Origin of the sequence: Pseudomonas sp. GM84, assembly GCF_000282535.1 — a bacterium.
GTDB lineage: Bacteria > Pseudomonadota > Gammaproteobacteria > Pseudomonadales > Pseudomonadaceae > Aquipseudomonas.
Map to the genome: position 1 here is coordinate 1 of NZ_AKJC01000006.1, position 46355 is coordinate 46355.

The 46355-nt window shown below is 62.1% G+C and carries 47 protein-coding genes and 2 tRNA genes; 26 read left to right on the forward strand and 23 right to left on the reverse strand.

What is annotated here, in order from left to right; all coding sequences use genetic code 11:
• The first annotated feature begins 108 nt into the window (after positions 1 to 108).
• The 5 genes from modA (at position 109) to csrA (ending at position 4170) form a co-directional block, all read left to right on the forward strand.
• On the forward strand, positions 109 to 867 hold the full coding sequence (gene modA, locus PMI38_RS00520) for a molybdate ABC transporter substrate-binding protein (protein ID WP_008089324.1): 759 nt from the start codon (positions 109 to 111) through the stop codon (positions 865 to 867).
• Complete coding sequence (modB, locus tag PMI38_RS00525) at positions 867 to 1547, forward strand: molybdate ABC transporter permease subunit (protein WP_008089326.1); 681 nt, start codon at positions 867 to 869, stop codon at positions 1545 to 1547. The genes modA and modB overlap by 1 nt, the downstream gene beginning before the upstream one ends.
• Before the next feature lies 1 nt (position 1548).
• Complete coding sequence (gene modC / locus PMI38_RS00530; RefSeq protein ID WP_008089327.1) at positions 1549 to 2640, forward strand: molybdenum ABC transporter ATP-binding protein; 1092 nt, start codon at positions 1549 to 1551, stop codon at positions 2638 to 2640.
• A gap of 57 nt (positions 2641 to 2697) precedes the next feature.
• Positions 2698 to 3720 carry a DNA topoisomerase IB gene (locus PMI38_RS00535; protein ID WP_008089328.1) on the forward strand — a complete coding sequence of 341 codons (1023 nt, stop codon included), beginning with the start codon at positions 2698 to 2700 and terminating at the stop codon, positions 3718 to 3720.
• Between the two features lie 252 nt (positions 3721 to 3972).
• Positions 3973 to 4170, forward strand: coding sequence for a carbon storage regulator CsrA (gene csrA, locus PMI38_RS00540; protein WP_008089330.1), 198 nt, complete (start codon positions 3973 to 3975; stop codon positions 4168 to 4170).
• Positions 4171 to 4240: 70 nt separating this feature from the next.
• On the opposite strand, the gene PMI38_RS00545 is transcribed toward csrA, so the two are convergent.
• From PMI38_RS00545 to PMI38_RS00560, 4 genes are all read right to left on the reverse strand, one after another.
• Positions 4241 to 4594, reverse strand: coding sequence for a response regulator (locus PMI38_RS00545; RefSeq protein WP_008089333.1), 354 nt, complete (start codon positions 4592 to 4594; stop codon positions 4241 to 4243).
• Between the two features lie 12 nt (positions 4595 to 4606).
• Positions 4607 to 6052 carry an ATPase domain-containing protein gene (locus PMI38_RS00550; protein ID WP_008089335.1) on the reverse strand — a complete coding sequence of 482 codons (1446 nt, stop codon included), beginning with the start codon at positions 6050 to 6052 and terminating at the stop codon, positions 4607 to 4609.
• Between the two features lie 5 nt (positions 6053 to 6057).
• Entirely contained in the window at positions 6058 to 7218 is a 1161-nt protein-coding gene (locus tag PMI38_RS00555; RefSeq protein WP_008089338.1) for a two-component system sensor histidine kinase NtrB, read from the reverse strand.
• Between the two features lie 81 nt (positions 7219 to 7299).
• Entirely contained in the window at positions 7300 to 7587 is a 288-nt protein-coding gene (locus PMI38_RS00560; RefSeq protein ID WP_008089340.1) for a hypothetical protein, read from the reverse strand.
• Between the two features lie 205 nt (positions 7588 to 7792).
• Here PMI38_RS00560 and PMI38_RS00565 point away from each other — a divergent pair.
• Positions 7793 to 7877: transfer RNA gene (locus PMI38_RS00565), tRNA-Leu, on the forward strand.
• A 102-nt stretch (positions 7878 to 7979) separates the two neighbouring features.
• Entirely contained in the window at positions 7980 to 8393 is a 414-nt protein-coding gene (locus PMI38_RS00570; protein WP_008089344.1) for a DoxX family protein, read from the forward strand.
• Between the two features lies 1 nt (position 8394).
• Here the strand turns inward: PMI38_RS00570 and PMI38_RS00575 are convergent, their stop codons facing one another.
• Positions 8395 to 8583, reverse strand: coding sequence for a hypothetical protein (locus tag PMI38_RS00575; protein ID WP_008089345.1), 189 nt, complete (start codon positions 8581 to 8583; stop codon positions 8395 to 8397).
• A 431-nt stretch (positions 8584 to 9014) separates the two neighbouring features.
• Between PMI38_RS00575 and PMI38_RS00580 the strand changes: the two genes are divergently transcribed.
• From PMI38_RS00580 to PMI38_RS00590, 3 genes are all read left to right on the forward strand, one after another.
• On the forward strand, positions 9015 to 9671 hold the full coding sequence (locus PMI38_RS00580; RefSeq protein WP_043272704.1) for a LexA family protein: 657 nt from the start codon (positions 9015 to 9017) through the stop codon (positions 9669 to 9671).
• A gap of 170 nt (positions 9672 to 9841) precedes the next feature.
• Positions 9842 to 10090 carry a DUF1654 domain-containing protein gene (locus PMI38_RS00585; protein WP_008089349.1) on the forward strand — a complete coding sequence of 83 codons (249 nt, stop codon included), beginning with the start codon at positions 9842 to 9844 and terminating at the stop codon, positions 10088 to 10090.
• A gap of 243 nt (positions 10091 to 10333) precedes the next feature.
• Entirely contained in the window at positions 10334 to 11008 is a 675-nt protein-coding gene (locus PMI38_RS00590) for a polysaccharide lyase family 7 protein (protein ID WP_008089351.1), read from the forward strand.
• Positions 11009 to 11106: 98 nt separating this feature from the next.
• Here PMI38_RS00590 and PMI38_RS00595 read toward each other — a convergent pair whose 3' ends face one another.
• Positions 11107 to 11310 (reverse strand): PLD nuclease N-terminal domain-containing protein, encoded by a 204-nt coding sequence (locus tag PMI38_RS00595; RefSeq protein ID WP_008089353.1) that lies wholly within the window; start codon positions 11308 to 11310, stop codon positions 11107 to 11109.
• A gap of 295 nt (positions 11311 to 11605) precedes the next feature.
• A complete protein-coding gene (locus PMI38_RS00600) occupies positions 11606 to 12940 on the reverse strand; it encodes a serine hydrolase domain-containing protein (protein WP_008089355.1) in 1335 nt (444 codons plus the stop codon).
• A 121-nt stretch (positions 12941 to 13061) separates the two neighbouring features.
• Between PMI38_RS00600 and PMI38_RS00605 the strand changes: the two genes are divergently transcribed.
• Complete coding sequence (locus PMI38_RS00605; RefSeq protein ID WP_008089357.1) at positions 13062 to 13961, forward strand: LysR substrate-binding domain-containing protein; 900 nt, start codon at positions 13062 to 13064, stop codon at positions 13959 to 13961.
• A gap of 25 nt (positions 13962 to 13986) precedes the next feature.
• Here PMI38_RS00605 and PMI38_RS00610 read toward each other — a convergent pair whose 3' ends face one another.
• Both PMI38_RS00610 and PMI38_RS00615 read right to left on the reverse strand, forming a co-directional pair.
• A complete protein-coding gene (locus PMI38_RS00610; RefSeq protein WP_008089359.1) occupies positions 13987 to 14673 on the reverse strand; it encodes a type 1 glutamine amidotransferase domain-containing protein in 687 nt (228 codons plus the stop codon).
• Between the two features lie 98 nt (positions 14674 to 14771).
• Positions 14772 to 15698 carry a LysR family transcriptional regulator gene (locus PMI38_RS00615; RefSeq protein ID WP_008089361.1) on the reverse strand — a complete coding sequence of 309 codons (927 nt, stop codon included), beginning with the start codon at positions 15696 to 15698 and terminating at the stop codon, positions 14772 to 14774.
• A gap of 95 nt (positions 15699 to 15793) precedes the next feature.
• On the opposite strand from PMI38_RS00615, the gene PMI38_RS00620 reads away from it, so the two are divergent.
• Positions 15794 to 16960, forward strand: a complete 1167-nt coding sequence (locus tag PMI38_RS00620; RefSeq protein WP_008089363.1) for an MFS transporter — start codon at positions 15794 to 15796, stop codon at positions 16958 to 16960.
• 111 nt (positions 16961 to 17071) lie between these two features.
• On the opposite strand, the gene PMI38_RS26240 is transcribed toward PMI38_RS00620, so the two are convergent.
• From PMI38_RS26240 to PMI38_RS00645, 5 genes are all read right to left on the reverse strand, one after another.
• Positions 17072 to 17581, reverse strand: a complete 510-nt coding sequence (locus PMI38_RS26240) for a nucleoside deaminase (RefSeq protein ID WP_008089364.1) — start codon at positions 17579 to 17581, stop codon at positions 17072 to 17074.
• Entirely contained in the window at positions 17578 to 19905 is a 2328-nt protein-coding gene (gene xdhB / locus PMI38_RS00630; RefSeq protein WP_008089366.1) for a xanthine dehydrogenase molybdopterin binding subunit, read from the reverse strand. The genes PMI38_RS26240 and xdhB overlap by 4 nt, the downstream gene beginning before the upstream one ends.
• Complete coding sequence (gene xdhA / locus PMI38_RS00635; protein ID WP_008089368.1) at positions 19902 to 21410, reverse strand: xanthine dehydrogenase small subunit; 1509 nt, start codon at positions 21408 to 21410, stop codon at positions 19902 to 19904. The genes xdhB and xdhA overlap by 4 nt, the downstream gene beginning before the upstream one ends.
• A 106-nt stretch (positions 21411 to 21516) precedes the next feature.
• Positions 21517 to 22899, reverse strand: coding sequence for an amidohydrolase family protein (locus PMI38_RS00640; protein WP_008089370.1), 1383 nt, complete (start codon positions 22897 to 22899; stop codon positions 21517 to 21519).
• Between the two features lie 42 nt (positions 22900 to 22941).
• A complete protein-coding gene (locus PMI38_RS00645) occupies positions 22942 to 24315 on the reverse strand; it encodes a nucleobase:cation symporter-2 family protein (RefSeq protein WP_008089372.1) in 1374 nt (457 codons plus the stop codon).
• 51 nt (positions 24316 to 24366) lie between these two features.
• Between PMI38_RS00645 and PMI38_RS00650 the strand changes: the two genes are divergently transcribed.
• Positions 24367 to 25353 (forward strand): LysR family transcriptional regulator, encoded by a 987-nt coding sequence (locus tag PMI38_RS00650; protein ID WP_238540147.1) that lies wholly within the window; start codon positions 24367 to 24369, stop codon positions 25351 to 25353.
• A gap of 369 nt (positions 25354 to 25722) precedes the next feature.
• On the opposite strand, the gene PMI38_RS00655 is transcribed toward PMI38_RS00650, so the two are convergent.
• Both PMI38_RS00655 and sohB read right to left on the reverse strand, forming a co-directional pair.
• A tRNA-Cys gene (locus tag PMI38_RS00655) sits at positions 25723 to 25796 on the reverse strand.
• Positions 25797 to 25948: 152 nt separating this feature from the next.
• A complete protein-coding gene (gene sohB, locus PMI38_RS00660) occupies positions 25949 to 26974 on the reverse strand; it encodes a protease SohB (protein WP_008089377.1) in 1026 nt (341 codons plus the stop codon).
• A 197-nt stretch (positions 26975 to 27171) separates the two neighbouring features.
• Between sohB and PMI38_RS00665 the strand changes: the two genes are divergently transcribed.
• The 4 genes from PMI38_RS00665 to PMI38_RS00680 all read left to right on the forward strand — a co-directional run bounded on the left by PMI38_RS00665 (position 27172) and on the right by PMI38_RS00680 (position 30306).
• Positions 27172 to 27882, forward strand: a complete 711-nt coding sequence (locus tag PMI38_RS00665) for a histidine phosphatase family protein (RefSeq protein ID WP_008089380.1) — start codon at positions 27172 to 27174, stop codon at positions 27880 to 27882.
• Positions 27883 to 27939: 57 nt separating this feature from the next.
• Positions 27940 to 28257: an SCP2 sterol-binding domain-containing protein gene (locus PMI38_RS00670; RefSeq protein ID WP_008089383.1), complete on the forward strand. Its 318-nt coding sequence runs from the start codon at positions 27940 to 27942 to the stop codon at positions 28255 to 28257.
• Between the two features lie 190 nt (positions 28258 to 28447).
• On the forward strand, positions 28448 to 29515 hold the full coding sequence (locus tag PMI38_RS00675) for a phosphotransferase family protein (protein ID WP_008089385.1): 1068 nt from the start codon (positions 28448 to 28450) through the stop codon (positions 29513 to 29515).
• 23 nt (positions 29516 to 29538) lie between these two features.
• Positions 29539 to 30306: an SDR family oxidoreductase gene (locus PMI38_RS00680; RefSeq protein WP_008089387.1), complete on the forward strand. Its 768-nt coding sequence runs from the start codon at positions 29539 to 29541 to the stop codon at positions 30304 to 30306.
• Here the strand turns inward: PMI38_RS00680 and PMI38_RS00685 are convergent, their stop codons facing one another.
• From PMI38_RS00685 to PMI38_RS00695, 3 genes are all read right to left on the reverse strand, one after another.
• Positions 30307 to 31128, reverse strand: a complete 822-nt coding sequence (locus PMI38_RS00685) for a class I SAM-dependent methyltransferase (RefSeq protein WP_043272715.1) — start codon at positions 31126 to 31128, stop codon at positions 30307 to 30309.
• Between the two features lie 67 nt (positions 31129 to 31195).
• On the reverse strand, positions 31196 to 31546 hold the full coding sequence (locus PMI38_RS00690; protein ID WP_008089391.1) for a hypothetical protein: 351 nt from the start codon (positions 31544 to 31546) through the stop codon (positions 31196 to 31198).
• A gap of 41 nt (positions 31547 to 31587) precedes the next feature.
• The gene (locus PMI38_RS00695) at positions 31588 to 32748 is read right to left on the reverse strand and encodes a GGDEF domain-containing protein (protein ID WP_008089393.1); all 1161 of its coding nucleotides are present in this window, start codon (positions 32746 to 32748) and stop codon (positions 31588 to 31590) included.
• A 221-nt stretch (positions 32749 to 32969) separates the two neighbouring features.
• Between PMI38_RS00695 and PMI38_RS26110 the strand changes: the two genes are divergently transcribed.
• The 4 genes from PMI38_RS26110 (at position 32970) to PMI38_RS00715 (ending at position 37082) form a co-directional block, all read left to right on the forward strand.
• Entirely contained in the window at positions 32970 to 33149 is a 180-nt protein-coding gene (locus PMI38_RS26110; RefSeq protein WP_008089395.1) for a hypothetical protein, read from the forward strand.
• 51 nt (positions 33150 to 33200) lie between these two features.
• Entirely contained in the window at positions 33201 to 33569 is a 369-nt protein-coding gene (locus PMI38_RS00705; RefSeq protein WP_008089397.1) for a glycine zipper domain-containing protein, read from the forward strand.
• A gap of 122 nt (positions 33570 to 33691) precedes the next feature.
• Entirely contained in the window at positions 33692 to 35521 is a 1830-nt protein-coding gene (locus PMI38_RS00710) for an SLC13 family permease (protein WP_008089399.1), read from the forward strand.
• A gap of 139 nt (positions 35522 to 35660) precedes the next feature.
• The gene (locus PMI38_RS00715; RefSeq protein WP_043272708.1) at positions 35661 to 37082 is read left to right on the forward strand and encodes a GGDEF domain-containing protein; all 1422 of its coding nucleotides are present in this window, start codon (positions 35661 to 35663) and stop codon (positions 37080 to 37082) included.
• A 1-nt stretch (position 37083) separates the two neighbouring features.
• Here the strand turns inward: PMI38_RS00715 and PMI38_RS00720 are convergent, their stop codons facing one another.
• The gene (locus tag PMI38_RS00720) at positions 37084 to 37845 is read right to left on the reverse strand and encodes a sulfite exporter TauE/SafE family protein (RefSeq protein ID WP_008089404.1); all 762 of its coding nucleotides are present in this window, start codon (positions 37843 to 37845) and stop codon (positions 37084 to 37086) included.
• A 100-nt stretch (positions 37846 to 37945) separates the two neighbouring features.
• On the opposite strand from PMI38_RS00720, the gene PMI38_RS00725 reads away from it, so the two are divergent.
• From PMI38_RS00725 to leuD, 3 genes are all read left to right on the forward strand, one after another.
• The gene (locus PMI38_RS00725; RefSeq protein WP_008089406.1) at positions 37946 to 38866 is read left to right on the forward strand and encodes a LysR family transcriptional regulator; all 921 of its coding nucleotides are present in this window, start codon (positions 37946 to 37948) and stop codon (positions 38864 to 38866) included.
• Positions 38867 to 39417: 551 nt separating this feature from the next.
• Complete coding sequence (gene leuC / locus PMI38_RS00730; protein WP_008089407.1) at positions 39418 to 40839, forward strand: 3-isopropylmalate dehydratase large subunit; 1422 nt, start codon at positions 39418 to 39420, stop codon at positions 40837 to 40839.
• A 1-nt stretch (position 40840) separates the two neighbouring features.
• On the forward strand, positions 40841 to 41449 hold the full coding sequence (leuD, locus tag PMI38_RS00735) for a 3-isopropylmalate dehydratase small subunit (RefSeq protein WP_008089409.1): 609 nt from the start codon (positions 40841 to 40843) through the stop codon (positions 41447 to 41449).
• A 15-nt stretch (positions 41450 to 41464) separates the two neighbouring features.
• Here leuD and PMI38_RS00740 read toward each other — a convergent pair whose 3' ends face one another.
• The gene (locus tag PMI38_RS00740; RefSeq protein WP_008089410.1) at positions 41465 to 42382 is read right to left on the reverse strand and encodes a LysR substrate-binding domain-containing protein; all 918 of its coding nucleotides are present in this window, start codon (positions 42380 to 42382) and stop codon (positions 41465 to 41467) included.
• A 124-nt stretch (positions 42383 to 42506) separates the two neighbouring features.
• Between PMI38_RS00740 and PMI38_RS00745 the strand changes: the two genes are divergently transcribed.
• Entirely contained in the window at positions 42507 to 43826 is a 1320-nt protein-coding gene (locus PMI38_RS00745) for a 2-hydroxycarboxylate transporter family protein (RefSeq protein ID WP_008089412.1), read from the forward strand.
• A 302-nt stretch (positions 43827 to 44128) separates the two neighbouring features.
• Positions 44129 to 44314, forward strand: coding sequence for a hypothetical protein (locus PMI38_RS00750; protein ID WP_008089414.1), 186 nt, complete (start codon positions 44129 to 44131; stop codon positions 44312 to 44314).
• Between the two features lie 45 nt (positions 44315 to 44359).
• Here PMI38_RS00750 and PMI38_RS00755 read toward each other — a convergent pair whose 3' ends face one another.
• Both PMI38_RS00755 and PMI38_RS00760 read right to left on the reverse strand, forming a co-directional pair.
• Positions 44360 to 45619, reverse strand: a complete 1260-nt coding sequence (locus PMI38_RS00755; protein ID WP_008089416.1) for an MFS transporter — start codon at positions 45617 to 45619, stop codon at positions 44360 to 44362.
• A 58-nt stretch (positions 45620 to 45677) separates the two neighbouring features.
• The coding region (locus PMI38_RS00760) for a sugar phosphate isomerase/epimerase family protein (RefSeq protein WP_008089418.1) at positions 45678 to 46355 on the reverse strand (678 nt) is incomplete at its 5' end.

Consider the following 46355-nt stretch of genomic DNA (forward strand, 5'->3'; position numbering starts at 1 on the left):
GGAAAGCCGCTGTCATCGGCTCGCCCTCTGTTCTCCAACCCCTTCCCGACAAATGGCCTATCGCTATATAGTTCACACCATAACGATAACCATCCCTTGGAGTTGTTCATGCGCATCCGCCTGTCCCACCTGGCCACCACTGCCCTTGCCAGCCTGATCACCCTCAACAGCGCCTGGGCCGACGAGGTCCAGGTCGCGGTCGCTGCGAACTTCACCGCACCGATCCAGGCCATTGCCAAGGACTTCGAGAAAGACACCGGTCACAAGCTGGTCGCCGCCTATGGCGCTACCGGGCAGTTCTACGCCCAGATCAAGAACGGCGCACCGTTCGAAGTCTTCCTCGCCGCCGACGACAGCACCCCGGCAAAACTGGAGCAGGAAAAGGAAATCGTCCCCGGCTCGCGCTTCACCTACGCCATTGGCACCTTGGCGCTGTGGTCGCCCAAAGCGGGCTACGTCGACAGCAAAGGCGAGGTATTGAAGAAGAACGACTTCCAGCACCTCTCCATCGCCAACCCCAAAGCCGCGCCCTACGGCCTGGCCGCCACCCAGGTGCTGGACAAGCTGAAACTGACCGAGGCCACCAAAGGCAAGATCGTCGAAGGCCAGAACATCACCCAGGCCTTCCAGTTCGTCTCCACCGGCAACGCCGAGCTGGGCTTCGTCGCCCTGTCGCAGATCTACAAGGACGGCAAGGTCGAGAGCGGTTCGGCCTGGATCGTACCGACTGCCATGCACGAGCCGATTCGCCAGGACGCGGTCATTCTCAACAAAGGCAAGGACAACCCGGCTGCCAAGGCGCTGGTGGATTACCTGAAAGGCCCGAAAGCCGCTGCGGTGATCAAATCCTACGGTTATGAGCTCTGATGCCACTCGACGCCAGTGACCTGGGCGCGGTCTGGCTGACCCTCAAACTGGCCAGCCTGACCACCCTGATCCTGCTGCTCGTCGGCACGCCCATCGCCTGGTGGCTGGCGCGCACGCGCTCCTGGCTGCGCGGGCCGGTGGGCGCGGTGGTAGCCCTGCCGCTGGTGCTGCCACCGACGGTGATCGGCTTTTACCTGCTGCTCGCCCTCGGCCCGCATGGCTGGATTGGCCAGGCCACCCAGGCCCTGGGCCTGGGCAGCGTGGTATTCAGCTTCAGCGGCCTGGTGATCGGCTCGACGGTGTATTCCATGCCGTTCGTGGTGCAACCCCTGCAAAATGCCTTCACCGCCATCGGCCAAAGGCCGCTGGAAGTGGCCGCGACGCTGCGCGCCAGCCCCTGGGACACCTTCGTCCATGTGGTGTTGCCTCTCGCCCGCCCCGGCTTCGTCACGGCCAGCATCCTCGGCTTTGCCCACACCGTGGGCGAGTTCGGGGTGGTGCTGATGATCGGTGGCAATATCCCCGACAAGACCCGCGTGGTTTCGGTGCAGATCTTCGATCACGTCGAAGCCATGGAGTATTCACAAGCCCACTGGCTGGCCGGTGCCATGCTGGTGTTCTCGTTCCTGGTGCTGCTCCTGCTGTACGCTGGGCGCCGGGGCAAGGCTGGCTGGAGCTGAAATGAGCGGATCGATTGTGGCGCGCCTGCAACTGGCGCGCGACGACTTCACCCTGGATGTCGACCTGCAACTGCCCGGTCGCGGCATCAGCGCACTGTTTGGCCACTCAGGCTCCGGCAAGACCTCGGTGTTGCGCTGCCTGGCCGGGCTTGAGCGCGCGGCCAAGGCCTATATCGAAGTCAATGGCGAGGTGTGGGAAGACAGTGCCCGCGGCTACTTCCAGGCGCCCCACCTGCGCCCCGTGGGCTACGTGTTTCAGGAAGCCAGCCTGTTCCCGCACCTGTCGGTGCGCGGCAACCTGGAATTCGGCTGGCGCCGCATCGCCGCCCGCGAGCGCAAGGTGGGTCTCGACCAGGCCTGCCAACTGCTGGGCATCGGCCACCTGCTCGAACGCCGGCCAGCGACCTTGTCCGGCGGCGAGGCGCAGCGCGTGGGGATCGCTCGCGCGCTGCTCAGCAGCCCGCGCCTGCTGTTGATGGACGAGCCCCTGGCCGCGCTCGACGGACCACGCAAACGCGAGATCCTGCCCTATCTGGAACGCCTGCACGACGAGCTGGACATCCCGCTGGTGTATGTCAGCCATGCCCAGGACGAAGTGGCGCGGCTGGCCGACCACCTGGTGTTGCTGGAGCAAGGCCAGGCAATGGCCAGCGGGCCGATCGGCGAAACCCTGGCGCGCCTCGACCTGTCGCTGGCCCAGGGCGAGGACGCCGGCGTGGTGTTCGAGGGGATGGTGGTCGGCTACGACCCGCACTACGACCTGCTCGACCTGCGCCTGCCCGGCAGCGCCGCGCCTGTACTGCGCATCGCCCATCCGGCCCACAGCATGGGCAGCACCCTTCGCGTCAAGGTCCAGGCCCGCGACGTGAGCCTTGCGCTGGCGGCCGACAGCACCTCAAGCATCCTCAACCGCGTGCCGGTACGGGTGCGCGAAGCCCGCCCGGCAGACAACCCAGCCCATGTGCTGGTGAGCCTGGACGCCGGTGGCAACGCCCTGCTGGCGCGCATCACGCGCTTCTCGGCCGACCAACTTGGCCTGCATCCGGGCCAGGCCTTGTACGCGCAGATAAAGTCGGTGGCACTGCTGGGCTGAGCATCGGTCGCACGGCTGTTGTCCATTGATCAGTGACCTGATCGAGGCTTGCCGCCGATGCTCGACTGCACCCTGCCACCCAGCCTGCACTACGTGGACGACAGCCAGCCCGGCCTCAGCCGCCGCCGCTGGCGCGAGCGCTTCATCTACCTCGACGCGCAAGGCCAGCGTGTGCGCGACAGCGAGACCCTGGCGCGCATCGCCGCCCTGGTGATTCCGCCGGCCTATACCGACGTGTGGATCTGCGCCGACCCGCAAGGCCATCTGCAGGCCACCGGCCTCGATGCCCGGGGGCGCAAGCAGTATCGCTATCACGCGCAGTGGCGCGAACTGCGCGACCAGCACAAGTACGGGCGCATGCTGGCCTTCGCCCAGGCCCTGCCCAAGCTTCGCGCGCAACTGGAACTGCACCTGGCCCGCCCAGGGCTGGACCGGGAAAAAGTCATGGCGCTGGTGGTCAGCCTGCTGGATCACACGTTGATCCGCATCGGCAACCAGCGCTATCTGCGCGACAACAAGTCATACGGACTGACCACGCTGCGCAATCGCCACGTCAAGGTAGAGGGCAGCACCATTCGGTTCCAGTTCCGTGGCAAGCGAGGCGTGGAACACAATGTCACGCTGCGCGACCGGCGCCTGGCGAACCTGCTCAAACGCTGCATGGAACTGCCTGGGCAAGCCCTGTTCCAGTACCTGGACGAAGACGGCCAGCGCCATAGCATTGGTTCCAGCGAGATCAACCAGTTCTTGCAGCAACTGACCGGCGCCGACTTCACCGCCAAGGACTACCGCACCTGGGCCGGCAGCAGCCTGGCCCTGAGCCTGCTCAAGCCGCTGGCCTGGGAACCGGAAAGCGAGGCCAAGCGCCAGGTCAGCAATATCGTCAAGGAGGTCGCCGCACGGCTGGGCAATACGCCGGCGGTATGCCGGCGCTGCTACATCCATCCTGCGGTGCTGGAGCATTACGCTCAAGGGCGCCTTGCAGCGTTGCCCAGCCGGCGAGTGCGCAAAGGCCTGGACCCCGAAGAGGTCGCCTTGCTGCTGTTTCTGCAGGCCCTGGAGGAATCAGGCAATGATTGACCGCGTCTATCTCAACGATGATGCAGAGAAATTTCCCATACGCGCCGAACCCCCCTATCCTTGCCGTCGAGCACCTTCGTCGAGGCACCAGAAGCTCACTGAATCGACACCTGCGACTAAAGACACACGACAGATTTTCTATTTCGGGGAATTACTATCCGCCGAAAGCGTCTTTAATGAGAAGGAAGAGGGACAGGCTCCCACCGCTGCGGCACTGGCCAGGCGGATTTCTACATCACCAAGGAGAACTACATGCTGATACTCACCCGTAAGGTTGGCGAAAGCATCGTCATCAACGACGACATTAAAGTCACCATTCTGGGCGTCAAAGGGATGCAGGTGAGGATTGGTATCGATGCACCCAAGGATGTTCAGGTGCACCGTGAGGAAATCTTCAAACGGATCCAGGCTGGCAACCCAGCACCCGAGAAGCACGACGACCAGCACTGACCTGCCAACTACAAGTCGCACGGACGCGCTTGATCGTACCGAATGGCTGATATTGCTTATCACCTGAGCGTCAGGTATCCAGCAATTCGCGCACCTTGGCGATCATCTTGTCCATGTCGAACGGCTTGTCGAACACCGCGGCGAACAGCTCCGGACGTCCTTGGCTGGCCTGGGCGCCGCTCATGAGGATTACCGGCAGGTCGGACAAGGCCAGCTCCTCGCGAATAGCCACCACCAGCTCCTCGCCGTTGAGCACGGGCATCATGTAGTCGGTGATGACCAGCTCCACGCGCTTCTCCTTGAGCGCTTCCAGGGCCTTGCGCCCGTTGCTCGCCTTCTCTACCAGAAAGCCTTCGTCCTCCAGGGCAAAGCCGAGGATATCGGCGATCAGGTATTCGTCATCGACGATCAGGATGGTATTCATCGGCCGGCCCCGTCATCCACTCCCTTGCGGCACCGGGGTACCCGAGAGCACGCCGCAGGCACCCTCGAACGCTTTGCGCAGGCTGATGCCCTGCGCGCTGAAATGCAACGCGTGCAGCGCCGGGTCATGGTGGCTGTCGCGCACCTTGAGGATCGACAACATGCGCTGCAGTTGCGAGTCCAGTTCAACAAAGCGCATGAGCATCAGGTTGTCGACGATGCTCGACAGATCCGGCGCTGGCGCGGTGATTTCCGAGCCGAAAATGTCGCGCATTTCCCACGTGAGCATGACGCTGACATCCCGCGCCCGCAGCTCTCCCGTCAGTGCCCTGAAGAAGGCATTGAGCCGTGCCGGGTCTGCCGCAAGGCGACTGTACGCCCCGAGGCTATCGATAAACACACGCTTGCTGCCTAATCGATCGACCTGCTCCAGCAAGCACGCACCGACCTGGTCGAGCAAGCCTTCGGTGGTCGGTTGCCAGCACAGCTGCAAGGCGCCTTGTCGCTCCAGATCCGCGAAGTCGTAACCCAGCGATGTCGCCTTCAGGCGCAATCGATCGGGCGTTTCGTAAAAGCCGAAATGCAGGCCGGGTGCCTCGACGCTGGAGGCGCTCAGAAAGGCCAGGCCCAAAGACGTCTTGCCGACCCCCGAAGGGCCCATCACCAGGCTGGTCGAGCTGCGGGCCAATCCGCCACCGAGCATTTCATCGAGTGTGTCGATGCCTGTGGTCACCCGGTTCAAGCTCGCGCAACCTGGTTGGCTGGGGTGGCTGTAGAGCGCTTCCAGACGTGGATAGACATGCATCCCCGCCTCGTCGATCAAGCATTCGTGGCGCCCCGACAGCGCCCCGCTGCCACGCGTCTTGCGCAGCTGGATATGGCGCACGGCGCGGCTGCCGATCAACTGCTCGCCCAGTTCGATCACCCCATCGACCATGGTGTGTTCGGGGCTGCCCTCATCCAGCCGGGCGCTGGTCAGCAGCAGCAAGGTGCACCCGGCAAAGGCCGCATGGCCTTGCAGCTCCGAGACGAACTTCTTGGTGTCCAGCGAGGTTTCCGCACGCACCCGGGCATTGAGCACGCCGTCGACGATCAGCAAGCTGGCCTGCTGCCGGGCGATTTCCTGGCGCAGCAGCTTGACCACCGCATCCAGCCCCTCCTGTTCGAGGGTGTCGAAAGCGCTGACGAACTGAATCTGGTCGCCGACCAACGCCGGGTCGAAGAACTCCAGGGTCGCCAGGTACTGGAACAACCGCTCGTGGGACTCGCTGAGCAAGGTCGCCACCAGCACCCGGCCGCCTTGGCGTACGTGGCCACAGGCCAACTGATTGGCGAGAATGGTCTTGCCGGCGCCAGGTGGCCCTTGAATGATGTAGGAAGCACCCGCAACCAGACCGCCCTTGAGCAGTGCATCGAGCCCCGCTATCCCCGTCACCAGCCGCTTGAGTACTTGTGCCATGGTGGCTACCCGTCGAGTTGACCATCCGAATTGTGCCGGCAGGCCGGCAGGTACAGGCGCATGCACGTACCCTTGCCCATTTCGCTCTGGACATTGATGGCGCCATTGCTTTGCTTGGCAAAGCCGTAGGCTTGGCTCAGCCCAAGGCCCGTACCCTTGCCAAAGGGTTTGGTGGTGAAGAACGGTTCGAAGATTCGCGGTAGCACCTTCGCTTCGATGCCTGGGCCGCTGTCGCCCACCGCGAAGCATACGTAAGCCCCGCACAGGCCTTCTACTTCGCCCGCGAGCTCGACGGCGCTGACCGCCAAGCGGATCGTACCCTGGCCTTCGATGGCATCGCGGGCATTGAACAGCAGGTTGAGCAAAACCATCTGCAATTGCCCCACATCCACATCGATCAGCGGCAAGTCAGGCTGCAGGTGCTCTTCCAGCACGATCTCACGGGGCAATGCATGCTCCAGCAAACCCCGGGTTGCCCCGAGCAATTCGGCGGGAGCGATCTGGGTGACTTCGAGCTTGCGATGACGGGCGAATGTCAGCAACTGCTTGGTCAGCTCGGTGCCCCGCTGGCCCGCATCGAGGATGTGCTCCATCATGCGTCGCAGGCGCACCGGGTCTTGGCTTTCCTTCGCCATCCGCGCCGAATTGATGATGATGGTCAGCAAGTTGTTGAAGTCGTGGGCCAGCCCACCGGTCAGTTGACCCAGCGCCTCGAGCTTCTGCGCCTGGAACAGCTGGGCGCGAACGGCATCCAGCTGCAAGGCGGATTCGCGCCGGTCAGTGATGTCGCGGGTGACCTTGGCCAGGCCGATGACCTGCCCTTGCTCATCGCGGATGACATCCAGTGCCGCCAACGCCCAGAACCGGGTGCCATCCTTGCGTACCCGCCAACCCTCGTCCTGCGCCACCCCCTGTTCGAGGGCCTGCTTGAGCAGGCGCTCGGGGCGGCCATCGAGGCAATCCTCGGGGGTGAAGAACAACGAGAAATGCTTGCCGACCACTTCCTCGGCGCGGTAGCCCTTGATGCGCTCGGCACCGGGGTTCCAGGAGACCACGCGGCCTGTGGTATCGAGCATATAGATGGCGTAGTCCACCACTGACTGCACCAACCGCTCATAGCGGTTGGCAAGCATGACAGGGTGGTCGGGGCGGTCAGCTGAAACCATGCAAACTCCACAGGCACAGCAGGAGGGAAAGAATGAGCTTAGCCAAGGATACACGCCAAGGTCAGCGCGTGCGGCGCAGGCTTAGCCAGGCTCACGTTCGACCAGCACCGGACTGACCCGCCGCGGCATCGCTACTTTCAGCAGCCAAAGGCACACCAGCACGATCACCCCGCCGCCACCCAGGGCCATCAGCCGTTGAGGTTGTGGGGGCTCGTCGGCAAACCCGAGCATCAACAGGTAGCCCCCCAGCGAGGCCAGGCTGATGTAGAGAAAGGCTCCCAGCAACAAGACATGGGCGAACAGCACCCGCCAGTACCAGCGGGGGCGAACGAGACGTCCGGTGTCAGCGGGACGGGAAGCCGGAGGCATGGCTACACACTCATTGGATCCAATAGAAAGGGCAACAGTGGCGTAATGACACCTACGGTGTCAATCAGGCCTCTGTGTGACGCCCTCACTCCTTTGATCATAGGCGCTACGGTTGACTCAACTATAACAATGGGTTATAAAGCGCGCTTGATTGTCAGGCCCTTCTGCCTAGAAGCGCGCCGGTCGTCACGACCCTTTCAAGCGTGCGAGTGTGGTGGAATTGGTATACACAGCAGACTTAAAATCTGTCGGCGTGAGCCTTGCGGGTTCGAGTCCCGCCACTCGCACCATTTTTCGATGAAGGCGCCCTGGTGGCGCCTTTTTCATGCCCGCCGGAAAATCGTCGCGCGCCTGCTAGAGTGGAACGTGTCTACGTCCACTGGAACGCCACCATGCGCTACTCCCTGTTCGATGGCCAACGCGACATCATCATTCTCATCGCCCGTGTGCTGCTGATGATCCTGTTCATCGTGTCCGGCTGGGCCAAGCTCACCGGCTTCGAAGGCACGGTCGGCTACATGACCTCACTGGGCGCCCCTGCCCCCATGGTGGCTGCAGCGATTGCCGTGATCATGGAGTTCTTCGTCGGCATCGTGCTGATCCTGGGCTTCTACACGCGACCACTGGCCTTCCTGTTCGCGTTGTTCGTGCTGGGTACGGCGCTGCTTGGCCATCCCTTCTGGAACATGGTCGACCCGGAACGTGCCGCCAACATGACCCAGTTCCTGAAAAACCTGAGCATCGTCGGCGGCTTGCTGCTGTTGGCGGTGAGTGGCCCTGGGCGGTACTCGCTGGACGGGCGCTGAATCAGTCGTCCGGGTCGTCGTGCCAGGCTGGATGATCATCTTCGTCATCGAGGTCATCCAGCGCTTCGTCTTCCTCCACCTCGTCCTCGGCGCCCTGGGCATCCGCCTCTGGCTCCAGGTCGTCATAGAGGAATTCGTGATCGAGCAGGTGATCGTGCTCAGGCTCGTGCAGGTCGTCTTCGTCGTGCATGGCGGCTCCAGGGAAATTGGCACGCCTGTATAGGCGCATCGTTGGCCAGGGTCAATGGCCTACGTTTAATGTCGCGTTAACCGATAGCACTCACGCTACACGCTCTCCTCTTCAACGTCGCTTGCCCGCCTTCCAGGCGGGCTTTTTTTTCATCCTCCGAATGAATCCCGCTGCCCTGAGGGTGACTATTTCAAGGTTGTAATCTGCCCTTCACGAACTCACGACAAGCACACGTGCACACTGGCCCTGCTCTCCAACGTTCTTTTTATCCGCCACTTGCTGGCGGATTTTTTTTGCCTGAAGCTTTTTCACCCTGCTAACAGGAGGGTGAGGAGACTCACGCTGTACGGTGTTCATCGATACCTAACGTTAGGGTCATGGCAAAAACATGTCACTTGAACGCTTATAACGTGTGTTTTAACCTTGCAGCCATGAACAAAGCCCCCGAAATGCTCAAAGACCGCATCCTTGAAAGGCGCACCGCCCTGGGCCTGAGCCAGCAGCAGCTGGCTGACAAGGCAGGCGTCAGCCAGGTGACCATCCAGCACCTCGAGAGTGGGAGAAATGCCACGTCGAAGAAGCTGCTGGAAATCGCCAGAGCCTTGGGAGTAACGGCTGAGTGGCTGGCCTCAGGGAACGGTCAGCCGCGCGCGGAAAGCAACGTTGTCGGGACCGATGTACAACCCGAGTCGTTCCGCTACCCGGTTATCAGTTGGGTTGCAGCAGGCGCTTGGGCCGAGGCAGTCGAACCCTTCCCGCCTGGGTTTTCCGATCGGTACGAGATGTCCGATTACAACTCCAAGGGCACCGCCTTCTGGCTCGAAGTGAAAGGTGACTCCATGACCTCACCGGTCGGGACCAGCATCACGGAAGGGATGCTTATCCTGGTGGACACCGAAGCCGAGGCCTACCCAGGCAAACTGGTCATTGCAAAACTGGCAGACAGCAACGAAGCGACCTTCAAGAAGCTTGTGGAGGACGGCGGCAGGCGATTCCTGAAGCCTTTGAACCCTGCGTATCCGATGGAAATGTGCATGGAAGGTTGTCGTATTGTCGGGGTCGTGGTCAGAGCCATGATCAAGCTGTAACCGCCGTCGCCCCCAAGAAGCCCGGCCTCATACGCCGGGCTTTTTTCGTCCGATGAAAAATGAATGCTAGAAAAGTTTACCTGTAAGCGATGTTTACACAGGCGTGCTGCTTGATAGTTTCCTACATAACGGATAACTGTATATATGTACAGCACACGGAGTTTTCGCACATGCTGCCCCTCACCTTCTCACATTCACCTTCTCGCTCCTTCGAGCGCCTCGGACACCGCATACAGCTGGCAATCGCTTCGCCGCATGTCCAGAAGCGGCAATTCATCGAGGTGGAACCGAACCCCGACGAGACGCTCGATGACTGGCAGCGGCTGCTTGCCGACCTGGAAGACACCCATGGCGTCCGGATTGAGCGCCTGGCCTCTGGGCGGATCCGCATAGGCTGGCGTGACTTCACGGAGGCTTGATCGATGCCCGCATCCCGCGGGCATTTTTTTGAGCCGAATTATAACTTGAGTTATTGACACCCTCAAAACTCAAGTTATGATGAAATCCATAACACAGGTTATCAACCGCAACGAAGAATCACCGCCGATGCAACACCACCGCCCTGTCGCCAGTAGCGAGGCCGGGAGAACGATGCGGAGCACGCATCTCATCAAGGCAGCCAATCCAGGCACCTCGATAATCTTTATCAGGAGACTCACCCCATGACCGTAAACATCGACGACCTCACGATTACGACCCCCGTACCCACTTCATCCACCAATCCCGTCGCCCTGGAGCTCAGCGGGGCCGAGGCCATCGCACAGCTTCCAGACATCGTGACCGTGCTGGCCGATGGGTCCATTCAATTCACAGCCCCCACCAAGGGCGCTTCGAGCAAGAGCACTCACCGCACGCGGTGTGAATGGAAAGAGCCGGTGTACTGGTCGTTGGCGAGCGCCGATGAACACATCAACTTGCAGGAGATGACGCTCACCAAGGTCAACGCCGCGCAGAAGGTCGTCATCTCGCAATTGCACGTGAAGGACGACGACAGCCCGCCCGTGAAAGTCCTCTGGAGCAAAGGCAATATCACCCTGGGCTTTCGCAAGACGTTCAACCAGCCGGACCCGGTGAACACGACGCTGCTCAAAGGTGTGCCACTCGGGGCGAAATTCAAGGTAACCATCCGAGTACTTGCCTCGGGCGCCTTGACTGTCACCGCCGAGTGCAATGGCCATGCCGCGTCGTCGGGCCGGCTGGAGATGGATAGCTCGTGGCGATCATCAGTGCTGAATTTCCACGGCGGCGTGTACAACCAGATCGACTACACCAGCGCCACTGCGGCTGACGATGGCTCGATCTGCATCATCAGCAGACTCTCGCTGACCCACGGCTAGATCCCGCCATAAAGAAAAACCCCGCAGACGTTAGTCTGCGGGGTTTTCGAATGGTGAAGGCCGAGGGTATTCCCTTCAGCTCCCTCGGCCCGCGTTGATCAGTGGGTTGAACCAAGACGACTGTTGCCGCGAGGACCGGCCAAGGCCCAGATGATCAGACCAATCACTGGAAGAAATGCAATAAGCGCTACCCAGAGTACTTTCTTCATGGTTTCGCTATTGCTTCTCACCACATTGATGATCGCCCAGATATCCAGGACAAAAATGGCGAAGGCGATCAAGTTGTATAAGAAAGAGCCCATGGACACACTCCAGCGTTAATGAGATTGCCGGTCAGAATAGCAAAGGTATTGGGAAACCCTTGCTCGCCGAGATCAACTTATCTTGCCCGTTACTCAGCGATCAGCGTGATCCATGTGGGAGCGGGCTTGCCCCGCGAAACAGGCAGTGCAGAGCATGGCGCCGGCTTCGCCGGTGTTCGCGGGACAAGCCCGCTCCTACAGGAGTCGCGTCAGCTTTTAGAAATTGAGCAAGACAGTTGCTCCCACAACGTCAGCGGCGCATGTACGCCCTTTGTTTTGTACGCGCAAGCGCAGCTCACTTCGCCTGGCCGCGGTCCAACGCCTCTGCCACGGCATTCACGAACACCGCCTGTTCGTCATACAACGAACTCGGCGTTTCGGCGTTCTTCCAGGTCGACCACTGCACCACCACCAGGCGCTCGGCCGGGTTGATGGCAATGGTCTGGCCGAAGATCCCCAGCGCCCAGAACGTCTGGTCGCTGTTCGCCGTTTTCTTCGGCTCGGCCTTGGCATCCGGCGCCGGCGCGTTGTACCACCACTGGTAGCCGTATTGCCCGTTCGGCGCGGCGGCGGTCACCGAACCTTTGGCCTGGGTCCAGTGCGTGGAGCGCGCAATCCAGTCATCCGGCAGCAGCTTTTCACCGCCGGGCAACTGGCCGCCGCTCAGCACGAACTGGCCGAAGCGGCCCCAGTCGCGCAGGGTGGCGTTGAAACCGTGGCCGCCCATGTCGACCTTGCCGGACACCAGCGCGTGCCACACACCGTCCTGCTGCATGCCATAGCGGCTCCAGACCTGGTTCTCCAGGTACTTGGCGATGGTCTGCCCCGTGGCGTTTTCCAGCACGCGGCCCACCAGCCAGGCGCCGCCGGTGTTGTACGACCAGACCTCGCCAGGCTTGACCCCCGGCTTGCGCTTCACCGAGCGCACCAGGTTGAGCACGCACTGGTACGGGTCGGGCTTGGCTTCGCACTGGGTCATGTGCGAGAAGTCGGAATCCTTCGACGCGTAGTTCTCGTCCCAGACCACCCCGGAGGTGTGCTGCATCAGCTGGTGCAGGGTCACGTCTTCCCAGGCGCTGCCTTTGAGTTCGGGGACGTACTGGGTGATCTTGTCGTCCACCGACTTGATCTTGCCTTCCTTGAGGGCCACGCCCACCAGCACGCTGACCACCGACTTGGCCACCGAGCGTGATGTCCACAGCGTTTGCGCGGTGTTGCCTTGCGCGTAGTGCTCGTAGGCCACCTTGCCATCCTTGAGCACCAGCAGGCCGGTCACGCTCTGGTTGTGCAGGTAGTCGGCAAGGCCCTGGGGCTTGCCATCCAGGGTGTAGCGCACATCGGCGAGTGTGTGGTCGGCTGCAGGCAGCGGGTACGGCTTGGCGCCGTGGATGCTGAAGACGTCGCCGCCGTACAGGCGGTAGGTGTTGCGAAAACCTACCACGCGGGTTGCCTGGTCCCAGGTGAGCATGTCCTTGGGGGCGGGCAGCACCTTGTCGAAGGGTTGCGGGCACGTCTGCAGCCCGGGCACGCCGCACGGCCCCTTGGCGTCGTCGGCATGCGCCGCGCCGGTCATGGCGGCCAGCACGGACAGCACGGTGAACGATCGTTTTATTGTTGGTATCGCCAGCATGGGCGGCTCCTCGTAAGGCGTGGAAGTACGCCTTGCGAGTGTCGAGAAGTTGCGGGGAGCGGAAAAGCACAATAAATTTTCAGCCGCTATTAAAAAAACTTACAGCTCAGGATGTTCACCCATGGCGATTGACCGGCTCCCACCACTGAATGCCGTGCGCGCCTTCGAGGCGGCCGCGCGTTTGGGCAGTTACGTGGCGGCGGCCCGCGCGCTGCACGTCACTCAGCCCGCGATTGGCCGGCACGTGAAAATCCTCGAAGACTGGCTGGGCGTGCGCCTGCTCGACCGTTCACCACGGGGCGTCAGCCTGACCCAGGACGGTGCCCACTATTACCAGGCGGTGTCCGAGTCGCTGCAGCTGCTGGCAGACGCCGGCATGCGCTGCGGGCGGCGCAGTGCCGAGCGCTGGTTGCGCATCCTGTGTGTGCCGGCGTTCGCTTCGCGCTGGCTGACGCCGCACATCGAGGTACTGCGTGCGCTACGGCCGGAGCTGAAGATTGCCATCGAACCCAACGCCACCTTCACCAGCGTCGATGCCCGCCAGGCCGACCTGGCCATCGCCTACGGCTTGCCCGGGGAGTTGTCTGGCGTGCGCGAGGTGTTGATCCGCCCCGAAGTGTTTGCCGTGTGCTCCCCGGCCTACCGGGCGCAGTTGCCCGAGCATTTGTCCGTTCGCGACTTGCCTCGCTGCAAGCTGATCCATGTCGACGACGGCAACTGGTGGAGCAGCTGGTTTGCCGCCCAAGGCGTCAGGGTGAGGGCCAAGGCCGATGCATCGCACCTGAGCAACGACATCGTGCTTAACCTGGCGCAGAGCGGGCACGGGATTGCCTTGGCCACCGAGGTGCTGGTCGGGCGCGAACTGGAGGCGGGAAGCCTGGTGCGCTGTGTGGCGCAGGGCGTGCCGCTGGAGAGCTACCAGGTGCTCGCGCCTTCGCAGATGCTAAGTGAAGATGCGCTGTGGTTCATCGAGTGGCTGCGGGCGAGCCTGCGCGACGCCTACCCCGCAGCCGTGGTGTAACACATTCAGCGACATGGCACGGTGGCTACTCGCGCGAAAGCCGCTTGAGCAGTGCCTTGGCCACACCCTCCGACGAGGCAGGGTTCTGTCCGGTGATCAGATGGCCGTCCTCGACCACATGACTCGCCCAGTCTGCAGCCTTGGAATACTCGCCACCCTTGCTTTTGAGCATGTCCTCGACCAGAAACGGCACCACCTGGGTCAGCCCGACGGCGTCTTCCTCGCTGTTGGCGAAACCGGTCACTTTCTTGCCCTTGACCACTGGATGGCCATCCGGTGCATTGACGTGCTTGAACACGCCCGGTGCATGGCAGACGGCGGCAATCGGCTTGTTGGATGCGTAAAAAGCTTCCAGCAGCGTTTTCGAATCGTTGTCCTCGGCCAGGTCCCACAGCGGCCCATGGCCACCGGGATAGAACACGGCATCGAAGTTGTACGGGTCGATTTCGCTCAGCGGTACCGTGTCGGCCAGCGCCATCTGCCCTTCGGTGTCAGCGCGAAAACGCCGGGTGGCATCGGTCTGCGCGTCGTCCTCGTCGCTCTTCGGGTCCAGGGGTGGCTGGCCGCCCTTGGGCGAGGCCAGGGTGACGTCGGCGTTGGCATCGATGAACACGTAGTAAGGGGCGGCGAACTCTTCCAGCCAAAAGCCGGTTTTCTTGCCGGTATCACCCAACTGATCGTGGGATGTCAGCACCATCAGGATCTTTTTCATCAGAACCAGTCCTCCAAGTGTGAATGGCAGCGCGCCGTTCGCCCTGCATTACTGTGGGAGGTCGCCGCAGGGCAGACGTTCCCTGCGCCGGCGTGTTTTTAGCCGGTTGCCTCCTGGCACAGGGGCGTCGGCCAGCCCTGGTGATTGGCCACCATGAAATCCACGAACACCCGCACCCGCGCCGGCATCGCCGGGCCGCCGACGAACACGGCGTGGATCGGCTCCCGGTCGCCCGGGTTGTAAGCCTCCAGCAGCGGCACCAGTTCGCCGCTTCGCAGCTCGTCGGCCACTGTGAAGGTACCGATCCGAGCAATGCCGGCGCCAACCTTGGCCATTTGCGCCAGCGCCTCGCCGCTGCTGCATTCGATATTGCCGGCCACCTTCAGCGAAAACGCCTGCCCCTCCCGAACGAACGGCCACTCGGACACCGCACGGCGGAAGTTGAAACGCAGGCAGTTATGCCGGGCAAGGTCCTCAGGTTGCAGGGGTGTGCCGCAGCGTTCGAGGTACGCGGGCGAGGCGACGATGACTTCGCCGGTGTCGCCGATGAAGCGCGCACTCAGCGAGCTGTCCGGCAGATGACCGAAGCGCAAGGCGACATCGGCCTGGCCGCCGAGGATGTCGGTGATCTCGTCACTCAGTGTCAGGTCGACCAGCACTTGCGGATACAGGGCGCTGAACGCGGCGACCAGCGGCACCACGGTTTGCCTGCCGTGGCCAAGCGCGGCGCTGACCCTCAGCCGGCCCCGGGGCACGCCCTGGTCGGTGATGGCTTCTTCCACTTCGATCATGTCGGCGAGGATGCGCCGTGCGCCGTGCAGGTAGGCGTCGCCCTCGGCCGTCAGGGTGATCGCACGGGTGGTGCGCAACAGCAGGCGGGTGCCCAGGCGTTGCTCGGTGCGGGCGATGATGCGGCTGACGGCCGACGGGGTCAGGCCTAGCGCACGCGCGGCTGCCGACAGGCTGCCTTCATCCACCACCTTGGCAAACACCTCCATCTCGCCGGATCGCCCGTTGTAATCCATTTGTGCCTCTTGCGCAAAGGTGGTTGCCAGAAAAGCGGTCTAGTGCTTTGAAAGCTCGAATCGTAGCATTCCAGGCACAGATCAGGAGCTTTGCCATGCGTATCAATCCACCTCTCGTCGCGCTCTCCGTCGGTGCCTTCGGCATCGGCGTCACCGAGTTCGCCCCCATGGGCATGTTGCCCAGTATCGCCGCCGACCTCGGCGTGTCGATCCCTGCCGCCGGGCTGCTGGTCAGCGCCTACGCCATCGGCGTGCTGATCGGCGCGCCATTGATGACACTGGCCACCGGCAAGATCCCGCGGCGATACCTGCTGATCGGGCTGATGGCGATTTTCACCCTGGGCAACCTGATGTCAGCGCTGGCCACCGACTACCAAAGCCTGCTCATCGCCCGGGTAGTCACTTCGCTCAACCATGGCGCGTTCTTTGGCGTAGGGTCGATTGTCGCGGCCAGCCTGGTGCCGCCGGAAAAACGTGCCGGGGCCGTGGCGGCGATGTTCATGGGGCTTACGCTGGCCACCATTGGCGGCGTGCCGATGGCGACTTGGTTCGGCGAGCTGATGGGTTGGCGCACTGCGTTCTGGGGCATAGCCGGCCTTGGCTTGCTGACGATGGCGGCGCTGTGGTTTGCCTTGCCCAACCTGAAGCTGCCTGCCAGCGATGGCGCGCTGGCCGAGATCCGTGTGCTGGCGCGCGGGCCGGTGCTGTCGGCGCTGGCGCTGACGGTGGTGGGCTCCAGTGCCATGTTCACCGTGTTCACCTATATCGCGCCCATCCTGCACAGTGAAGCCGGGGCCTCGACCACGTTCATCACGGCCATGCTGGTGCTGTTCGGCGTCGGTCTGACCTTGGGTAACGTATGGGGTGGCAAGGCAGCAGACCGCTCGGTTGACCGCACCTTGATCGTCTCGCTGGCGGTGCTGATTGCGGTGTTGCTGGTGTTCCCGCTGGTGCTGGGCTGGCCGCTGCCGACTGCCGTGGCCATCCTGGTCTGGGGCGCCGCCAGCTTCGCCCTGGTGCCGCCGCTGCAGATGCGTGTGATGGAGGCTGCCAAGGACGCACCAAACCTCGCGTCTGCGGTGAACATTGGTGCGTTCAACCTGGGCAATGCCATCGGGGCTGCGTTGGGGGGGGCGGTGATCAATGCGGGGTTGGGTTATCCGGCGATTTCAGTAGCAGGGGCGACGATGGCGGGGCTAGGGCTGCTGATGACCGTGGCCTGGCGTGCACGGCCACAAAAGCTGGCGAACCAGCTGTCATAGACCGCCACAAACCAGCTGTGCCGAGGGATCACAGGGCCCTACCCCGCTGTGGAACACTCATTGGTCACCCTAACTGCTGGTGACCATCCATAGATGGATAGGCGTCCCCTTTCATGACCAGAACCCGGCATGCGGTTTCGCAGCTTCGACTTCCAACATCGGACCGAGCACTACAATCCCGCGCTGTCCTCGGCTGAATACCTCGCGGCATGGCAGAGAAAAGGTTGGATTCTCCGGATGATTGCCAGTGAGAGTGAGCAGCGCGTGCTCTGACAGGGCATAGACAACTCTTCCTATGCCCGTCCAGTAGATTGCACCGGCACACATGCAGCACGGTTCGGCACTTGTAAACAGGGTGCAACGGCTTAACTCTTGCGCGCTGAGCAACTTGGCAGCATGTGCGACGGCAACCAGTTCCGCATGCTGCGTGGGATCGCCTTCGGGTGGCATGGAATTGTTGCCAGCCTGTGAGATCACCTTGCCGTTTTGATCCGCCACCAATGCGGCAAACGGGTGGCGGCCTCGTTCCTTCGCCTCTGAAGAGAGCTGGATGGTTTGGCGCAGCAATTCCACGTCAACGGCAGAAATGCCGGGTGGGGTCACGTTGGTCAGGTCAGTCATTGCAAACCTCGAATTGCGGTGATCGCCTGCAGGATTCGCTCACTGGTGGCAGGGCCGTTCAATGGCGGGTTGAGTGTGTACTGCGCCACGCTGGCAATCGCGTCGCGAAGCGCAAAGAACACCGAAAAAGCCAGTAGCATGGGTGGCTCACCCACCGCCTTGGAGCGGAAGATGGTGTCCTCGGCATTGCGGTTGTTGAACAGTTTGACGTTAAAGTCATCAGGGCAATCATTGACCGCCGGGATCTTGTAGGTCGACGGCGCGTGGGTCATCAGCTTTCCGGCATTGTTCCACCACAGCTCCTCCGTCGTGAGCCAGCCCATGGCCTGGATGAAGGCACCTTCCACCTGGCCAATGTCGAGCGCCGGATTGATGGATTTGCCAGCGTCATGCAGCACGTCCACGCGCAGTAACTTCCACTCACCCGTCAGGCTGTCGATCTGAACCTCGGAGACGGCAGCGCCATAGCTGAAGTAGAAGAACGGCCTGCCTTTCAGTGTCTCCCGGTCCCAGTTCAATTTGGGCGTCGCGTAGAAACCATCGGACCAGAGTTGCACGCGACGCTCATACGCCGTCCTCACCAGGTCAGGCCAACTGAGCCGATGCTCATGCAAGCATGCCTGATTGTCGGCATAGCTCACGTCATCGAGCGTGCCGCCATATCGATCCACCAGCATCTGTGACAAGCGGACCTTGATCTGGCGCGCCGCATCCTGGGCGGCCTTGCCATTGAGGTCGGTCCCGCTTGAGGCTGCAGTGGCTGAGGTGTTGGGGACCTTGCTGGTGTCCGTTGCGGTGGAGCGCACCCAGCTCAGATCGATACCCAGTTCATTGGCGACTATCTGGGCAATCTTGGTATTGAGGCCTTGCCCCATCTCCGTGCCGCCATGGTTCACAAGCACCGAACCGTCCGTGTAGATATGAACCAGGGCGCCGGCCTGGTTGAAGTGGACTACGTTGAACGAGATACCGAATTTGAGCGGCGTCAGTGCAAGGCCTTTCTTGAGTACGGCATTGTCTTGATTGAAGGCCAGGACGGCCTGGCGTCGAGCCCGGTAGTCGCTGGTCTGCTCAAGCTCAGCCACCAGTTCGTGAATGACGTTGTCTTCCACCGTCATGCCGTAGGGAGTGATGTTGCGCTCAAGCTTGCCGTAGAAGTTGCGCTTGCGAACGTCCAGCGGGTCCAGACCCAGTTCACGCGCGATGTCATCGATGATGTACTCGATGGCGATCGCACCCTGCGGGGCGCCAAACCCGCGAAAGGCAGTGTTGGACTGGGTGTTGGTCTTGCCTGCCATGGATCGAATGTCCACGTCACTGAGGAAGTAGGCATTGTCGAAGTGGCACAACGCGCGGGTCGCCACCGGACCGGACAGGTCAGTCGAAAAACCTCCTCGTGAGCACATCTCTACGGTTACGCCGCGAATCAGGCCATCAGGCTCGAAACCTGCTTCGTATTCATAGTTGAAACAGTGTCGCTTGCCGGTGATCATCATGTCGTCGTCACGGTCCAGACGCACCTTGACCGGGCGTTTCAGCCGCGCGGCGGCCAAGGCTGCCACGCACGCAAAAAGACCGGATTGCGACTCCTTGCCGCCGAATGCCCCGCCCATGCGGCGAATCTCCACCTTGACCTGGTGGTTTGGCAGATTCAGGCAGTGGGCTATCAGGTTTTGCATCTCTGTCGGGTGCTGAGTGGAGCACAGCACATGCATGCCGTTGTCTTCTTTGGGCATGGCATAGGAGATTTGCCCCTCCAGGTAAAACTGCTCTTGGCCGCCGATGGAAAATTCGCCTTTGAGTCTGTGCTCGGCCCCTCCAATGGCTTGCTCGGCTTCGCCACGGCGCAGGTGCAGCGGCGGGAACAGGAAGGCACCCTGTTGCTTCGCTTGCTCAGGGGTGAGTATTGCGGGTAGCGCCTCATACGCGATGCTGCCCAGTCGAGCCGCACGGCGTGCGGCGTGGTAGGTATCGGCGATGACGGCAAAGATCGGCTGGCCGATGTACTGCACCACACCCTCGGCGAGTATCGGATCGTCGTGGACGATGGGGCCGCAGTCGTTGGCTCCCGGAATATCCGCTGCGGTCAGGACCGCGACCACACCCGGCGCTGCAAGCACTTCACTCAAGTCTATCGACAGGATGCGCGCGTGGGCCTGCTGGCTCATGCCCAGGGCAGCGTAGAGCGTGCCCTGCAGCTCGGGGACGTCATCAATGTAAGTCGCTTCGCCGCTGACATGCAGATGAGCAGACTCGTGGGTAACGGCGCGCCCGGCGGCGCCCTGGCTCAAGCGCGATTCGGGTAGATTGGCAGGCTTGTTCATGGTTGCTCCTCAGCCACGGCGAACACCCGGATACGTTCCTCGGGCAATGGCTGATGCTGGCGGGTTTCAAGATAGAAGCGATAGAGGAGGTTCTTCGCGCACTGCTGTCTGTAATGCGCGCTGGCACGCATGTCAGACAGCGGCTGGTAATCCTCATCAAGCGTGACCAGGGCTTGCTCCAGCGTATCTTCGGTCCATGACTTGCCGATCAGACGTTTCTCGCACTGGCTGGCGCGTTTGACCGTTGCCGCCATACCGCCGTATACCACGCGGCAATCAACGACATGCCCGGCGTCGAGGCGGATGGAAAATGCCGCACAGACGGCCGAGATGTCCGAGTCAAAACGTTTGGAAAGCTTGTAGGTACGCATCTGCCAGCCCGCTTTGGGCAGCGGAATCAGGACTGCTTCAACCAGTTCGTCGGCGTGCATGTCTTTGCGCATATAGCCGGTGTACAAATCCTCCAGTGCAAGGGTCCGACTTCCTCGCTGGCCATGCAGTACCACCCTGGCTCCCAACGCAACCAGCGCCGGCATCGAATCGCCAATGGGCGAGCCATTGGCGACGTTGCCACCCAGGGTCCCGGCGTTGCGGATAGGCTTGGAGGCAAAGCGTTCCCAGAGCTCCTTGAGTTGCGGGTACAGGGCGACGATGGCGGCGAAACTGTCGGTCAGCGAAACACCGGAACCAATGCGTAGAAACTGTCCGTCGCGCTCGATTCGCTTGAGTTCCGGCACCTGATCGATGGAAATCATGTCGCCGATCTCGCGAAACTGCTTGGTCACCCACAGGCCGATATCGGTACCTCCGGCCAACAGGAGCGCTCCAGGGTTTTCAGCGCGTAGCCTGGCCAGCTCTTGCAAACTGCAGGGCGCGAAAAAGCGACGACCCTCATGTTCGTAAACGAGCGTTTCGTTGCGCTTCAATGCCTCCAGTTTCTCTTTCAATGCATGGCTTTCGAACCTTGCCGGGCTCAGCTTGAACATCTGCTCACCGGCATCCAGGATCGGTCGGTAGCCCGTGCAGCGGCAAAGGTTGCCGGTCAATGCCGACCGTATTTGCTCTCGCCCTGGCGGATCGCCACAGTGCTCATGTTCCAGGTAGAGGCTCCACAGGGACATGACGAATCCAGGCGTGCAAAAGCCGCACTGCGACCCATGGCAGTCGACCATCGCCTGCTGCACCGGGTGCAGTGCCCCCGATTCCTGGCGCAGGTGCTCAACGGTAAAGACGGCTTTCCCGTCCAGCGACGGCATGAACTGGATGCAGGCGTTGACTGTGCGCATCTGCAGTTCACCGTCCCGCAATTCGCCAACGACAACGGTGCACGCCCCACAGTCTCCTTCAGCGCAACCTTCCTTGGTGCCCGTAAGGCAGCGATCTTCGCGCAGGTGATTGAGTAGACTACGGGTGGTATCGACATGCTCAAGCGATTGGACTTCGCCGTTGAGCACATAGTGGATGATCCCCGGCTTGGGGGAGGCATCACAGGGGGTGTTTTGCATGAAGGTTTCCTCGAGCTTGGGCCTTGCGCGGATCGGGCCTCTGCACCGACACCGCGCATTGCTGACGTATGGGGAAAAGCGTCCAGGAAGGCAGCGAACCTTCGATTCAGGCAGTGCCCACGCGATCGAGCTCGTTGACGGATACCCCGGCCTGGTCCAGCCAGGTTTTGCGACGGGCAAACAGGTCAGGGACCGTTTGGTTGACTTCCGTGATCAACACGTCCAGTTCAGCGTTCTTCAGTTGCCCGTTCTCGACCAGCACGCGACCGGCCACCATCGTCATATCCACATCACCGCCTTGTACGGCGTGCACCAGGTTGTGGTGAAGATTGGCCAACGGGCCGCGGGTAATCAGCGGCGTCATCCTCGGCGTGTCGACCCGTATAGCGATCATGTCGGCGGCTTTACCGATCTCCAGGGAGCCGATCTGGTGTTCCATACCCAGAGCGCGTGCTCCGTCGATCGTGGCCATGCGGCATACCGACCAGGCATCGAGCGCTGCGGCATTGAGGCTGGCGAACTTGGCCAGCAGTGAGGACACTTTCATTTCCTCGAACATGTCCAGGTTGTTGTTCTCCTTTTCGCCATCGGTCCCCAGGCCAACCGCAACCCCTGCAGCCAACAACTTTTCGATGGGAGCGGCACCGGACGCCAGCTTCATGTTGCTGATGGGGTTGTGCGCCACACCCACATTGCGCTGCGCCATCAGGGCGATCTCTTCGTCGTCGACCCAGACACAATGGGCAAGCAGAACCTTGCTGGCATCGAGCAGACCAAACTTCTCCAGCGCCTGCACGGGGCGTATGCCATATCGCCGGAGGGTTTCCTCCACGTCGAAGCGGCTTTCGTTGCTGTGGGTGTGGAACCCCACCTGGTTGGCCTTGCAGATATCCGCGATGCGCTTCCAGGCCTGCGGGACGGCGTAGAACATGTGCTCCAGGCCTACCCACACATTGATACGGCCATTCGCCCCACCGTGCCAACGCTGGATCAAGGCGTCGTTGTCATCGAGCGTCTCGAAGTAATCATGATCCGGGTGTTCGGCAACATAGGGGACCAACACCGCGCGAATGCCCAGCTCATCGGCCGCCTCTGCGCTGCCGTGCATGTACCGCCACATATCGACCACTGTGGTGGTGCCGGACAGCAGCGCTTCGCTGTAGCAAAGCATGGAAGACAAACGGGCTTCACTGGGCAGCAGCACGCGGTGCATGGGATCGATGTACTGCTGCAGCCAATCCCAGACCGGCAGGCCCTCTGCAGTGCCCCGGAGCATGCCGGAGTGGCAATGGGTGTTGACCAGCCCTGGCATCAGCAGGCGATCGGTCAGGCGACGTACCGAGGCAAAGGGGTGTCGGGCGAGCAGCTCCTGGGCAGGACCGACATCGGCGATCAAGCCGTCCTTGACCAATACCGCGCCATCTTCGATCACGGTGTTGTGGGCGTCCATGGTGAGGACGAGGTCGGCCCTGATGAGTTCACTAGTCATCGTACTTAACCTTTCTGGTGTTTATTTTGGTTGTACTGGTGTTCAGCTGTCGCTGAGAGCGGCAGTGCGGGCAGCTTCTGCTTCGGCTTCGTCGGCCTTGCCCAGGCCGTTGAACAGAAGGTTGAGGATCATTGCGCAGCAAACGCTCAGCACGATCCCGCTTTCGGTGAATACCCGGCTCCAGTCGGGCAAATGGTGAAAGTAGTGCGGCGATACCATCGGGATCATGCCTATCCCCACACTCGTGGCCACGACCAGAAGGTTGTAGCGCGACCGTTCGAAGTCGACGGTAGAAAGTATGCGTACCCCCATCAGCGTGACCATGCCGAACATCACCATGCCAGCGGCACCGAGCACATACTGGGGCGTGGAGGCGACGATGTAGGCCAGCTTGGGAAACAGCCCGAGTGCGATGAGGATCATGGCGCCGGCTATGCACACATAGCGGCTCTTGACACCGGTCATGGTCACCAGGCCAATGTTTTGCGAGAAAGAGGTATAGGGAAACGCGTTGAACACCCCGCCAAGAATGGCACCCAGGCCATCTGAACGAAGACCGCGCACTAACCGTTCGCGGGTGGTCGGACGGTCGACCATCTTGCCCAACGCAAGGAACATGCCGGTAGACTCGACCATAGTGACCAGCATGACCAGACACATCGAAATGACTGCGACAGCGTCGAATTTCGGCATCCCGAACGCGAAGGGCGTAACGGTCGAGAACCATGGGGTTTGATGGATCCCGTCAAGCACGATGTCACCGCGAAAGAACGCGATGAAAAAGCCGACCAGTACACCCAATAGCACCGCGATATTGGCAATGAACCCCTTTGCGAAGCGGTTGATACCCAGAATCAGGATCAACTGCAAAAGAGAAATGGCCAAGTATATCGGTTTGCCGTAATCCCCATTGGGGCTGCCATCGGCAAGCACAGGATTTCCGCCTGCTGACCAATCGATCCCGACGCGCATCAGGCTGATGCCGATAACAAGGAGCACAGTGCCCGTCACCACCGGCGGGAAAAAGCGCAGAAGTCGGCCCATGACCGGGGCGAAGAGAATGCCGAAGAGGCCGGAGGCGATGATCGCACCATAGACGCCCGGCAGCCCCAGGGACGGGTTCAGGGCGATGGCAATCATCGGGGTTACCGATGCGAAAGTTACACCCATCATGATCGGCAGCTGAATGCCGAAAAATCTGTTTCCTGCGCACTGCACGAGTGTTGCCAGGCCCGCAGCAAACAGGTCTGCGTTGATGATAAGGGTCAACTGGTCTTTGGGAAGCTGCAGTGCGGCGCCGAGAATCAGCGGAACGATGATGCATGCCGAATACATCACCAGCACATGCTGGAAGCCCAATATCACGGTTTGCGCCAGCGGTAGCCGCTGATCCACAGGGTGCACAGCGTTAGTCATTGCCTTCTCCTGGTTGTTATTGTCGAGGCAGTGATGGGATAGGTTATTGTTGTGATTGATTTGTACGGCAGGGCCAACATGCGCCCCGCCGTTCCCGTTGTAAAAATGGGATCTATTAATTTTTTTTATGGTGCGACCATGAGGATGTCTCTGGAGCAACTGGCCGCTTTTTCTGCGGTCGCCAGTGAGCGCTCTTTTTCTGCTGCAGCGCGCAAACTGAGCAAATCGCAGTCAGCGGTGAGCATTTCCATTGGCAATCTGGAGATTGACCTGGGTGTCACCTTGTTCGACCGTAGCCACCGCTACCCCCAGTTGACGACAGAAGGGCGTGCATTGTTGCGCGACGCCGAGGCCATTCTCGGGCAGTGTTTCAACATGGAAAACCGAGCAAGCAGCCTGGCCGAAGAGCTGGAAACCGAATTGGTGATCAGCATCGACGATGCGATCCCCTATCAGGCGCTGGCACGGGTGATGAAGGAATTTTCCAACCACTTCACCCATGTCGACCTGACCGTGCTGCATCCCTCCCGGCAGGATGCCCTGGGCATGATCGAGGAGAACAAAGTGCTGTTGGGCGTCATGTGCACTCGCTCGCATTATCCAAAGAACCTGCAGTTCAAACGGCTTGGCAGCATCACTTTCAGCAACGTCGTGCGCCGGGATCACCCGTTGGCCCAGATGCACCCTGTCAGCTTCAACCAGCTGAGCAACTTCCGGCAGTTGGTCTATCTGCCTTTTCAGGACAGGCTGCCCACCAGTGAGTACCTCAACTCACCCAACCATTGGCGCGTCGAAAGCTATCTCACACTGATGAACATGCTGCGTGAAGGAATGGGTTGGGCCACCGTACCCAAGCAACTGATGCAAGACCTCAGTCCCGATGGGCAGCTGGTCGAGCTGGAACTGGATGCTTATCCTTTTACCGACTGGACCGTGGGAGTCGATTTGGTATGGTCGTCACTCCTGCGTTCGGGCAAAGCGGGCACGTGGCTGCGTGATGCGCTCGGGCAAACGCCGATAACAGCTGCCAAGGCGTGAGCCAGGCCTGCTGCCGGAACAAGTCAACCGACCTCTGCCTAACCCCACCGTCAGCTATCGATCCACCTGTCGAAAGCTCTTTTGTCAGTGCCGGCCTCATCGCCGGCAAGCCGGCTCCCACAGAAGTATCACCAGCCCCCAGGCTTGCGTTGTGCCTGTGGGAGCCGCGCTTGCCGGCGATGGGCCGCGAAGCGGCCCCAATATCCAGATGTCTACTTGTGGTCGATAGCGGCCACGCTCGACTGACTGCTTTCGACCCAAAGCTGCCAGTCGTGAAAGGGACTGATTGTAATTTCTCTGGGGGCTTCGGTATTTTCTGGCGCACAAAGAAAAACCCCGCAGACGTTAATCTGCGGGGTTTTCGAATAGTGGAGGCCGAGGTCGGAATCGAACCGGCGTAGACGGATTTGCAATCCGGAGCATAACCACTTTGCTACTCGGCCTCAAAGTCGGATCTAGCTGCTTGCGCTTTGCTATCTCCTTGAAACACTGAACCTTTTTCAAAGTTCGCTGCGTTTCGATGGGCGCATTATGTCTGCATTCCGCAGACCTTGCAACCCCCTTCACAAAAAAAATATTCAAGGGGTTCAAGGGTTTAGCGCAAGCGGCCGAGTTTACTCCACAAACCTACCAAGGTGTTCTCCACCGTACCACTCGCTGCCATGCCGATACGCTCCTGCAAACTCTTGCGTTCGGCATAGTGCAGATGGAACAGATTGGCGTTGCGCGCGCGGTCGCTGAGGTACTCATCGCTGGTTTGCAACTCATCCACCAGCTTGCGGTTCAGTGCGGCAACACCCAACCAGACCTCACCGGTGGCCACCTCGTCGATGTGCAGCTGTGGGCGGTAGCGGGCGACGAAGTCCTTGAACAGCTGGTGGGTGATGTCCAGGTCTTCCTGGAACTTCTCCCGGCCCTTCTCGGTGTTCTCGCCGAACACGGTCAGGGTGCGCTTGTATTCACCCGCCGTCAGCACCTCGAAATCGATGTCGTGCTTCTTCAGCAGGCGATTGACGTTAGGCAGCTGCGCCACCACGCCGATCGAACCCAATACGGCAAACGGCGCACTGACGATCTTCTCGCCAATACAGGCCATCATGTAACCGCCACTGGCGGCAACCTTGTCGATGCACACGGTCAGCGGGATGCCGGCCTGGCGGATGCGCGCCAGCTGCGAAGCGGCCAGCCCGTAGCTGTGAACCAGGCCGCCGCCGCTTTCCAGGCGCAGCACCACTTCGTCACGCGGGGTGGCGAGGGTCAGCAGTGCGGTGATCTCGTTGCGCAGGCTTTCGGTGGCGGAGGCCTTGATGTCGCCATCGAAGTCGAGCACGAACACTCGGCTCTTTTCCTCGGCCTTGGCCTTGCCCTTCTTCTGCTGCTTTTCAGCCTTCGCCTGCTGCTTGCGCAACGCCTTGAGCTGGGCCTTGTCGAGCAAGCCGGACTCCAGCCGCTCGCGCAGCTCTTTATAGAACTCGTTGAGACGGGTGACCTGCAGTTGGCCACCGGCCTTGCGCCGCCCTTTACCGCGCAAACCGGCAATGGCGGACAACACCACCAGGATGGCAATCACCAGGGTGGCGGTTTTAGCGAGAAAGCTTGCGTATTCGGCAAGAAACTCCACGTTGACTCCTTATAAACCAGCGCCTGTGCGGCGCGAAACTGTAGCAAGCATACCGGTGCTCTGATGGCGCTACCAGCGGGGGCAAAGGCTGGCAACACAGTTCAAACAACCTTTTCAAACGCTTGTATGCTTTTTCGTTGACAGCCCGTGTGGCGCATCCTAACCTCGCAGCAACCTTTGAACCGCCGGATACCTTCGTGGGCAACCTCTACCTGATCCGACATGGCCAAGCTTCCTTCGGCGCCGATGACTATGACGTCCTCTCGCCCGTGGGCATTCGTCAGAGCCAGGCACTGGGCGAACATCTGGCACAGCTTGGCCTGCGTCTGGACCGTTGCCTGGCGGGCAGCCTGCGGCGTCAGCAAGACACCGCCCGGCTCGCGCTGGAGGCGATACAGGCCAACGGCTGCGCGGTACCACCGATTGAGACCGACCCGGCGTTCAACGAGTTCGATGCCGACGGTGTGATTCGTGCCCTGTTGCCTGCCCTGCTGACCGATGAACCTCAGGCCCGGCACATTCTGCGCAATGGCGCGCAGAACCGCAGCGAATTCCAGCGCCTGTTCGCCCTGATGGTGCAGCGCTGGCACGCTGGGGATCATGCCGACGACGGCCTGGAGACCTGGCAGGCGTTCACCGCCCGGGTCGACATCGGCCTGCGACGGCTGCTGGACAGCGCTGGCAGTGGCGACAACATTGCCGTGTTCACCTCTGGCGGTACCATAGCCGCCCTGCTCCATCTGATTACCGGTATTACCCCCAGTCAAGCGTTTACGTTGAACTGGCAAATCATCAACACGTCGCTCAGCCAGTTCAAGTTTCGCGGCGGCGACGTGGCACTGGCTTCCTTCAACAGCCAGGCCCATGTGCAGCTGTTGAAGGCCCCGGAGCTCATCACCTACCGCTGAGCCCGGTCTGTTGTTGTCCCTGCGGGGACGTGAAAATCACTCAATAAGGAATGCGCCATGACCTCCGTAGCTGATGCCGTGAAAAAGATGCAAGAGAAGTTCAACCCATCCGCTGCCGCCGGCCTGGACCTGGTGTTCGGCTTCGACATCACCGATGAAGACAAGAAGTACGCCCTGATCGTCAAGGACGGCACTTGCGACCTGCAGGAAGGCGAAAACCCGGACGCCAACTGCACCCTGGTCATGGACAGCGAAACCCTGAAAGGCATCGTCAGCGGCGAAACCGACGGCATGCAGGCCTTCATGGGCGGCAAGCTGCGCGTCGAAGGTGACATGATGCTGTCGATGAAACTCAGCGAGCTGTTCCCTTCCTGAGTGACGGGCACGCCGAGTGACAAGAAAACCGAAGCCTGAACGGCTTCGGTTTTTTTTGCCCGCATGCGGCATTCGGTGCAGTGATCGGCCAGCAACACCCACACCTATATGACACCTGGCACGCTTGTCCCAGAGCACCAAGATCATTAGATTAGCCAATAATCCTTGCGCTAGAAAATAAGGAAAACGCATGACGCTCACCGACCAGTCCACCCAGGTACGCCCCGGCGAAGAACTCGACGCGGCCGTCATCGATCCTTACCTCAAGGCCCATATCCCAGGCCTGGCCGGCACGCCGAACATCAGTCAGTTCCCCGGCGGCGCCTCCAACCTGACCTACCTGGTCGCCTACCCGGATCGCGAATTCGTCCTGCGTCGCCCGCCCTTCGGCCACAAAGCCAAGTCCGCCCACGACATGGGCCGCGAGTTTCGCATCCTCAACCAGCTCAACGAAGGGTTCCCGTACTGCCCCAAGGCGTATGTGCATTGCACCGATGAAACCCTGATCGGTGGCGAGTTCTACGTGATGGAGCGGGTCAATGGCATCATCCTGCGCTCGGACATTCCTGCCGAGCTGGGCCTGGATGCCACGCGCACCGAGGCGCTGTGCAAAAGTTTCATCGACCGCCTGGTCGAGCTGCACCAGGTCGATTACAACGCCTGCGGCCTGGCCGACCTGGGCAAGCCGGAAGGCTATGTGCAGCGCCAGATCGAAGGCTGGACCAGCCGTTACGAGAAAGCCCTGACACCCGATGCGCCGCGCTGGGAGCACGTCATCGGCTGGCTGCGTGACAAGATGCCCGCCGACCATCCGCGAGCGGGCATCGTGCACAACGACTATCGCTTCGACAACGTCATCCTCGACACCGACAACCCGATGCGCATCATCGGCGTGCTCGACTGGGAGATGGCCACGATCGGCGACCCGCTGATGGACCTGGGCAACAGCCTGGCCTACTGGATCGAGGCGAGCGACCCGGCCCCCATGCAACGGATGCGCCGCCAGCCGAGCAACGCCCCCGGCATGCTCACCCGCCGCCAGTTCGTCGACTACTACGCCGAGCGCGCCGGCATCCGCCTGGACAACTTCGATTACTACTATTGCTATGGCCTGTTCCGCCTGGCGGGCATCGTCCAGCAGATCTACTACCGCTACTACCACGGCCAGACCCAGGACAAACGCTTCACCCAGTTCATCGAAATGAACCGGCTGCTGGAGCAGACGAGCCTGCAGGTGATCGCCAAGTCCACACTCTGACGACAGACAACAAGGAAAACAGCATGTCCAAGACTCACCTGTTCGACCTCGACGGCAAGATCGCTTTCGTCTCCGGTGCCAGCCGCGGCATTGGCGAGGCCATTGCCCACCTGCTGGCCCAGCAGGGTGCCCACGTGATCGTCTCCAGCCGCAAGCTCGAAGGTTGCCAGCAGGTGGCCGACGCGATCATCGCCGCCGGCGGCAAGGCCACTGCAGTCGCCTGCCATATTGGTGAAATGGAGCAGATCCAGCAGGTGTTCGCCGGCATCCGCGAACAGTTCGGGCGCCTGGATGTGCTGGTCAACAACGCCGCCACCAACCCGCAATTCTGCAATGTGCTGGACACCGACCTCGGCGCCTTCCAGAAGACCGTCGACGTCAATATCCGCGGCTACTTCTTCATGTCGGTGGAAGCCGGCAAGCTGATGCGCGAGCACGGCGGCGGCAGCATCATCAACGTGGCATCGATCAACGGTGTTTCACCCGGCCACTTCCAGGGCATCTATTCGGTGACCAAGGCGGCGGTGATCAACATGACCAAGGTCTTCGCCAAGGAGTGCGCGCCGTTCGGCATCCGCTGCAACGCCCTGCTGCCAGGCCTGACCGACACCAAGTTCGCGTCGGCGCTGGTGAAGAACGACGCCATCCTCAACGCCGCGCTACAGCAGATCCCGCTCAAGCGCGTGGCCGACCCCAAGGAAATGGCCGGTGCCGTGCTGTACCTGGCCAGCGATGCGTCCAGCTACACCACCGGCACCGCGCTCAACGTCGACGGTGGCTACCTGTCCTGATCAGGCCTTGATCGCCTGCAGGGTGTAGCTCAGCGGCAGGCGCTGGGGCGCATGGCGCAGGCGCCATTCGCCATCGGCGCCCTTGTCCATCTGCCCCGGCAATGCCTCCCAGGGAATGCTCTGGTGCTCGACCAGGGCGGTCAGTTGCAGGCCGTGCGCGAGCAAGGCGCTGATGACTTCACCGAGGCCGTGGTTCCACTCGTGGGTTTCGGTCTGGGTCAGGCGCTGGTCGCTGTCGACGTAGGTCTGGTCGGTGTGCCATACCGTCGGCGCTTCGTGTTCGAAGTAGGGATACTCCAGTTGCAGCCGGTCCTGATGGTCTTCGTTCACGGCCATCAACATCGGGTGGCCATCGCGCAGGAACAGGCGACCGCCAGGCTTGAGCAAGGCCGCCACGGCGCGGGCCCAGGGCTCGATGCGCGCAAGCCAGCACAATGCACCGATGCCGGTGTAGACCAGGTCGAAAGTACCCGCCGGCAGCACGCGGTCAGCCTCGTAGACGTCGGCATGCACGTAGTCGATTGCCGTGCCGCAGCGCTGGGCAAGACGCCTGGCCTCCAGCAGCGAGGCTGCGGAATAGTCCAGGCCGCTGACCTCAGCCCCCAGCCGCGCCAGCGACACGGTGTCGGTACCGATATGGCATTGCAGATGGGCCGTGCGCAAGCCATGAATGTCACCCAGCCGCGGCAGGTCGAAACGCACGGTTTCGGACAGGTGCTCGGGCTGGCGGACCAGGCGCTCGACTTCATAATCCTTTGACGCCGCGTGCAGCGGGGCGCGCTCATCCCAGCTGTCACGGTTCAGTTGCTGTGATCGATCCAAAGTAGCCATCCGTGCTCTCCTTCAAGTATCTTCCACCCACCTCGCGGGCTAGCTGGCCCGTCCCGCCTTACAGGCAGGTGGCCGCCGCCGCCCGCCGCTGCAGGGCCACGTTATCGTTTTTCTGTGCGTAGTAATCCACCTGGGTACCGCCCGCCCGCGGATAGACGTCGACGAACGACTCGGCTTCGCGGGTATAGACCGTAAGCCCACCCTGCTTGCGCGTCTCCAGGTAGCCGCTGGCATCGTCCCCGAACACGTCTTCCTTCTGCCAGCTGAACTGGATGCACTGGGCCACCAGCTCCGGCGCCTTCAGCGAAGCGAGCTGCGCAGTCGGCTTGCCGCCGCGTGCCGCGTCCATGGTCGCCGAAGCGCAACCGACCAACACCAGTGCCGCAGCCATCGGCAAGATTGCTCGCATATTCCATCCTCGGGGCAAAAAAAGAATGCGACTCTAGCACTTCAATCCGCCCCGACCAACGCCGCCATGCGCACCGCGTTGCGGCCGGCGGCCTTGGCCTGATACAGCGCCGCATCGGCCTGGGCCAGCAGGCTCGCGGTGCTGTCGTGGGGGCCTGGCACGCCGCACCATAGCCCGACACTGAAACGCAGCGAAATCTCGTCCCCGGCGAAATGCGCCGGGCTGCCGGCGATGGCCTCGCGCAAGGCATGCAGCGCCTGCAGGGCGCCGTCCCGGTCGGCCTGCGGCAACAACAGCAGAAACTCCTCGCCACCGTAGCGGCCCAGGCTGTCGCCCTGGCGCATGCGCTGCTGCAACTGGCGCACGCAATGGCACAACACCTCGTCACCGGCCAGGTGGCCGTACACATCGTTGATGCGCTTGAAGTGGTCGATGTCGATCATCGCCACGGCGAGGCTGCGCTGCTCGCCACGGGCACGGTCCAGCGCCACGGCAAAACGCTCGAGAATCGCCCGGCGGTTGTAGGTGCCGGTCAGCACATCGCGCAAGGCCAGGTGCTGCAGGCGGGTTTCGCTGCGTTCCTTGGCCATCAGCACCAGGCCGAGGGAATACATCATTACCGTGACCGTGCCGATCGCCACGGAAATGCTCTGTTTGAGGTTGCTGGTGTCGTAGCGCATCTCCACAGCGGTGCCATTGATGACCGCCAGGGCGCGCATGCCCAGGCCGACCAGGCTGATCAAGGCACCGATTTCCAGCAGCAGGTGCGCCCTGCCCGGCCGCTCGACGTGGCGCCGCGCCCAGTACAGGATCATCGCGCACTGCAGCATCAGCACCAGGGTAGCCAGCAACATGCGCGGCTCCAGGGTGTCGAGCAGCAGCATCAGGCCCACGAGCATGCACGCCGGAATGATGAAGATCAGCCGCCAGGGCATGACCTGATCGCGCACGCGGAACAGGCTCGCCGAGTAGAAGGCCAGCGCCAGCGACAGCAAGCTGTTGCCTACGCCATAGCTGAGCCACAGCGGTGCATGGCCATACACGGTGTAACAGACGTAGGCCAAGGCGTGGGCGAGCAGCCCACAGCCGGTCAGCCACACGTTGTCGCGGCGGCTGGACCAGCCGACCAGCAACAGGCAGAAGGCCATGATGGTCGCCACAAGGGCAACGGCGGCGAACAGCGTGGGGGTGTGGGCGATCATCGTGATTCACCGTGTGGCAGCTGGCCATCTTCATTGCGGCCTGCCCTGCAGTCTAGGGGCCAGGCCAGGGTCCGGCCATGACCGTACGGGACAGAACAGCAGCCGACAGGCACGCCGTTCATCGCCAGGGGCACAAAATAATTGGCTGCAAGGAAACAAAATGGATCGATTCCAGTCTCAGGCAGTGTCCCGTAAACCTTTGCGGATCAAGGACCTATAACGTGATAACGCGCCTTGCCAGTTGCTCGCTGATTGCCGCCTTCCTGCTCGTTGCCGGCTGCAACCACCATCACTACCACGATGACGATGATGGCTGGCGCGACGGTGATCGCGACCACCGTCATCACCACCGTTACGATCGCGACGATGATCGCCGCTACCGTGACCGCGACTACCGCTAGAACGTCTTTCCACTCCACATCCAACTTGATGATTCTTCCGAGGCTCTTAACATGCGTCTGACTTTGCCTTCCCTTGCTCTTGGCCTGCTGATGTGCCAAGGCGCTTTCGCCGGTGACGGTAGTGCCGCCATTGGCGGTGGCCTGGGGGGTGCCCTGGGTAACGTGGTCGGTAAACAGATCGGCGGCAGCACTGGCGCGGCCATCGGCGCCGGCCTGGGTGGCGCGGCGGCCGGCGCGGTAGGTGCGAACAAGCACAGCCGTACCGAAGCCGCCATCGGCGGTGGCCTGGGCGCGGCCGGCGGCTCGATCATCGGTCGCAAGGTGGGCGGCTCGACCGGTTCGACCGTCGGTGCCGGCCTGGGCGGCGCGGCCGGTAGCGCCATCGGCAACCACATGGGCGACAAAAAGCACCATCACTGATAGTGGGTGCGCTCAGGGCCGCCCTGCGGCCCTGATGTTCATCAATACCACCTTCATCACGACCTGCCAGACTGGCTGCTACTGTCTACTGTGCCCCTCGTGTGAAGGAACATCCCCGCCCCATGAACCAGGAACTGCTCTGGGTCCTCGGCCTGCTGGCCGTCGTCATCGTGCTCTTCGTCATCAACCGCCCACGCATGGACGTGGTCGCCCTGATGGTGATTCTCGCCTTGCCCTTGTCGGGCATTCTCAGCGTCGAACAAGCCCTGGCCGGCTTCAGCGACCCCAACGTGGTGCTGATCGCCGCGCTGTTCGTGATCGGCGAGGGGTTGGTGCGCACCGGCATTGCCTATCGCATTGGCGAATGGATGAGCGAACGCGCCGGCAACAGCGAAGCACGCCTGCTGGTATTGCTGATGGTGTCGGTGGCCGGGCTGGGCTCGGTGATGAGCTCGACGGGGGTGGTAGCCATCTTCATTCCGGTAGTGCTGAGCATCGCCGCGCGCCTGCAGATCTCCCCCAGCCGGCTGATGATGCCGCTGAGCTTCGCCGGCCTGATCAGCGGCATGCTCAGCCTGGTGGCCACGCCGCCCAACGTGGTCGTGCACAGCGAGCTGGTGCGCCACGGCCTGCCTGGCTTCAGCTTCTTCAGCTTTACCCCGTTCGGCCTGGTGGTGCTGGTGCTGGGCGTCGGCTACATGCTGCTGACCCGCCACTGGCTCAATGGCGAAGTGCGCAAGGACGGCCGGGTTGAAAGCCGCCGCACCCTGCTCGACCTGGTACTGGACTACAAGCTCAATGGCCGCGAGCGGCGCCTGCGAATCCGTCCGCAATCGCCACTGATCGGCCATACCCTGGGCGAGCTGGAATTGCGTACCCGGCATGGCGCCAACGTGATCGGCATCGAACGCCAGCACAAGTTCACCACCCGGGTGATCGCCGCCGATTCCAGCACCGTGCTGCACCAGGGCGATGTACTGCTGCTCGACCTGTTCGCCAACCGCGACGATTTGCGCACCCTGTGCCAGACCATGCAACTGGAGCCCCTGCACTTCAAGGCCGCGTATTTCATCGATCAGTCCCAGGAGCTGGGCATGGCCGAGGTCTCGCTGCCCCCGGGCTCGAAGCTGATTGGCAAGAGCATCCTCGAACTGGCCTTCCGTACCCGCTACGACCTCAACGTGGTCGGCCTGCGCCGCGACCAGGCGGCAATCGAAGAACAACTGGTGGAAGAGAAGCTGCGCCTGGGCGACACCCTGCTGGTGGTCGGCCCCTGGAAAGCGGTACGCCTGCTGCAAAGCCAGCCAAAGGACTTCCTGGTGCTGAGCCTTCCCGCCGAGATCGACCAGGTCGCCCCTGCCCGCACCCGTGCACCGTTTGCCTTGCTCAGCCTGGCAGTGATGGTCGGGCTGATGGTCAGCGGCGCGGTGCCCAACGTCATTGCCGCGCTGATCGGCTGCCTGCTGATGGGCGCTGGGCGCTGCATCGACATGAACAGCGCCTACCGCGCCATCCACTGGCAAAGCCTGGTGTTGATCGTCGGCATGCTGCCCTTCGCCCAGGCGTTGCAGAAAACCGGCGGCATCGACCTGGCGGTGGGTGGGCTGGTGAGCCTGCTCGGTGGCGCCGGGCCGCTGGCCATGCTGGCCTGCCTGTTCATGGTGACAGCGGTGATCGGCCTGTTCATCTCCAACACGGCCACCGCTGTACTGATGGCGCCCGTGGCGATCAGCACCGCGACGCAACTGGGCCTGTCGCCCTACCCGTTCGCCATGACCGTGGCCCTGGCTGCCTCGGCGGCGTTCATGACACCGGTGTCTTCACCGGTGAACACCTTGGTACTCGGCCCTGGCCAGTATCGCTTCTCTGACTTCGTCAAGGTGGGTGTGCCCTTCACGTTGCTGGTGATGGTGGTGACGGTATTGATGGTGCCTTGGTTCTTTGGCTTGTAGCGGCAGAGCGCGAGCAATAGTGGCAATCCGGCATTATCCTGATAGATCGCGGCAGATTGACATCAAGTACTCGGTGCAAACACACTGAGACGTCATTGCCCCAGGTGCCTAGAGCCGTTGTCCTGGATTTCGTTTCCGCTTGTCGGTCGAGCCTATGGTTTTTCCAGCACAATCGCGCCTGTTGCCCTACCTCGCGCTGTTCGGCCTCACCTTCGCCCTGACCCTGGGCGGAATCCTGGCCCGGCCAATCGAATCCCTGTCACTGTTCTGGCCCGTCAATGCCGTGCTGGCCGGTGTGCTGTTGCGTTATCCGCGCCAGGCCGGGGTAGCCGGCTTCAGCCTGGTCTGGCTGGCCATGGTCGCTGCGGACCTGGCCTGCGGCAGCGACTGGGTGCCTGCCCTGTGGTTCAACCTGTGCAACCTGAGCGTGGTGGTAACGGTTTGGCTGCTGCTTACGCGCTTGCCTCGCCTGCACCGGCGCATGCGCACCCCGTATGGCGTACTCAGTGTGTTCGGCGCCTGCGCGGCGGGCGCCACGGTGGCGGCCAGCCTGGCCTGCGTGATGGCCGCGCCCTGGTTCGAGCAGTCCCTGCGCGCGACGTGGCTGGCCTGGTTCAGCGAACAGTTCTCGACCAGTATCCTGGTGCTGCCGGTGCTGCTCACGGCCCCTTCGGCTCGCGCGTTGCTGCGCAATACCCAGGCGATCCGCCTGGCGCCGTTGCTGGTACTACTGGGCTCGCTGGCGTTGAGCATCGTCTTTGGCGGCCCCGGGGCCATCGCCTTTCCGATCGCAGCCTTGTTATGGTGCGCCTGGACCTACTCACCCTTCCTGGTCTCGCTGCTGACGCTGACCGCTGGCAGCACGCTGATCGTCGCCGTGGCGCAAAACCTGATGCACTTCAGCCTGCCGCAAAGCGAACCTGGGGTCACGACGCTGATGTCGGCACGCCTGGGCATCGCCATGCTGGTGCTCGGCCCGCTGGTGGTCGCGTGCGTCAGCCAGGCCAACCGCAGCCTGTTGGCGCGCCTGGCGCACCAGGCCACCATCGATCATCTGACGGGCGTCCTCACCCGCAGCGCCTTCACCCGTCGCGCCAATGCCCTGCTCGAAAGCCGCCAACAGCATGCACAGGCATTGCCGCTGACCCTGATGATGCTCGACATCGATCATTTCAAGTCGATCAACGATCGCCATGGCCATGCCGTCGGCGACCAGGTGCTGCGCCAGTTCGCCCGTACCCTGCAAGACCAGTTGCACGAAGGCGAGCTGCTGGCGCGCATGGGCGGTGAAGAGTTCGTGGTAATCCTCCCAGGCCTGGCACCGGATCGCGCCAAGTTCACCGCCGAACGCCTGCGCCGCGCCGTGCAGGACTTGCATGTGGTGCACGGCGATGCGCGCCTGCAGATTACCGTCAGCATCGGCCTGGACGGCTGCGCTGCCGACACTGACTCGCCGAGCCTGGACGCCTTGATGGCGCGCGCCGATGAGGCGCTGTACCGCGCCAAGGCCCATGGGCGCAATCGGGTCGAACAGGCCCTGGCACAGCGCCAGAGGGTCTGACTCAGCCTGCCAGCAAGTCCCAGGACAGCTTGGCGATGAGCACGCACAGCAGCACCAGGAACAAGCCACGGACAAAGCCGGCACCCTTGCGCACCGCCAGCCAGGTGCCGGTAAGGGCGCCAAGGATGTTGCACGCGGCCATCGGCAGGGCAATGGCGTACAGCACATTGCCGGACGGCACGAAGAACACCAGCGCCGCCAGGTTGGTGGCGATGTTGACGACCTTGGCCGACGCCGAGGCATGCAGGAAGTCCAGGGCGAAGAAGCGGACGAACAGGAAGATCAGGAAGCTGCCGGTGCCTGGCCCGAACAGGCCGTCATAGAAGCCGATGGCGCCGCCGATCAGCACAGCCAGGCACTGTTCCTTGGGGCCGATCCTGGCCGGTTTGTGCAAGGTGCCGAAATCCTTCTTGCAGAAGGTGTAGATCGCCATCAGCACGATCAGCACCAGCACCGCCGGGCGCATCACGCTGGGCGGCACCAGCGACACCGTGGCCGCACCGGCGAAGGACATGACGAAGGCACTGAGTGCCGCGGGCACGATCAAGCCCCAGTCCAGGGTCACCCTGCGAATGAACGAGCGCGCGGCAAAGGCTGTGCCGCACACCGACGCCAGCTTGTTGCTGCCCAGCAAGGCCGCTGGTTGCGCCGTGGGCAGCACATTGAACAGCGCCGGGATCTGGATCAGCCCGCCACCGCCGACGGCGGCATCGATCAGACCGGCGGCGAAAGCGAACACGGAAAGTACGGCGATATCCATCATGACGCGGTTCCAGGCAATGAAGGCAGGCTGCAAGGCTAATCAAAGCGGCGCGCTTGTGGTGAAATGCCACATTGCGAAAACTGCAACGAGGAACCCTTGTATGGCATTGGACATGCTGCGTGAAATCCAGGCCTTCGTCAGCGTCGCGCACAAGCGCAGCTTCGTCGCCGCGGCACGTGCGCTGGGCCGTTCACCCAGCGCAATTACCCGCGCGGTGCAGGCGCTGGAAGACAACACCGGGTGCAAGCTGCTCAACCGCAACGCCAACTCGGTAACCCTCAGTGAAGCCGGAGAGCGCTTGCTGCCCCATGCCGAACGCTTGCTGGATGTGCAACGGGATGCCACAGATGAACTGGCTGCACTCAGCGGCAGCGCCCAAGGCTGGATTCGCTTTGCCGTGCCGCAGCTGCTCGGTGAACACGTACTGCCGGGCATGCTCGCGGCCTTTACCCAGCGCCACCCGCAGGTGACCCTGGACGTCCAGTACCGCGATGAGGCCATCGACCCGTTGCTGGGCAAGCTCGATTTCGTGGTACGCGGTGCGTTTCCTCAATCGAGCGAGTTGATTGGCTATCCGTTGTGGCGCTACCGCCGGCATCTTTATGCAAGCCCCGAGTACCTGGCCCGCGCAGGCATCCCACAAGGGCCGGAAGACCTGGCCGGGCATGCGCTGATCCTGCACACCGCGCCTCGCATCCTGAAGGCCTGGCACTTCTGCCGCGACACCAGCATCACCAGCGTGCGCCCGCACCCACGCTTGCGCCTGAGCTCGGGCGATGCGGTCTATCACAGTACCTTGGCCGGCGCCGGCATTGCCCGCCTGGCAGACTGGGTGGGTGAACCCCAGGTTCGCGCTGGGCGCCTGGTACGGGTATGCGCGAATTACCGGCTGACCTCCAGCACCGGGCAGGATCCGCAGATGCATGCGGTGTACCCGGCCGGTGATCTGCCGGCGCGTGTGCGGGAACTGTTGCTGGCCTTGCGCCGGGCTGGTGAGGCGGCCACTGAACAGCCCCGATAAAGGCTGTTCAAATTCTGTTCAATTTAACAGAGCCCGCCGCCGACATGGCCTACAGCGTTTTATCCACAGACCTACCCACGTTTTTTGTGGACAGATTTTCCCATGTAAAGAAGGACTTATAGCACGGCGCCCAACAAATGACCGCCCTTCTGTCGCGACCCATTGTGACGCGAGGAGCGCACGTGAAAACGAATTGCAGCTATCGCCGGTCCAGCCGTGAAACCGAGTAGCCCTGTAAAAACGCAGAATTCAGCCTGGCGGAATGGTGCCGAGCAAACCAATCAGAATGGTCAGCAGCAGAAAGCCACCCAGAAACAACGTGAGCTTGCCCATTGGAACCTCTTTAACGTGATGTTGGGACAAGCGCATTGTCGACTTGAGGCTGATACGGTTACAGATTCAGGTTCGACGAAAAAAAGCGGATCAGATGCTGCGATGAACTGACCCGTTGTTCACGAAGTGTGAACCCAGGCTGTCCATCTGGCATGTTTATTCAGATTGGCGACTCGATAAGCTGGTGCCACGCCTCCAACATCGGGTAGCTGACCGTGATGAATACCCCCAAGACGCTCTACCAGAAGCATATCGATGCACACACCGTGTGCGAGCTGGACGACCAGGGCCATGTGCTGCTTTACATCGACCGCCAGGTGGCCAACGAATACACCAGCCCACAAGCCTTCAGCGGCCTGCGCGAAGCCGGCAGGAAGGTCTGGCGGCCCTCGGCGACCCTGTGCGTAGTCGACCACGTCAACCCCACGGCCCCCGAACGCGACGCCACGATGCCCGACGCCGGCGGCGCCTTGCAGGTGGACTACTTCGCACGCAACTGCCAGGACTTTGGCCTCGAACTGTTCGACGTGCTGGACAAGCGCCAGGGCATCGAGCATGTCGTGGCCCCGGAGCAAGGCTTCATCCTCCCCGGTATGGTGGTGGCCGCTGGCGACAGCCATACCACCACCTACGGCGCACTGGGTGCATTCGGCTTCGGCATCGGCACCTCGGAAATCGAACACCTGCTGGCCACCCAGACGCTGGTCTACAAACGCCTGAAAAGCATGCGCGTCACGGTCGATGGCTTACCGGGCGCGGGGTTGGTGTCCAAGGACATCATCATGGCGTTGATCCGCCAGATCGGTGCGTCAGGGGCCACCGGCTACGCCATCGAGTTCACTGGCCCGGCCATTCACGCACTCAGCGTCGAAGCGCGCATGACCATCTGCAACATGGCCGTCGAAGCCGGCGCACGCGGTGCCTTCATGGCCCCGGACGAAAAAGTGTTCGCCTACCTGGCCGACAAGCCTCGCGCCCCCAAAGGTGCTCAGTGGGAGCAAGCGGTAGCGCAGTGGCGCAGTCTGTTCAGCGACCCCGGCGCGACCTTCGACCGCGAGGTGCAGCTGCATGTGGCCGACCTGCAACCGATGGTGACCTGGGGCACCAGCCCCGACCAGGCGGCGGCCATTACCGACCGCGTACCCGATCCGCTGCAGGAGCCCGACCTGATCCTGCGCCATGACCTGGAGCGCGCCTTGCGCTACATGGGCCTGCAACCGGGCACCGCGCTCGACAGCATCGCCATCAGCCACGCCTTCATCGGCTCCTGCACCAATGCTCGCATCGAAGACCTGCGCGATGCCGCCCGTGTGGTCAAAGGGCGCAAGGTGGCTGAGGGGGTGCGGGCGATGATCGTGCCCGGCTCCACGGCCGTGCGCGAGCATGCCGAAGCAGAGGGCCTGGCGCAGATTTTCCGTGAAGCCGGCTTCGAATGGCGACAGTCCGGTTGCTCGATGTGCCTGGCCATGAACGACGATGTGCTGCGCCCCGGCGACCGCTGCGCCTCCAGCACCAACCGCAATTTCGAAGGCCGCCAGGGCCAAGGGGCGCGCACCCACCTGATGAGCCCCGCCATGGTCGCTGCCGCCGCCGTGACCGGGCGCCTGACCGATGTTCGCTCACTGGCACTGGAGGCCTGACATGCAACCGTTCGATTTCGTAGAAGGTGTGGCCGCGCCTATCCTGGCCGCCAACGTCGACACCGATGTCATCATGCCCAAGCAGTTTCTCAAGGGTATCGACCGCAGCGGGCTCGACCGTGGGGCGTTCTTCGACCTGCGTTTTTTGCCCGACGGCTCGCCCAACCCCGAGTTCGTGCTCAACCAGGCGCCCTGGGACAACAGCAGCTTCCTGGTAGTCGGCCCGAACTTCGGCTGCGGGTCGAGCCGCGAGCATGCCGTGTGGGGGCTCAAGCAGTTGGGCATCCGGGCGTTGATCGGCACCACCTTCGCCGGCATCTTCTACGACAACTGCCAACGCAATGGCGTGCTGACCATTCAGTTGCCACCCGCCGATCACAGGGCCCTGAGCACCGCCATCAGCCAACCGGGCGCGGCGCATATCGCGGTCGACCTGCAAGCCCAGCAGATCGTGCTGGTCGATGGCCGTGCACTGGCCTTCGACATCGACACCCTGCGCAAGCAGGCCCTGCTGCAGGGGCTGGACGCCATCGGCAGTACCCTGCTGCGCACTGAACAGATCCGCCGCTTCGAAGCCGGCCACCTGCACGCCAACCCCTGGCTGGCCTGACACGGCTTGCCCGCTTCAGTTCGCCCGCAGGCGGCTGAAGCGGGATTCAAGAAACTCCACGCAAACCCGCAGTTTCGCCGAGTCTGCCAGGCGCGTCGGGTACACCGCCCAGACGTTGGCACTCTGGCTGTAGTCGTGGAGCACCTGCACCAGGCGGCCTTGCTCCAGCAATGGCTGCACATCCCACATCGAGCGCAACAGCACGCCCCGGTGATTGAGCGCCCATTGCAGGACGATTTCACCGTTGTTGGAAGACAGCCTGCCATTGACCCGCACGTTCTCTTCCCTGTCGCCGCTGCGCAGTTGCCAGACACCAAAGGGGTTGTTGCGCTCCTTGAGTACCAGGCAGTCATGCTGCGCCAGGTCGTCCAGGGTCATCGGCACGCCACGCTGCTGCAGGTACTCGGGCGTCGCACAGAGCACCCGGCGGTTGGCCACCAGCTGGCGGCTGATGTGCTGCCCCGGCAGGTCATCGCCTACGCGGATTTCCAGATCGAAGCCTTCGGCGACGATATCCACCACCCGGTCGAACACATCCAGACGGATTTCAAGGTCTGGGTAGGCGCCAGACAACTCGGCAATCGCCGGTGCCACATAGTTGCGGCCGAAACCGAAGCTGCTGCACACGTGCAGCAACCCCCGCGGCGCCTTGCGCACCTGGCCCAGGTCGCTGATGAAGTCATCCAGGTTGTCGAGAATCCGCACCGCCCACTGCTGTGCGCGCACCCCCGCATCGGTCAGGGCGATGCGCCGGGTGGTGCGGTGCAGCAACCGCGTGCCCAGGGTGTCTTCGAGGATCTTGATGCGTTTGCTGACATAGGCCGGCGACTGGTCCAGCGCCTGTGCCGCGCCAGCAAAGCTGCCCTTGCGAACGACCGTGAGGAACACCCGCAGGTCATCGGGCAGCGGCGATTCTTCATGTTTCGTGTTCATAGCGTGCATGGATGTCTTGTTTTTTCACGATTCGGCGAAGGATAGCATCTCTCGAAGCTGGGTAATCCCGTGACCCAATGCCAGCCACTTCCTCCTCGCACAACAACAAACAGAGGACTCGCACATGACCTTCGCAACCACCGCCATGCCCATGCGGCGCCGCTTCAGCGCGCTGATGGAATACGAAATCGGCGTTATCCCACTGCCCTACTTTCTCGCGATCGCTCTGAGCGTGTTCGCCTCGGCGCACCTGGGCTACCTGCCCAAAAGCATGATCGGCGGCCTGGCCGTGATCATGACCCTGGGCATGCTGCTCGGCCAGGCCGGCCAGCGCCTGCCGCTGCTCCGGGACATCGGCGGCGGCGCCATCCTCTGCCTGCTGCTGCCGTCGGTGCTGGTGTACTACGGTTTCTTCGGCAGCACGACCCTCGACGCCACCAAGATGCTGATGAAGGATGCCAACTTCCTCTACTTCGTCATCGCAAGCCTTGTGGTCGGCAGCATCCTGGGGATGAATCGGACCATCCTGGTGCAAGGCATGCTGCGCATGTTCGTGCCACTGGTCATTGGCACCCTGGCCGCGGTGCTGGCTGGCCTCGCGGTTGGCCTGTGTTTCGGCTACAGCGTGCACCACACTTTCTTCTACATCATCGTGCCGATCATCGGCGGCGGTATCGGCGAGGGCATCCTGCCGCTGTCGCTGGCCTATGCGCACATCCTCGGCGGCGCGCCCGAACAGTATGTGGCGCAACTGGTGCCGGCCGCCGTGGTGGGCAATATCGTCGCGATCATCTGCGCCGGCGCCCTCTCCCGCCTGGCTGTGCGCAAACCGCAATTCAGCGGTGACGGCCAGCTGATTCGCGCCCGTGCCGAGAACGACCTGTTTCGCGAGGCGCCCGAGGACGACAGCGCCATCGACTTTCGCTACATGGGCGCCGGCGTGCTGCTGATCTGCACCTTCTTCGTGCTCGGCGGCCTGCTGGAGAAACTGGTGCATATCCCGGGGCCGGTGATGATGATTCTGGTCGCGGTCCTGTGCAAATACCTGCGGGTGCTGCCCGAGCGCCTGGAGCAAGGCAGCAAGCGCTTCTACAAGCTGATTTCCACTGCGTTCATCTGGCCGGTGATGATCGGCCTAGGGATGCTGTACGTGCCGCTCGACAGCGTGGCGAGCGTGTTCTCGGTCGGCTACGTGCTGGTGTGCGCCTCGGTGGTGCTGGCGATGACGGTCGCCGGTTTTCTGGTAGGCAACCTGCTGAAGATGTTCCCCATCGAATCGGCCATCGTCACCTGCTGCCACAGCGGCTTGGGCGGCACCGGCGATGTGGCGATCCTGTCGGCGTGCAACCGCATGGGCCTGATGCCCTTCGCGCAGATCTCCACCCGCATCGGCGGGGCCTCGACGGTGATTGGGGCCACGCTGCTGCTGGGAGCGCTCAGCTGAGGTGGCAGCAATTGCTACATAAGGTTTCATTCACGGCTGAACTGCCTGGATAGCCTGTGCGGTTGTGCCGACTTGGGTCGGCACGTTCGAAACCCCAGGCCGTCGGGGCTCCGACCCGGAATCTACGTTAACGAATAGATACAACTATTGAGGAGTTTTGTAGGACGTTTTTCTTGTGACTGTAGGAAAAAACCAGAGAACTTACCTTTCCTGTATGTAAGCCCAGTTTGTTCAGGGTATTCGAGCTGGTACGGTCCGCTTTTCCTACAACGGCATGGATGCCTTCTGTGCATGAGAAACATATGGACACATACACGGCCTCTGCCCTCAAGCTGCAAAAAACCTTGCTCACGTTGCGTCAGACACGGGATCGCTTGAGGGCCGCGGGCAACGTAGAAGAAGCGGATGAGCTTGCCCTCAAGATTGCGCGCGTCGAAGAAACCCTGGCGGCCATGTCGCCAGCGCTGAGATCACCCACCTTGCAGTGAAAACCTGCAGGGGCGGCAGCACTGCCAGCCCCTGCAAAGCTCCGATCAGGCCAATGCCTCGGCCTGCTGTTGGTCGGCGCGGCGTTTCACCCTGCGCTGCAACAGCCCGGACACCCCGAAGCCCACCACTGCCAGTACGCTCATCAGGCTGAACACGTAGGTGTATCCCAGCTCACCCGGGTAACGGTCGAGCAGCGAGCCGTAGATCACGTAGGCGAACATCCCGGGTGCATAACCGATCAGGCAACCAATGCCGAACGCAGACCCGGTGATACGCGAAGGAATGCCCACTTCGCTCATTGGCGCCCAGAACACGCCGCGCATGGTAAACACCACCAGGGCGAAGGTCAGCGTGGCGGCCATGCCGGCATAGATGAAGCTCTCCTGGCGTGGGATGTTGAGGATGATCAGCATCAGCGGCACCAATGCCAGAAACGCCCATTTCAGGTAGCGGCTGGAGCTCTTCAGGACCTTGTCGGCAATGTAGCCACCGGCCGGCCCACCGAGCACCTTGAGGAAGTACTGGTTGATGATGCCGTAGGCCCCGACCAGCGCCACTGGCAGGTGGTACATGTCTTTGAGGTAAGGAATGAAATAGGTCAGGCCGCAATACACGATGTAGACCATGAATACGTTCAGGCTCACCAGCCAGATCCCTGGGGAACGTACCGCTTCGAGCAAGCCTTTGCCGCCGATCGGTTCACGGGTGGCCGTCGTCTGTGGGTCGCCCTTGAGCAGGAACAGGGTGAGCACGCCAACCCCGATATCGATCGCCGAATAGAACAGGATCGCAGTCTTGAGCCCCAGAGCGCCGGAGCCCAGGGCAACGAACAGGCCCAGTGCGCAGAAGGCCACCAGCGTATCGACCACCCCGCGTCCGCCTTCAAGGAAGCCGAACATGCGGCTCTGTTCATTGTCGTTGCCAAGGTTACGGATAGCCTTGAGCAGGGACGGCCAGAACAGGCAGTCGGCACACACCGCCAGCAGGCTGAACACCACCAACTGCTGGTTGAAGCCGGGGAAGCTGGCCAGATAGATGCCCAGCCCACCGGCCCCGATCAGCCCCAGCGGAATCAACCGGCGGGTTTCGAAGCGATCCGCGAGGAAGCCGCCCAGCACGAACAACGCCGTGGCGACGATGGCGTTGGCACTGAGCAGCGTACCGATCTGGGTATGGCTCAGGCCCATGTGCTCTTGCATGGGGATGTAGAAGGCATCCTTGAGGTTGGCCAGCTTGTAGATGGTGCCACCGCCAAGGACGAGGACCAGAAAGCGCAGCCACTTGGCTTTAGCCGGTGCTGTCATTGTTGTTCTCCACAGTTTCCGGGGTATGGGCGCCGTCGCGACGGCGGGTCGGGTGTGCTCAGTGGTCGGCCAGGGCCAGTTCGGCCAGCAGTCGCAATTCGCCCAGCAGGCCACGCAGGTAGCGCACCTGGTTGTTGGCCCAGCGGTGTTCGTCGGTGAGCATGCGCTCCAGGCTGTAACCTGACGGCAGCAGGGTTTCGCTCATCTCGCGATAGGGAATGAAGGGATCGCTCGCCTCGCCTGTCTGGCGGAAGGCCGGTGCGATGTAGTGGTTCTCCTGTTCGAGGATGAAGGCCACCACCTGGGGGCTTTGCTCGCCGAGCAACAGCAGTTCCAGCAGCATGCGCGCGCTGGGCAGTTGGTCTTCGGCGCTGCCCTGCAGTACACCGTAATGGCCAAAGCCGTTGGCTTCGGGCACCACGCGCACACCCTTGAGGTGCACCTGGCGAATGAACGGTGCGAGGTTGGCCAAGGCCGGCAGCGGCTGTTCGCAGGCGTTGATCATGTTGCCGAAATCGAACAGCGCGTTCAGCCGCGGGTGCCCTACCCGGCGCAGCAAGGTGGCGATCTCGTCGCTCTTGAGTTCTTCGTGCTGCTCGAAGTCGAAGTGCAGGTCGTGCTCATCGGCGAGCCGTGCCAGGCGCCGCAGGTCGTCCTCGATGATGCCCATCACCCGCGACAGGTGCCCTTCGTAGCGCGAGTAGACGCGGATGTTGCGGCTGGAATTCACCACCGC

Coding starts and splice junctions, on each gene's coding strand:
- modA (WP_008089324.1), top strand. CDS start 109: ATGCGCATCCGCCTGTCCCACCTGGCCACCACTGCCCTTGCCAGCCTG.
- modB (WP_008089326.1), top strand. CDS start 867: ATGCCACTCGACGCCAGTGACCTGGGCGCGGTCTGGCTGACCCTCAAA.
- modC (WP_008089327.1), top strand. CDS start 1,549: ATGAGCGGATCGATTGTGGCGCGCCTGCAACTGGCGCGCGACGACTTC.
- PMI38_RS00535 (WP_008089328.1), top strand. CDS start 2,698: ATGCTCGACTGCACCCTGCCACCCAGCCTGCACTACGTGGACGACAGC.
- csrA (WP_008089330.1), top strand. CDS start 3,973: ATGCTGATACTCACCCGTAAGGTTGGCGAAAGCATCGTCATCAACGAC.
- PMI38_RS00545 (WP_008089333.1), bottom strand. CDS start 4,594: ATGAATACCATCCTGATCGTCGATGACGAATACCTGATCGCCGATATC.
- PMI38_RS00550 (WP_008089335.1), bottom strand. CDS start 6,052: ATGGCACAAGTACTCAAGCGGCTGGTGACGGGGATAGCGGGGCTCGAT.
- PMI38_RS00555 (WP_008089338.1), bottom strand. CDS start 7,218: ATGGTTTCAGCTGACCGCCCCGACCACCCTGTCATGCTTGCCAACCGC.
- PMI38_RS00560 (WP_008089340.1), bottom strand. CDS start 7,587: ATGCCTCCGGCTTCCCGTCCCGCTGACACCGGACGTCTCGTTCGCCCC.
- PMI38_RS00570 (WP_008089344.1), top strand. CDS start 7,980: ATGCGCTACTCCCTGTTCGATGGCCAACGCGACATCATCATTCTCATC.
- PMI38_RS00575 (WP_008089345.1), bottom strand. CDS start 8,583: ATGCACGACGAAGACGACCTGCACGAGCCTGAGCACGATCACCTGCTC.
- PMI38_RS00580 (WP_043272704.1), top strand. CDS start 9,015: ATGAACAAAGCCCCCGAAATGCTCAAAGACCGCATCCTTGAAAGGCGC.
- PMI38_RS00585 (WP_008089349.1), top strand. CDS start 9,842: ATGCTGCCCCTCACCTTCTCACATTCACCTTCTCGCTCCTTCGAGCGC.
- PMI38_RS00590 (WP_008089351.1), top strand. CDS start 10,334: ATGACCGTAAACATCGACGACCTCACGATTACGACCCCCGTACCCACT.
- PMI38_RS00595 (WP_008089353.1), bottom strand. CDS start 11,310: ATGGGCTCTTTCTTATACAACTTGATCGCCTTCGCCATTTTTGTCCTG.
- PMI38_RS00600 (WP_008089355.1), bottom strand. CDS start 12,940: ATGCTGGCGATACCAACAATAAAACGATCGTTCACCGTGCTGTCCGTG.
- PMI38_RS00605 (WP_008089357.1), top strand. CDS start 13,062: ATGGCGATTGACCGGCTCCCACCACTGAATGCCGTGCGCGCCTTCGAG.
- PMI38_RS00610 (WP_008089359.1), bottom strand. CDS start 14,673: ATGAAAAAGATCCTGATGGTGCTGACATCCCACGATCAGTTGGGTGAT.
- PMI38_RS00615 (WP_008089361.1), bottom strand. CDS start 15,698: ATGGATTACAACGGGCGATCCGGCGAGATGGAGGTGTTTGCCAAGGTG.
- PMI38_RS00620 (WP_008089363.1), top strand. CDS start 15,794: ATGCGTATCAATCCACCTCTCGTCGCGCTCTCCGTCGGTGCCTTCGGC.
- PMI38_RS26240 (WP_008089364.1), bottom strand. CDS start 17,581: ATGACTGACCTGACCAACGTGACCCCACCCGGCATTTCTGCCGTTGAC.
- xdhB (WP_008089366.1), bottom strand. CDS start 19,905: ATGAACAAGCCTGCCAATCTACCCGAATCGCGCTTGAGCCAGGGCGCC.
- xdhA (WP_008089368.1), bottom strand. CDS start 21,410: ATGCAAAACACCCCCTGTGATGCCTCCCCCAAGCCGGGGATCATCCAC.
- PMI38_RS00640 (WP_008089370.1), bottom strand. CDS start 22,899: ATGACTAGTGAACTCATCAGGGCCGACCTCGTCCTCACCATGGACGCC.
- PMI38_RS00645 (WP_008089372.1), bottom strand. CDS start 24,315: ATGACTAACGCTGTGCACCCTGTGGATCAGCGGCTACCGCTGGCGCAA.
- PMI38_RS00670 (WP_008089383.1), top strand. CDS start 27,940: ATGACCTCCGTAGCTGATGCCGTGAAAAAGATGCAAGAGAAGTTCAAC.
- PMI38_RS00675 (WP_008089385.1), top strand. CDS start 28,448: ATGACGCTCACCGACCAGTCCACCCAGGTACGCCCCGGCGAAGAACTC.
- PMI38_RS00680 (WP_008089387.1), top strand. CDS start 29,539: ATGTCCAAGACTCACCTGTTCGACCTCGACGGCAAGATCGCTTTCGTC.
- PMI38_RS00690 (WP_008089391.1), bottom strand. CDS start 31,546: ATGCGAGCAATCTTGCCGATGGCTGCGGCACTGGTGTTGGTCGGTTGC.
- PMI38_RS00695 (WP_008089393.1), bottom strand. CDS start 32,748: ATGATCGCCCACACCCCCACGCTGTTCGCCGCCGTTGCCCTTGTGGCG.
- PMI38_RS00705 (WP_008089397.1), top strand. CDS start 33,201: ATGCGTCTGACTTTGCCTTCCCTTGCTCTTGGCCTGCTGATGTGCCAA.
- PMI38_RS00710 (WP_008089399.1), top strand. CDS start 33,692: ATGAACCAGGAACTGCTCTGGGTCCTCGGCCTGCTGGCCGTCGTCATC.
- PMI38_RS00720 (WP_008089404.1), bottom strand. CDS start 37,845: ATGATGGATATCGCCGTACTTTCCGTGTTCGCTTTCGCCGCCGGTCTG.
- PMI38_RS00725 (WP_008089406.1), top strand. CDS start 37,946: ATGGCATTGGACATGCTGCGTGAAATCCAGGCCTTCGTCAGCGTCGCG.
- leuC (WP_008089407.1), top strand. CDS start 39,418: ATGAATACCCCCAAGACGCTCTACCAGAAGCATATCGATGCACACACC.
- leuD (WP_008089409.1), top strand. CDS start 40,841: ATGCAACCGTTCGATTTCGTAGAAGGTGTGGCCGCGCCTATCCTGGCC.
- PMI38_RS00740 (WP_008089410.1), bottom strand. CDS start 42,382: ATGAACACGAAACATGAAGAATCGCCGCTGCCCGATGACCTGCGGGTG.
- PMI38_RS00745 (WP_008089412.1), top strand. CDS start 42,507: ATGACCTTCGCAACCACCGCCATGCCCATGCGGCGCCGCTTCAGCGCG.
- PMI38_RS00750 (WP_008089414.1), top strand. CDS start 44,129: ATGGACACATACACGGCCTCTGCCCTCAAGCTGCAAAAAACCTTGCTC.
- PMI38_RS00755 (WP_008089416.1), bottom strand. CDS start 45,619: ATGACAGCACCGGCTAAAGCCAAGTGGCTGCGCTTTCTGGTCCTCGTC.